This window comes from Pseudofrankia inefficax (assembly GCF_000166135.1).
Lineage (GTDB): Bacteria > Actinomycetota > Actinomycetes > Frankiales > Frankiaceae > Pseudofrankia > Pseudofrankia inefficax.
On record NC_014666.1, the window covers coordinates 3,560,315 to 3,617,985 of the forward strand.

Here is a 57,671-nt window from a genome sequence, read left to right on the forward strand (position 1 = left end):
AGATGGCTGGCGTACGCTGAAATTCGCTGGACAGTTGGATTGCTCTGTACGTTGTGGGCGGATTGCGGTTCTTTGGGTGCGCTTGATGGGCGATTTGGGCTCGACCGGCCGGTAGAAGCGTTCTGTCGGCTGGACGGGAGACACGCCGAACTGGATCGTTGAAGCCACGGCGCGGCGCTCCTAGGTTCGGGAGGTCCGCATCGGGCCCGGGCCATGGTGTCTGGGTTGGGGGGCCGGCCGTCGGCCGGAGTGGTCGCGCCGTGCGGGGGAGGCCCGGCCAGCAGGGGCGGCGCGCCCGCGTGGACGCGCCGCGAAGGCCAAGGTCCGCCTGCGAGCTGGCGGCGACGGGAGGTCCGACGGTGCGGCTGGTCCCGCCTTCGGCGCGGCGAGGCTCGTCCTCGCCGCGAGGCCCGCACCCGTCCCCGCTCGGCTCGGACAGGCGCGGCGGAGAGTCGGGGGCGGCGTGGCGACCGGGAACGGGACGGCGATGATCGAGCAGGGTGAGCTCTTCCCCGACGAGCTGCCCGGGCCACCCGGTGACGACGTGGGCTATCGCGGCCCGACGGCGTGCGCCGCCGCGGGCATCACCTACCGGCAGCTGGACTACTGGGCCCGCACCGGGCTGGTCGTGCCGAGCGTGCGCGGCGCCACCGGGTCCGGCAGCCAGCGGCTCTACTCGTTCCGCGACATCCTGGTCCTGAGGGTCGTGCGCAAGCTGCTGGAGGCTGGCGTCTCCCTGCAGAACATCCGCTCCGCCGCCGACCACGTCCGGTCGCGCGGCGTCGACGACCTCGCCGAGCTGACGCTGATCAGCGACGGGTCGACGGTCTACGAGTGCACGTCGGACGACCAGGTGATCGACCTGGTCCGCGGCGGTCAGGGGGTGTTCGCGATCGCGGTCGGCCGGGCGGTGCAGGACATGCGCGGCCAGCTGGCGTCGCTGCCCTCCGAGCGGCTCGGCCAGCCACCCGCGACCCATCCCGGCGACGAGCTCGCCGGCCGCCGCGCGCGCCGCGACTCCGCCTGAGCGCGGCCCGCCTCACCCAGGTCACCCGCCGGCTAAGTGCCGGCTAACCGCCGGCCTCGGAGGGTCGTGCGTGACCCGAGATGTCGCACCCGCCCGTTACGATGCGCGCGTGAACGATAGCCACTCGCCCGCCGCCGTTCAGGACCCTGCGGTCCTCATGGACGGGGTGCGGAAGAGCTACGGGTCCAACCAGGCCCTGGCTGGACTCGACCTGACGGTCGCCGCCGGCACCGTCCACGGCCTGCTGGGCCCCAACGGCGCGGGCAAGACCACGGCGGTGCGGATCCTGACGACGCTGCTGCGGCCCGACGAGGGCCGGGCGCAGGTGCTCGGCCTGGACGTCGTCCGGTCGGCCACCGCCCTGCGCGGCCGGATCGGCCTGGCCGGCCAGTACGCCGCCGTCGACGAGCGGCTGACCGGGCTGGAGAACCTGGAGATGTTCGGCCGGCTGTACCGGCTGCCGTCCCGGCGTGCCCGGGCCCGCGCCGCCGAGCTGCTCGAACGGTTCGACCTCGCCGACGCCGCCCGGCGCACCGCCGGCACGTACTCGGGCGGGATGCGCCGCCGGCTCGACCTCGCGGCGAGCCTCATCATCGCCCCGCCGATGCTCTTCCTCGACGAGCCGACCACCGGCCTCGACCCGCGCAGCCGGATCGGGATGTGGGAGGTGATCGCCGGCCTGGTCCGCGACGGCACCACCGTCCTGCTGACGACCCAGTACCTGGAGGAGGCCGACCAGCTGGCCGACCAGATCTCGGTCATCGACGGCGGCCGGGTGATCGCCGAGGGCACCGCCGACGAGCTGAAGGCCCGGATCGGCGGGCACCGGCTCGACATCGAGGTCGAGCGCGGCGGGGACCTCGCCGCCGCGGCGGCCGTGCTCGGCGCCGTCGGCTCGGGCGAAGTCGCCGTCGACGACCACGGCCACCGGCTGTCCGTCCCGGTGCCCGGCGCCGGGGTGCTCGCCGAGGTGGTCCGCGGCCTGGACGCGGCCGGCGTGACGCTCGTCGACGTCGCCGTGCACCGGCCCTCGCTGGACGACGTGTTCCTCACGCTGACCGGCAGCCCAGCGGGCGGCGACCCGCCGGCCGGCGGCACGGCGCCGCCCGGCACCGTGCCGCCCGCGCAGAGCGGCGGCCCCGACTCCCGGGATCTGGTGACCACATGACGACGACCGAAGCGGTCTCGCCCGAGGTGGCCGGCGCACAGGCCGGGGCCCGCTCGGCGGTGGACCTGACCCCGGCGAACCGGTCCTCGCTCGCCTGGGCCGTCGCCGACGCCTGGCTGCTCGCCAAGCGCACCCTGATCCACACCTGGCGGGTGCCGGACGTCCTGGTCTTCTCGTCGGTGCAGCCGGTGCTGTTCGTGCTGCTGTTCACCTACGTGTTCGGCGGCGCGATCGACGTCGGCCCCGGCCGGCACTACGTCGACTACCTGATGCCGGGCGTCTTCGCGCAGACCGTCGTGTTCGGCGCGATGCTGACCGGCATCGGGCTCGCGACCGACAAGCAGAACGGCCTGCTCGACCGGTTCCGCTCGCTGCCGATGTCACGCTCGGCGCTGCTGGCGGGCCGCACCCTGTCGGACCTCGTGCGCAACACGTTCATCCTGCTGCTGATGCTCGCGGTCGGGCTCGCCGTCGGCTTCCGGTTCCACCACACGACGGCCGCGGCGGTCGTCGGCGGGTTCGCGGTGCTGCTGCTGTTCTCCTACGCGTTCTCGTGGATCTCGGCGACGATCGGGATGGCGGTCAGCAACCCGGAGGCGGCCCAGTCGGGCGGGATCATCTGGGTGTTCCCGCTGGTGTTCGCCAGCTCCGGGTTCGCGCCGGTCAGCACCATGCCGGGCTGGCTGCGGGCGTTCGCCAACCACCAGCCGGTGTCGGTGACGATCGACGCCTCGCGGGCGCTGTTCCAGGGCGGCCCGGTCGCGGGCGACCTGATCGCGTCGGTCGCCTGGAGCGTCGGGATCATCGCCGTCTTCGGCCCGCTGGCCGTCCGCACCTACCGCCGCAGCACCAGCAAGTAGCGGCGGGCGTCGGCCTCAGGACGGGCACTCAGGTGCGGCCCTCGACCTCCTGGGCGTTGCGCAGCGTGTTCTCGTAGGGCAGCCAGTCGGCGTGCAGGACCGGCCAGCCGTCGTCCTGCAGCAGAGTGACCACGGCGGGGTCGTCGTCGACGACGACGGCCACCCGCCGGGTACGAGCGAGCCGGCGCAACTCGGCGCGCTTGAAGACGCGGGCCGAGCGCCGGTCCTCGTCGGGCCGCATCCGCAGCGTTCCCACCGGCAGGCCCTGGGCCACCAGCCACTGTTCGGTGTCGGCCCTGGACCGCTCGGGCCGGCCGGTCAGCCACACCACGTCGTGCTCGGCGGCGAGCCCCAGCACCAGGTCGACGCCCTGGGGCAGCGGTGGGTCCGCCGTCGCCGCCGCGAAGAACGCGTCCCAGTCGCCGGGCCGCTGGCGCAGGAACCCGAGCCGGTGCCGGACGTCCGCGACCACACCGTCCACGTCGATCACCGCGACCGGTCGCGGCATCACCCCCGTGGCGTCGACCATCTGGCCCGCCTCGTCCACGCTCACCCTCCTCCGCCCCGCGCGACGCCGGCCATCCGCCGCCCACTTCATTCCATACTGGCCGGTTGCGGCCTGTGCCCTCGGCCCCGGGTGGCCGCCGCGACCGTGGCCTCGGTCTCGGCGGGGCCGCGACCGGGGCCGCGGGCCACGGCGTACGTCGGGACACACCGGTACCCGGCCGGCCAGACGGTCACCGCCCGGCGCAGTCCGGTACGGTCTCGACACGGCGCCAACCCCTCGGGCGGCGCCCGGCCACGGGTGGCACGAAGGTCCGGCGGACGGAACGTGACGCGCCGGATGCCCGGCACGCGGGGGCTGGGCCTGGGGCGCGTACGGCGCCCAGGGCAACCTCCCCGGGTCCGGCGCCGTCCCGACTTGGGGGATAGACACCCCCAGTCGGGGAAAGCCCCCTGAAGGTCTACCTTTTCTGGCTAGCGTGGAGTGTTGGCGCTGGTGCCGCCCGGGGGCCGGCGGTCGACGCGCCGGGCGCCGACGCCGACGCGCCATCGGAGTGGGGAGCGGGGAGGTTCGCGGTGTCGGGCAGCCGGCGGGCACGCGCGCTCGCGACGGCGGTCCAGTCGTCCCTCGCCGGGGCGCTCGCGGTCGCGGACCGGCTGGACGCGCAGGCCGAGCGACTCGCCGGGCCGCCCGGCCCGGGCGCCGGCGGGCACGATGGCGTCGCCACCAGCCTGGCACCGGCCTTCGACGAGGCCACCGAGCTTGTCTACGGCCAGGCCCCGGGCCTGGCCAGCGCCGGTTGGGGCGCTCCCGCCTGGTCGGCCGTCACGGCGCCGGCTGGCGTCAGCGCCGGTGCGGCCGCCCGCGAGCGTTTCCGGCCAGGTCTGTGGCGGGTCGGCCGGGTGCTCGTCCCCGGCAGCGGACGCGCGGTGCCGCTGGCGCTGCCCCTGCTCGACGGCGGGAACCTGCGGGTCAGCGCCCCGCGCGAACGGCGCGCCGAGGCCGTCGACCTCGTCCGCGGCCTGCTGACCAGGGTGCTGGCGGCCGTGCCGCCCGGCCGGGTCGAGCTGACGGTCTACGACCCGTTCGAGCTGGGCGCCGGCCTCGCCGGGTTCGCGCCGCTGCGGGCCGCCGGTGTGATCGGCCCGACGCTGACGGCCAGGACCGCGCTCGAGACGGCGGTGACCGAGCTGTCCGGCCACGTCGGGCGGATCACCGTCGACCGGCTCGGCGGCTCGTTCGCGAACCTGCGCGAGCGGGAGGACGCGGGCCTGCCGCGCTCCGAGCCGTGGCGGCTGCTGGTGCTGCTGGCCTGGCCGTCGCTGCCCGACGAGTCGGCCCGGGCGCTGCTCGGCCTCGCCGCGCAGGGCCCGAGCTGCGGGGTGCACGTCCTCGCGGTGACGGAGCCGGAGAGCCCCGACGCGGCGCCGACAGGCCGGGCCCCCAGCGGCCCGCTGCCCAACGAGGTGGCGCTGAGCGCCGCCGGACCGGACGGCGTGAGCTGGCGGTGCTCGCTCGCCCCCAGCATGGACGCCGTGCTCGACGGGCCGCCGCCGGCCGACCTGGTCGCCGGGGTCGCGGCCACCGTCGCGGCGGTCGCCTCGGCCGCCGCCGCGCAGGCCCCCGGTCTCGGCGCACTGCTGCCCGACGGGCTGTGGGAGCAGGACTCCGCCGCCGGCCTCTCGGTCCCGGTCGGCTTCGGCCCGGACGGCCCCTGCCTGCTCGGCTTCGACGACGACACCGTCCACGCCCTCGTCGGCGGGCAGGCGGGCGCGGGCAAGTCCACCCTGCTGCTCACGATGATCTACGGCCTCGCCGCCCGCTACGGCCCGGACCAGCTGCGCCTGCACCTGCTCGACTTCAAGGAGGGCCTGGAGTTCGCCCAGTTCGGCCCGAGCGAGCGGGACGGCTTCTTCCTGCCGCACGCCGAGACCGTCGGGATGGACAGCGACCGCGAGTTCGGCGTCGCGGTGCTGCGCCACGTCCGCGCCGAGATGTCCAGGCGGGCCGTGGCGATGCGCGCCGCGGGAGCCCGCGACCTGCGCGGCCTGCGGGCCGCCGTCGGCGCGGGGCCGGCGGGCTCCGGGGACGGCCCGCGCGAGGGGGCCCGCTCCGGCCGGGGCGCCTGGCCGCGCATCCTGGTCGTCGTCGACGAGTTCCAGGTGATGCTCACGCCGCTGGACCCGGTGGCCCGGGAGGCGGTCGGGCACCTGGAGGCGATCGCCCGCCAGGGCCGGGCCTACGGCATCCACCTGCTGCTGGCCAGCCAGACGCTCTCGGGCATCGACGCGCTCGACGCGACCGCCGGCAAGCGCGGCTCGATCTTCGGGCAGTTCGCGCTGCGGGTCGCGCTGCGCACGTCGATCAGCGAGTCACGGGTGCTGCTGTCCACGAACAACGAGGCGGCGGGCGCGCTGTCGGGGGTCGGCCAGGCGGTGGTGAACCGCCGCAACGGCCACCCGGCCGGCAACGAGCTGATCCGGGTCGCCCGCCCCGACCCGGAGACGCTGGCGACGCTGCGCCCGAGGCTGGCGAAGGCGCTGGCCGCGACCGTCGACGAGCCCAGCCCCCCACGGGTCTTCGTCGGGCACGCGCCGGCCCTGCTGGACACCAACCCGGCGTTCACCGAGCTGCGCCCGGCCGGCGCCGACCCGGTGGCGTTCGTGGGCGCCCCGCTGGATCTGGCACCGCCCGCGGTCGGCGTGACGCTGTCCGCGCAGCCCGGCCGCAACCTCGCGGTGCTCGGCCCGCTGCGCCGGGAGGCGGTCGGCGTGCTGCAGGCCGCCGTGCGCAGCGTCGCCGCGCAGTGCCCGCCCGGCGGCCTGCGGGTCGACCTCGTCGCGGCCGGGCCGGCCGAGCGCGGCGCGGTCGACGACCTCGCGGCCGCCCTGCGCGCCGCGGGCACCGCCGTCACCGTCAGCGGCCTGACCGGCCTCGCCGGCGTCGTCACCGAGACCGCGGCCGAGGTCGGCCGGCGCGAGGAGGACGGCGGCCACGGCGGCGCGCCCGGGACTGCCTTCCCGTTGCGGCTGCTGGTGCTGTTCGCCGCCGACGCGGGCCGGGCCGCGCTGGAGGCGCCGAGCGGCTCCGGCCGGCGTACCGGGCTGGACGACCTGCGGCAGGCGACCCGGCGCGGCCCGGCGGTCCGGGTGCACGTCCTGGGCTGGTGGCGCAGCCCGTCGCGGCTGCTCGACGACCTCGGGCCGGGGCACCGCGACGACTTCGCCGCCTGGGTGGCGGCCGGCGTGCCCGGCACCGAGCTGTTCGCCCTCGCCGGCCATCGCACCGTCGCCGCCGGGACCACGACGAACCGGGCCGTGCTCTTCGACCGGCACGCCCACGGCGAGCCCCGCACCGTCGTGCCCTTCGCGCCGCTGGACGTCGCCAGGGACGGCGGCCCGCTGTCCGGTGCGCACCGACCGGCGAGCCAGGGCGGGACGCCAGGCGCCGGCTGGGACGAGCCGGCGTGGGGCGGCCCGGCTCGGCGAGCCGTGACCGGGTGGCCAGCGACAGGGCAGCCGGGCGCCGCCGGCCCGCCCGAGCCAGGACGGAGAGGGACCAGTGGCTGACCAGGACCGGATCGCGCCATGGTTCCCGGACATCCCGGCGGCGCCGGGGCCTTCGGTGCGCGCGCCGCGGCCGCCCGCCGCCCGCCCGGGCGGCGAGCCGTCGCGCCCGGCGCCACCCGTCGGCCCCGGTCCCGGCCGGACCAGCGGCGACGACCTCGCCGACCGGCCCGGATCGTTCGGCTACTCCGATCCCGGCGGCCTCACCGGCCCCGGCGGCCGTGACGATCCGGCGGCCGGCCCGGCCCACGACCTTCCCGCCCAGCTGGGGGAGTGGGGCGAGCCCGCCCGGCCGGAGTACCTGCCGGCGGTGCCCGTCGCGCCCATCCCACTGCCGGGACCGGGCGGCGGGCCCGCGACGGGCGCACGCGGCGACGCCGGGCCGATGGACCCGCGCCTGGCGGCCCGGCGGTACGCGGAGCTGCTGGGCGATGCCGACCGTGCCCGCGGGGAGCGGGACGCGCTGGCGCGGGCCGGCCACGAGGACGCGCTCGTGCAGGCCGAGCGGTACCGGGACGCGGCCGCCGACGTGCGCGACCGGGTGGGTGACGTGTGGCGGCAGGTCGCCGAGACGCTGGCCCAGTTCGGGGTGACCGAACTTCACCAGGTCCGTGACCACGCCCCGACGCCGGAGGCGCTTCCCGGCATCGGCTTCGACGATGAGCCGGCACCGGACGCCCGGCGGCGCCGGCCGGCGCTGGGCCGGGACGGCCGGCGCGGCCAGGCCAGCCCGCCGCGGCGGCGCGGTGGCGGCGCCGAGGCGGCGGACCCGGTCGCGCTCGGCGGCGCCGGAGTCGCGGTGGCCGAGCGGGACGGGGCGGTGAGCCTGTCGGCCGAGCTGGAGCGGGCCCGGCAGCTGTGCCTGCGCGCGCTGGCCTCGTCGGCCGAGCTGCGCGGGGTGCGTGGTGCGTCCTCGTCGTTGTCGGTCGGTCTGGTGACGGCGGGCGGCTGCCTGCTGGTCGCCGTGGTCGTCGCGGTCGGCCGGGTGTTCTTCGCCGCGACCGGGCTGCCCTGCGTGCTCGGGGCGCTGGTCGTCGGTGGCGCGCTCGTCAGCGTCGGCACGGAGGGCGGCGGGGCGAAGGCCGCCGTGCGCTCCGCGTTGCTGGCCGCGGGGACCGCCGGCGCGGTGGTGCTCGCGACGCTGCGGCTCGCGCCGATCGAGCCCCTGGGGATCATCTCGTCGCTGCTGGCGCTGGCCGCGGCGATCCGGTTCGGCCTCGGCTTCGGCGCCCCGAAACCGGAGAAACCTCCCGCGCGGGGGCCCGCCGGCCGGCGTCGCTAGCCGTCGGCGCGCCATCGGCCGGCGTGAGCCGGGCCGGTGCGTCAGGGGCCGGCGCGAGGCAGGCCCGGCGGCCAGGCAGGCCGGCCGGGGACAGTCGGGGGTTCGGACCGGGCGGGCGGCGACGCACCGGGCGGTGGAAGGGAACGGGCACGGGTGTCAGGCTCGATCGCTGAGGTCAAGGCACAGCTGGACGAGGCGTTCCGGCGCGCCGAGGAGGTCGCCGGCCAGCTGGAGGGGGCGTTGACTCTGCTGGAGGAGGCCCAGGCGATGGTGATCGCCGCGACCGACGGCAGCGAGCACCATGCCGTCGAGCTCCTCACCAGCGCGCTGGTCGACACCCGCGACACCCTGGCGACCTCGCTGGCGTCGCTCGGCTCCGCCGTCCAGGAGGTTCGCGACTACCGCGACAGCCTTTGACGGCTCCCGGGGGATACGCGACCGCCCCCGCGCTGGCTTCGGCGACCGCTGCGCGGACGCCGTCGGGCCGGCCGACGGGGTGTTGCGTGCGCCACAGGTAACCAGCCGTTAACGCTGGCGGTGGGGATAGCAGCGTGAAGGGTTGGGTAACAACCGGCTAGCGGCGCCGCAACACGGTGCGCGACGGCGCGACCCCGACTAGAGTCCGAATTGTTACCCGTGCAAATGATCGCGTGTCTGGTCGGTCTGATCGGTCTGATCGCTTGTCGCACGGACCCCGCCCCGGGCCGAGCCGGTCGGGGCGGCCCGCTCGGCGGTGCCCGAACGCCCGCGCCGCCCCGACCGGCCCCGCCCGCCGGGAAGGAGCCTCGAACAGGCAGCTGACAGACTGAGGCCCACAGCCCTGGTCGGCACTGCCGGGGCGGGGCGCACAGGAGTCCACTTCTGGGGCCAGTTCTCTGCCGGGAGCCCGCCCGCCTGCCGGAAGATCACGGACGGACCCGTGCGTGGACTGCGGCGACGGCTGGCGACCGGTCGGTGGCTGGCCTCTTTCGGCATATGCGCAGCCGTGAACCCCGGGCAGGCCGTCGTCGCGACGAGGGGCCCGCGGGCTGCGCCGAGGAACCGCCGGTGCCCTGTTGGCCGTGGAAAACGAACCGTTGAGTGAGCCACCCCCTTCGTCCCCGGGGAACGCCCGTAGCGGCGGCTCCTGGGCGACCGGGAATGCTCCTTGAAAACCACCAGGAGGGCCGTCCCCACGTGGCGCACACCGATGTGCTCGACCTGCCGCTGGTGCTGTTGTCCAACCGAGGCCCGGTCAGCTTCGGCCGGGACAGCGCTGGCCGGACCGTGAACCGTGGCGCGGGCGGACTGGTCTCCGCGCTGTCCGGCCTGGCTGAACATCTCGACGACGCCGTCTGGGTCTGCGGCGCGGCGACCGAGGAGGACGCCGTCGTGGCCCGTGAGGCCGCCGGCAAGGCGCTGCATGTGCAGACCCTGCCGGTCCCGCACCTCGTCGACTCCGCGTTCGGCGACGCCAGCGCCGACGGAGGCTCGAACAAGCCAGCCGACGGGCCGTCGATCAAGATTCGGATCGTCGAGACCGACCCGTTCGCCTACGCCGACTTCTACTCCGTCTGGTCGAACCCGATTCTTTGGTTCATCCAGCACGGGCTGTACGGCCGGGCCTATTCGCCCGACTTCACCCAGGCCGAGCACGAGGCCTTCGAGAACGGCTACGCCGCCGTCAACCGGGCGTACGCCGACGCGGTGGCCGACGAGGTCCGGGCCCGCGGCGGGAAAGCGCTTGTCCTGCTGCAGGACTATCACTTCTACCTGGTCGCCGAGCACGTCCGCCAGCAGTGCCCGGACGTCGTGCTCACCCATTTCGTCCACATCCCGTGGCCCGGGCCGGACGAGTGGCGGGTGCTGCCGGCCGACATCCGGGAGCGGCTGCTCACCGGGCTGCTCGGGTCGGACGTGGTCGGGTTCCACACCCGCCGCTACGCCCGCAACTTCGTCCTGTGCGCCAGCGAGCTGCTCGGCCTGCCGATCGACCTGGACGCGATGACGATCAACGTCGGCGACCGGGTGGTCCGGGCCCGGTACTACCCGATCTCGGTCGACCCGGCGGCGCTGGACGCGACGCTGGCCAGCGAGGACGTGGCCGCCCACGTCTCGATGCTGCGCTACATCTTCCTCGGCGACGACCGGCAGCTGATGCTGCGGGTCGACCGGACCGACCCGAGCAAGAACGTCGTGCGGGGGTTCCAGGCGTTCCGCACCCTGCTGGAGCAGCACCCCGAGCTCGTCGGCAAGGTGAGCTTCCTGGCGCTGCTGCAGCCGAGCCGGACCGACGTCCCCGAGTACGCCGACTACATCGCCCTGATCGGCGGGGTGGTCGCGGAGATCAACGCCCGGTTCACCAAGGACGGCCGCCAGCCGATCGACCTGCGGATGGTCGAGGACTTCGCGCTGGCGATCGCGGCCTACTCGATCTGCGACGTGCTCGTCGTCAACGCGATCGCGGACGGGATGAACCTGGTCGCCAAGGAGGTCGCGGTCGTCAACGGCCGCGGCGGGGTGCTCGCGCTGTCCGAGACGGCGGGGGCGCACGAGGAGCTCGGCGAGCACGCCGTGACCCTGCACCCGTTCGACCTCCAGCAGATGGCCGACGCGTTCTACAGCGCGCTGACCATGCCGCTGGAGGAGCGGCACCGCCGGCTCGCGGCCGCCGCGGAACAGGTCCGCACCCACGACGTCGCCCGGTGGCTCAGCGACCAGCTGGCCGACCTGCGCCGGATCGCCGGCTTCGCCTGAGCCAGCCGCGGGAGGCGCCCAGCCACTGGGCGCCTCCCGCGTCGGCTCGGCCCTGGGCGGTGCCAGCGGGGGGCGGCCGTCGTGGTGCGAACCGGGCCGGGGTGGGGAAGCATGGCGTCGACGGCCCGGCCGGCGGACGGCCGGGCCCCGACGCGGCGCCGGCGGGCTGGGCGTGGTCCCAGCCGTCACGCGGGCGAGGACCGGGAGTGTGGCACGGTGGTGCGCACGGAGCGGGACAGGCGGACGACGCGGGACGCGCGGCCCGACACGGGGCCGGCCCTGCCTGGCGCGGGCCTCGCGCCCAGGCCCGCGGGTGGCCACCGGCGGGCGAACGGGGGCTCCTGGGCCGCCGTCATACTGATCATCGTGGGCTTCGTGCTCGGCTGCTTCGCGCTGCCGACCGGCTCCGTCGTGCTGTGGATCCTCACCGGTGCGGCGCTCGTCGTCGGCGGGGCCGTCGGCCTGGTTTCCCGGATCATGGAACAGGCCTACTGACCCGGTCCCCGGCGGGACGCCCCGTCAGGAGGCGTGCCGTAGGCCGCGCGGGGTGACGAAGGAGCCGAACCGGGTGCTGGCCGGCCCGAGTTCGGCCCAGCGCCGGGTGCCCAGCTCCAGGACGGCGAGGGCCGCGGTCGGGAAGGTCGGGATCCGCGCCCGGTCGGCCTGGGCCAGCAGCCCGACGGCGAGCGCGTGGATGCCCGGGTTGTGCCCGACCAGCAGGAGGTTCGGCACGCCGTCGTCGACCTCGCGCAGCCGGCCGAGCAGCTCGTCCGGGCCCGCGAGGTAGAGCCGGTCCTCGGTGAGCACCGGCACGTCGGGCGGCAGCGCGGCGGCGATCCGCTGGACGGTCTGGCGGGTCCGCAGCGCGGAGGAGCACAGGATCAGGTCGGGTGCCAGCCGCTCGGCGGCGAAGTGCTCGGCGACCAGCACGCAGGCGTCCCGGCCGTCGCGCGACAGCGGCCGCCGAGCGTCCGGTGTCTGCGCGTCGGCCCAGTCGGACTTGGCGTGCCGCAGCAGCATCAGGCGCCGGCCGCCGCTCACCGGCCGGAGTCCAGCGAGCGGGGATCGCCGCCTGGGCCACCGAACACGGTCTCCTCCTGGGCGCAGTGGTGCTGTGGGCGCGGTGTGCGCTGGGCGCCGTGATGCTGGGCGCGGTGGCGGGCGTACGACGGCAGCGGTGGCGGACGGCCCAGACAAGGCTATTCCGAACCTTGACCACGGGGAAGGCCCGGCATCCACGCGGGTGCGCGTGGATACCGGGCCTGAATCCGCCAGGTGTCGGGCGTCGTGAGCGCCGCCCGGTCCGCGGGTCGCGCGGCCGGACCGGCACCGGCCTCCCGGGGCGCCGCCTCCGGGGGTCGGGGGTGCCGTCCGGCCGAACGGCCGGCGGGTGGTACGGGAACCGCGAGGATCAGTGACCAGGTGGTGCTGATGATCGGTCGTTCTCGGCGCCTGCTGGGTCGGGCACCCGGTGGTACGGGTAGTGATCGGCGCCCGGTCGGCCGGTCAGCCGGCGGCGACGGCGGCCGCCGGCAGGAGCCGGTCGGCGAGCAGGAGGGCGTCCTCGGCCGAGATCCGGCCGCGGGGGATGAGATTCGCCCGCTGGTCTGAGGTGAGGCCACCCCAGACACCGTGCTCCTCCTGACGGAAGATCGCGGTGGCCAGGCATGGCCGGCGTACGGCGCAGGTCGAACAGATCTTGCGGGCCCGGGTCTCGGCCGCGGCGCGTGCCTTGGTGTTGCGGCCGTCCGGTGGGAAGAACGCGTCCGGGTCGCCGTCGCGGCAGGCCGCGTCCTGACGCCAGTACGCGGGCCAGCCTGGGCCGAATGGCTGCGGCTCCAGGTCACGACCAGGAAGAACGGGGACGCCCGCGCTCATCGAACCGCCTCCGTCCGGGTGGTGCGAGACAAGGTGATCATGTTACTGGTGAGTAGAACGGTGGGCTGACTGGGCATACCGTCTCCTGCGAGTGATGCGGACAGGCGGGCGGAGGACCGCGGCCACGGCGCCACTGTGGGCACGCCGACCGTCGGTCCGACCTGGTTGAGCCGAGTAGCCCCCGGGTGATCCGTGCGGAGACGGCGCATTTGCCCGGTGAGCCACCGGTGCACCGCTGCGTGGAAACGAACCCGTCTCGTCTCGTTAACGGAGGAACGTAGACGTCTCTCGACCGGATGACAAGGGTTCCGGAACGCGGACGTCCGAATACCTCCGGGCGGCATGTCGTGTGCGCCTGGTTGGGTGGCCGCTACCGAAAGTCACCGACGACCGGTGCCCGGGTCGGCCGGTCGGGAGCCGCTCGCCGTGTGTCCCGGGTCACTTCGATGGGTCGACACCCGGCCGGAAAACCCATGCCATACAGGCCTTTTGGCGGTCGCCCTTACGGGTCCGTCAGAGTCTCGGCGGGCCTTGGCGCGGCTTCGCGGGTCCGGGTGGGGGGTCCGCGCGGGTCGCCGGCGCGGCGGGCGGGCGGCCGATTCGGAGCCGCATCGACCCAGGTGAGCAGTCCTTTCTGGCCCACTCTGTCGCCGAAATGTGCGTAGTACCACAACCGGTCGCAGGGTCTTGAAAGCACCGTGGTGGCACGTTAAGCGCAGCGCCACCGGATGGTCCCCGGGGGACAGTGCGCGACGTCCGCCCGGCGGCCTGCGGCCTCTGGGCACGTCTGGCGCGGCCCGCCCGCCGTGGGGCCGCCTGAGGCGACCTCGGCGGGCGCGGGCGCCTCCCTCTTGCCGCTCGGCTGCCGGGCGCACCGTTCCGTACCAGGCACGAACGGCGTCCGTAGTGTGCTCGGTCGGCCGGTCTAGGGCGAAATCATGGTAAAAGCGTCTTTAGTCATTCCTCAGGAATGTGCGGAACCCGGGCTGGCGCGGCATGGACGGCGCGTAGCAGTGGCGCGCGAACGCGAGGAGTCCGAGTCGGCGTGGAGGGCGAATGACGGCGGTCGACCTGCCGGCCGCGAGGGTCCGGCGCGCGGCGGCGCCCGTGCGGTACCACTACCTGGACGCGCTGCGGGCCGCGCTGATGTTCATGGGCGTCTTCGTCCACGCGGCGCTCGGCGACGACCGGGTCTTCCGGCTGATCGCGCACCTGTCCGGGCTGTTCCGGATGAACGGCTTCTTCCTGGTCTCCGGGTTCTTCTCCAGCATGCTGGTGCTGCGCTACGGCGCTGGCCTGATGGTGCGGCGGCGGCTGCTGTCGATCGGGGTGCCGCTCGTCGCCGTGCTGGTGCTGCTCAACCCGATCGCCCGCTGGCTGATGTACAACCAGTACAACCCGCACGTCGGCCTGGTCGACTACCTGCTCGGGCACCGGGTGGCCCACCCGGACGGCCCGATGACCTGGCATCTGCAGCTGTGGTTCCTCGTCTCGCTGCTGGTCTACACGCTGTGCTCGCCCGTGGTGTTCTCCGCGCTGACCCGGCTGTTCGGGACCCGCGGGTTCGGTCGGGTGGCCGGGAGCCGGCCGAGGACGATGACGGCGCTGATCGCCTTCGTCCTGCTGGCGACCCTGGTACTGCAGGGCGGCTACCTGCTGGCGCTGCGCCCGGTGACCGAGTCGACGCCCGCCGACTACGTGGTGGACGCGACGCTGCGGTACCTGCCCTTCTTCATCGTCGGCATGGCCCTGTTCCTGGACGGCCAGCGGCTGCTGCCGGCGTTCAGCCGGCCGGCGCCGGTGCTGCTGGTGGCCGCCGGCTGCCTACTGGTCGTCGCGGAACGCGGGCTGGTCGCGCCACTGGGGACCGAGCTGGGGGACGACCTGGTCCGGTCGGTGTTCGCGCTCGCCGTCGTGGCGAACCTCCTCGCGGTCTTCCAGCGGATCGTGACCCAGGAGCGGCCGATCCTGCGCTATGGCGCGGACGCCGCCTACAGCGTCTACCTGTTCCACTATGTGACGATCTACGCGCTCGCGGCGCTGCTCGGGATCGGCGTCGACGCGCACTGGCCGAAGCTGCTGCTGATCACCATGTTGACCTTCGTGATCACGCTGTCGGTGCACCACTTCCTGATCCGGCGGTTTCACGTGCTGGCCGTGATCTTCAACGGGAAGTTCAACATCGGCAAGCCCGGCCCGGCCCGGGCGGCCGACGGACGGCCGGCGTTCGCCGCCGGCCCGGCTCCAGCGGGACCCGGTCCAGGCCCGCGGCCGGCGGACCGCGACCACCGGACCGAGGCGCGGCCCGAGGCGCGTGAAGTCCCACACGCCGGCAGCCCGCGCGGTGGCCGGCACCGGGCCCCCAAGGGGCCGGACCGTCGCCTGGCCGGTCGCTGAACCAGGTCGTTCCCGGGCTCGGCCGGTCGGCCGGATGATCGGCGTCCGCGTGGGCAGGCCGGCGCCGAGGCCGAGTGATCTCCGACACCGTCGGCTTGTCGGCGGCCGTCCGGCGCGGCGAGGCGCGTCAGTGCCGGGCGCGCGGCCTCGCCGGCCCTCATTCGGTAGCTGTACGTATCTGCACGGATGCTCGCCGTATTACTTGGTGTCGGCCGGGGGAGGGCGCAATCACGGTGGGAGCGCAAGAGGGCTATTTTCAAGGAATTCCGAGCAACGTCGACGTGTGGGCGGTGCGGAAGCTCGGGCAGCGTCGAAGTGTGGGCGGCCTGAACGTTCGGGCGGCCTGAACGTTCGGGCGGCCTGAACGTTCGGGCGGCGCAGAACGCGGCGCCGGCGGTGGAGCCGTCGCGTGCTCGCGAAGAGACCGGAGCTGGCGTGGAGGGCAAGTGACGGTGGGGCACGCGCCGGCCGTGAGCGCGCTGGGGGCGTCCGCCCCGGCCCGGTACCACTACCTGGACGCGCTGCGGGCCGCGCTGATGTTCATGGGTGTCTTCGTCCACGCGGCGGCGATCGGCGAGGTCCGGGCCTTCCGGCTCATCGCCAGCGCGTCGAACCTGTTCCGGATGGACGGGTTCTTCGTGATCTCGGGATTCTTCGCCAGCATGCTGGTCCTGCGCTACCGGCCGGGCCTGATGGTGCGGCGGCGGCTGCTGTCGATAGGGGTGCCGTTCGTCGCGGCGCTGGTGCTGCTCAACCCGATCGCGCTGTGGCTGATGTACAACCAGCACAACCCGCACGTCGGCCTGGTCGACTACCTGCTCGGTCACCTGGCCGAGCACCCGGCCGGGCCGCCGCGGTACTGGCATCTGCACCTGTGGTTCCTGGTCGCGCTGCTCGTCTACACGCTGTGCTCGCCCGCGGTGTTCGCCGCCCTGAGCGCGCTGTTCAGGACCCGGCAGTTCGACTGGGTGGCGCGCAGCCGGCCCTGGACGATGGCGGCGCTGGTCACCTTCGTCCTGCTGGCGACCCTGGTGCTCCAGGGCGCCTACCTGCTGGCGCTGCGCCCGGTGATCGAGACGACGCCAGCCAACTTCGTGGTCCGCTCGACCCTGCAGTGCCTGCCGTTCTTCGTCGTCGGGATGGCGCTCTTCCTCGACCGCCAGCGGCTCCTGCCGGCCTTCAGCCGGCCGGCGCCGGTGCTGCTGGTCGTCTGCGGCGGCCTGCTGTGCGCGGTGAAGCTCGACCTGGCGGCGCCGCTGGGGTCCGAGCTGGGGGACGAGCTGGTCCGGGCGGCGCTCGCGCTGGCCATCGTGGTGAACCTGTTCGCCTTCTTCCACCGGTTCGTGAACCGGGAGCGGCCGAGCCTGCGGTACGGCGCGGACGCGGCCTACAGCGTCTACCTCCTGCACTACGTACTGATCTACGTGCTCGCCGCGCTGCTGGGGATCGGCGCGAACGCGACCCTGCCTGGCCTGCTTCTGATCACGGCGCTGACCTTCGTGATCACGCTGTCGGTGCACCACTTCCTGATCCGGCGGTTCCGCGTCCTCGCCGTGGTCTTCAACGGGAAGATCGCTCTCGGTAAGCCCAGCCCGGCCCGCTTCGAGGCCCGTCGACCCGCCCTGGCGGCCGACGCGACGGCGCCGTTGCGGCTGCCGGGGCAGCGTTCGGCGTCCCGCGATCAGCCGCCGGCGGCGGCACCCGGCCGGGGAGGCGACCCCTACCGTCGGCGTGGCGGCCGCCACCGCGCGCCGAAGGCGTAACGGGGCCGTGGCTAGCCGGTCCGGGCGGCACCTCGGTGCCGGAAAGTTGGGCCCTCCGGCGCGGCGCGTGAGGCTTTCGGGCAGCTACCGGGGTTGACGACACCGTTCGGGTACCTTCTGGTTGCCCTCCGTCGCGATGACGGGACTATGCGCCCGGCGCGACGTCGTATTGTGCTGGGCAGAGCGGCCTGGTTCCGGCTGTCCAGGTCCGGCCGGGCCCGCGCCGTCCGGCTGCTGTCGTCCGGACACGCCGGCCACGATGGGGTGGAGGTGGTGGAACGGTGACCAGCGAGGCCGGGCAACCCGCGCCACCTGTCGCCGCCGTGGTCGCGGCCCAGGCCGCCACCGGCGCGCGGCCCACGGTCGGGCCGCAGCCCGCCGCGGGCCCTGCCGCCGCCGGCGTCCAGGCACCCCCTCGCGCGCCGGCAGCCGACCCCGCCACCGCGGCCGTCTGGCTGCCGGCCCGGCAGCGGCCGGCCGGGGCCCGCACGCCCGCCGGACCGGGGCTCGAGGAGCGGATCGAGCGGATGCTCCACCAGCTCGGCGACCGCGTCGGTGACGCCCTCGCCGCGCACGACCGGATGCGTGGCCTGGCGGACGCGCTGGCCACCGTCGCCCAGGAGCCGGACCTGGCGGCGACGCTGCGGCGCGCGGCCGAGGTGGCCTGCCGGCTCGCCGATGCCCAGTACGGGGCGATCGGCGTGCTCGCGCCCGACGGCCGGGTCCACGATCTGGTGCAGGTCGGGCTGGACCCTGCCGCGCTGGCCCGGGCCGGGAGGCTGCCGGGCGGCCGCGCGTCGTTCGGCGCCGCCCTGCGCGAGTCGTGGGCCCGCTGCCTCGACGCCGCGGCCGATGAGCCGGGAGCCGCGGGCCTCGCGCCGGGACAGCCGGCGTTCGGCGCGTTCCTGGGCGCGCCGATCACGATCCGCGGGGCGGCGTTCGGCGACCTCTACCTCGGCGGCAAGCGTGGCGGCGGCCCGTTCACCAGCCAGGACGAGGACCTGGTGACGGCGTTCGCGGCGGCGGTCGGCCTCGCGATCGAGAACTCCCGGCTGCGGGACGAGGCACGCCGCCAACAGGCCTGGCAGGCGGCCAGCGGCGAGATCACCGCGGCGCTCGTGGCGGTGCCCGAGCCGTGGGCGGCGCTGGACCTGGTCGCGAGCCGGGCCCGGCAGGCCACCTCGGCGTGCCTCGCGGCGATCGTCATCCCCGACCCGGCGGCCGGGATCATCGTCACGAACGCCGACGGCGCCGGGGCCGACCGGCTGTGTGGCCGCAACCTGCCGGTCGAGCGCAGCCCGCTCGTCGAGGCGATGCGGATCGGGCGGGCGCGGGTCGTCGCCGGGGCGGAGCTGTGCGACCTGCTCGGACCGGCGGCCGCGCAGCTGGCGCTCGCCTGCGTGATGGTGGTGCCGATGGTCGCCGCCGGCCGGGCGGTGGGTGGGCTGCTGCTCGGGGCGCCCGAGACCCAGCCCGACGGCGCCTCCGGGCCGGTGGCCGACCCGCTGGGCCGGGCGGTCGGCGTCACCCAGTTCGGCGAGCTGGATCTGCGGATGGCGACGGCCTTCGCCGGTCAGGCCGCCCTCACGCTCGAGCTCAACCGGCTGCAGCGCGACCGGGAGCGCCTCGCGGTGTTCGAGGACCGGGACCGGATCGCGCGCGACCTGCACGACGTGGTGATCCAGCGGCTGTTCGCCACCGGTCTCCAGTTGCAGGGGATGACCCGGTCGATGCCGGCGCCGGTGGCGGCCCGGGTCGAGGACGTGGTCGGCGAGCTGGACCAGACGATCACCGAGCTGCGGCACACGATCTTCTCGCTGAGCTCCCCGACGGCGGACGGCGCGGCGCTGCGGGCCGAGATCGAGCGGATCGCCGGGCAGGCCGAGCACTCCGTCGGCCTGCGCCCCGCGGTGCGGATCGAGGGGCACGTCGAGCGGGTGCCGGTGGTGGTCCACCCGCACCTGTTGGCGGCACTGCGGGAGGCGTTGTCGAACATCGCCCGGCACTCGCGGGCGACCCGGGTGCAGGTGCTGGTCCGCGCGACCGACGACGACGTGCTGGTCGAGGTGCACGACGACGGGGTCGGCCCGGGCGGGGCCGGGGTCACCAGCGGCCTGGCGAACCTGCGCAGCCGGGCGCAGGACCTCGGTGGGCACATGGAGTTCGGCCCGGGGCCAGGCGGCGTGGGCACCCGGGTGCGCTGGCAGGTGCCCACGGCCGTGCGGCCCGCGCCGGCCGACTGGGCGTCCAGCTCGACGCCGCCTCCCGGGCTGCCCCGCCCGTGAGCCGCGCCTGACCGGCCTGTGAGCCGGCGGGTCCTTGCCGAACGGAACGGTCAGGTGCCGAGCTTGGTGGCGAACACCGCCGCCTGGGTGCGGCTCTCCAGACCCAGCTTGGACAGCATGCTGGACACGTAGTTCTTGACGGTCTTCTCCGCCAGGTACATCCGGTTGGCGATCTGCCGGTTGGTGAGGCCCTCGGCGATGAGCGCGAGGATACGCCGCTCCTGGTCGGTGAGGCCGGCGAGCCGCTCGTCCTCGGCCGGGCCCTGCCGCAGCCGGTACAGCACCCGCGGGGTGACCTCGGGGTCGAGCAGCGACTGCCCGGCGGCGACCCGGCGGACCGCGTCGACGAGGGCGGCGCCGCGGATCTGCTTGAGCACGTAGCCAGCGGCACCGGCCATGATCGCGGTGAACAGCGCGTCCTCGTCGTCGAACGACGTGAGGATCAGGCAGGCGATGCCGGAGTCGTTCGAGCGGACCTGCCGGCAGACCTCGATGCCGCTGCCGTCCTGCAGCCGGGCGTCCAGCACGGCCACGTCCGGCCGCAGAGCCATGATCTGCTCGAGTGCCTCATCGGCTCGGCCGGCCTCGCCGACGATCTCGATGTCGGGTTCCTCGGAAAGCAGGTCGCGCAGCCCGCGGCGAACGACCTCGTGGTCGTCGAGCAGGAAAATTCGGATCGTCCGGCCGGGCGGGGGAGCGGGCTGACCGGTCGCCACCGACGGCGACCCGCCGAGACCAGGCGACATGCTCGCGGCCGTTCGGGCGTTGCCCGCCGCGGGAATGTCCGCAGATACCTCTGACACCGTTGACCCCGCCAGACCCGCAGTCGTTGAAGACTCTCCGTATGTCACCTGATGCAACGAGAGTATAACGCGGCCGTTGAGCGCCCCAGAGTTGTCCGATGATCGAAGTGATTCGGCAGTAGAGCACTAGGGCCGGAAGGAACGGTAATTCGTCCCGAGTGATTGTATGAACTCGCTGGGCGACATCTGCCCTGTTCAGGCGGCTGCCAGCCGCCGGTTCGACACGGCTTGTACGCGCCAGGCCGACCGTCGTGACTGTCCGCCGTGGTTCGGCGCGTTTCCGGTGTTGGTCCGGTGGGTTGCCGTCCGCACGATGGTGTTATGCCGCCGGTACGCAGCCCACTGAGGGACACGCGGGCCGGGCGGGTCTGGGCCGGCCTAGGCCCGCTCGCCGGACATCTCGGAGCGGCTCACCGCGACCGCCTCCGGGCCGGCGGGGCGGGCGGGACCGTCGGCCGCCGGGGCGCCGAGCAGGGCGCGGCGCCCGCCGAGCGCCGCGAGGCCGACCAGGACGCCGGCGCAGGCGGCCACCGCCCAGCCGGACCGGGCGCCGAACCTGTCGATCGTCGCCCCGGCCGCCGGCGCCCCGGCGGAGATGCCGGTGACCAGCGCGACCTGGAGCCAGGCGAAGCCCTCGGTGCGCGCGGCCGGCGGTACCAGCCGCTCCATGACGGTGTTCGCGCCGACCATCGAGGGCGCGACCGTCGCCCCGGTGATCACCACCAGCGGCACGAGCAGCGCCACGTTCGGCGCGGCCAGCGGCAGCCACAGCGCGAAGGCCATGAACCCGCAGGCGATGAGGAACCGGCGCGCGAACGCCGCCCCGGCGGGCCGCGCGCCCCAGAACAGGCCGCTGGTCGCCGAGCCGAGCGCGAACAGCGCGAGCAGCACGCCGGAGAAGGCGCCGAGGCCGTGTTGGCGGCCGAACGCGACCGTGGTCACGTCGGTCGCGCCGAACGACACCCCGATCGCCAGCAGCACCAGCAGCAGCGCGCGCAGCGCCGGGTCGCGGAACACCCGCGGCCGCGGGGCACGGCCGGCGGTGGCCGGCCGCGGCCCCGGGTCGGTGCCAAGCTGGGCCGCGAGGGCCAGCGTCCCGGCCGTCAGCAGGATGCCGGCGGCGACCAGTCCGGCGGCCGGCGCGACCGCGGTCGCGAGCACGGTCGCCAGCACCGGCCCGGTGATGAAGATGACCTCGTCGACGGCCGCCTCCAGCGAGAACGCCGCCCCCAGCAGGTCGCCGTCCGTGAGGCAGACGCTCCACCGGGCCCGGCTGCAGCTGCCGGTCGGCGGGAACACCCCGCCCATGACCGCCGCGAAGACGTACCAGAGCGGCCTTGGCGCCCCGGTACCAACGGTCACCAGCAGGCCGACCAGCCCGACGAGATGGCCGAGAAGGCACAGCACCAGCACCCTGGCCTGGCCGAAGCGGTCCAGTGCCCGGCCGATCCGGGCGGCGCTGAGCGCCTCGCCGAGCGTCGCCGCCGCGACGACCGTGCCGCCGACGCCGTAGGAGCCGGTCTCGTGCTGGATGTAGAGGATGGTCCCGATGCCGAGCATCGAGATCGGGATCCGGCCGACGAACGCGGCGAGGACGAAGCGCGTGGCACCCTGGGTCGTGAGCGCCCGCCGGTATACAGAGGCCATGGCCGGTCTCACCCTGCCTGACCTGCTGTCCGGGATCCACCGGATTACCCGCGACCCGCCTCACAGCGCCGCTGGATCACCAACGGGTGCCGCGGACCCAGCGGGTTCGGGGGGCGTGGCGGCGTGGGTCCGGGCCGGCGGCGCGCAGCCTCTGGACGAACGGCAGGGCCACCAGGGCGCCGAACACGAACCCGACCACGTGTGCCCCGTAGGCAACGGCACCGCCGGAGGACACGCCGATACCGGCGAAATACAGATACTGCAGCACGAACCAGAACCCGAGCACCAGCCAGGCCGGTAGCCAGAACGGGATGAAGAAAAGGATCGGTACGACACCGATCACCCGGGCGCGTGGGAAAACCACCAGGTAGGCGCCGAGTACGCCGGCGATTGCGCCCGACGCGCCGATCAGGGTGCTCCGCGAGTCCGGCTGGGCGAACGAGAAGCCATAGGCGGCGACGAACCCGCAGGCCACATAGAAGAACAGAAACCGCAGCCGGCCCATCCGGTCCTCGACGTTGTTCCCGAAGACGCCGAGAAACAGCATGTTGCCGAGCAGGTGCACCCAGCTCCCGTGCAGGAACATCGAGGTCAGCACCGACAGGATCGGGTTCTTGTCGAACGTCGGCGGCGAGCTCACCTCGCAGCCGGTCGTGCCGTCCGGGTTGAGCCCGATCCTCCCGGTGTCCGCGACCGGCAGCTGCTTGTCGGTCATCAGCTCCTTCGGGATCGCCCCCCACTCCTCGAAGAAGCGCCGCTGCTCGCAGACGTTCGGGCTGGTGCCCCGGTGCAGGCCCATCACCGCGGTCGACACCGGGGTGAACAGCACGAACACGAGGACGTTCACCGCGATGAGCAGCCAGGTCATGACCGGCCGCCGTCTCAGCGGGTTGATGTCGTGGATGGGGATGACCACGCCCGCCATCCTGCCGAACCCGGCTGACCCGGGCGCCCGCGGGTCCGTCGCCCCAACGGTCCCCGCCGCCGGGCACTACGATCGCCGGCTTGCGGCCCTCCGGCTCGCGCGGCCACCGGGCCACCGTCCGGGGCGGGGGAGCGCCCTCGCCGGCCTGGCTGACCTGGACGGTGACCGGTCGGGGCGACGCCGGGCGGGGCGGTGGCGGGGGCTATGGGCCGGCCGTCGCGCGACGGTGGTCCCTGTCACGTGCCCAGCGGGAAGCCACGGCGCGGGCGGGGGCATTGTCACTCCCGTGCGCCCTGTGAACCCACCGTCGCCGGCCGGCCCGCCCGTGACCTCGGCGCCCGGCGGCGTGCCCGCCCCGGCGGCCCGGGGTGTGCTGCGCGGCGGCGCCGCGCTGGCGGCGGCCGCGTACGCGTTCGCCGTGACCATGGCCGGCACGACGCTGCCCACGCCGCTGTACCCCCACTACCGGGCCGAGTTCGGCTTCTCCCAGCTGATGGTCACGGTGATCTTCGCGACGTACGCGGTCGGGGTGATCGCGGCGCTGCTGCTGTTCGGCCGGCTGTCGGACCGGATCGGCCGCCGAGCCACCCTGCTGCCGGGCCTGGCCGTGTCCGCGGCGAGTGCCGTGGTGTTCCTGCTCGCGGGCGGCCTGCCGGCGCTGCTCGTCGGGCGGCTGCTGTCCGGCCTGTCCGCCGGAATGTTCACCGGCACCGCGACGGCCGCGATCGTCGACCTCGCGGCGCCGGGCCGGGCCGGGCGCGCCGCGTTGCTGGCGACGGTGGCGAACATGGGCGGCCTCGGCTGCGGCCCGGTGATCGCGGGCCTGGTCGCCCAGTTCGGCCCGGCGCCGCTGCGGTGGACGTTCGTCGTCGACCTGGCGCTGCTGATTCCCGCCGCGCTGGCCGTGCTGCTGCTGCCGGAGACGGTGTCGCCGGCGGCCCGGGCCGCGAACCGGGCCGCCGGCGGCCGGCTGGTGTCCCGGCCGCGGGTGCCCGCCGCGGCGCGGGTGGTCTTCGTCCGGGCGGCGCTCGCCGGGTTCGCCGGTTTCGCGGTGCTCGGCATGTTCACCGCGGTGTCCCCGGCGTTCCTCGGCCAGGTGCTCCACCAGCATGACCCGCTGGTCACCGGGCTGGTGGTGGCCGCCGTGTTCGCCGCGTCGGCGGCCGGCCAGGCACTGGCCCGCCGGACCGGGCCGGCGTCCGGGCTGTGGCTCGGCTGCGGGGCGCTGCTCGTCGGCCTCGCCGCCGTCGCGCTGGCACTGGTGTTCGCCTCGCTGCCGCTGCTGGTCGTCGGCGGGGTCGTCACCGGGGCCGGCCAGGGGCTCAGCTTCGCCGCGGGGCTCGGCGCGCTGCTCGCCGCCGCGCCGCCGGCCGCCCGCGGCGAGACGTCGTCGGCGTTCTTCGTGGTGGCCTACGTCGCCATCTCGGTGCCGGTGGTCGGCATCGGCGTGCTGGCCGAGCTGACCGCGCTGCGGACCGCCGGACTGGCGTTCATCGTGGTCGTCGCGGCCCTGGTCGTGACGGTTCTCGCGCTGCTGCGCCGCGGCCGGACCGGCGGCGACGCCCCAGCCGAGTAGGCCCAGGCGCCCCGGCGGCGGCGGGGGGCGGTGGCCCATCCCCTCTGGGGCACAGGTCACGCGCGGGGATCCGGCAGAGTAAGGCGGGTGGAGCTGCTGAACACCCCGACGGTGAGCGACCAGGACCGCGGTGGCCCGGACCCGCGTGGCAGTGCCGCGGCACGGCTGGTGGCGCGGGACCGGGCGGTCGTCTGGCACCCGTACGCGGCCGCCGGAGCCGCCGCGGGCGGCCCGCTGTTCGCGGTCGCGTCGGCGTCCGGGGTGCGTCTGCGGCTGACCGACGGGCGTGAGCTGATCGACGGGATGTCGTCGTGGTGGGCCGCGATCCACGGCTACCGCCACCCGGTGCTCGACGCCGCGGCGCACGCGCAGCTCGACACGATGGCCCACGTCATGTTCGGCGGGCTCACCCACGAGCCGGCGGTCCGGCTGGCCGAGACGCTGGTCGCGATCACCCCGGCACCGCTGGCGAAGGTGTTCCTGTGTGACTCGGGGTCAGTCTCCGTCGAGGTCGCGATCAAGATGGCGCTGCAGTACTGGCTCGGCCGGGGCCGGCCCCGGCGCACCCGCCTGCTGACCGTGCGGCGCGGCTACCACGGCGACACCTCCGGCGCGATGGCCGTCTGCGACCCGGACGGCGGGATGCACCACCTCTTCACTGGCCTGCTCTCGCGCCACCTGTTCGCGCCGGCGCCGCCCTGCGGGTTCGACGAGCCGTGCACCGACGCGCACGTGGCGCCGTTCGCGGCGCTGCTGGCCGCCCACGCCGACGAGACGGCCGCCGTCATCCTCGAGCCGGTGCTGCAGGGCACCGGCGCGATGCGCGGCTACCACCCGGGCTTCCTGACCCGGGTCCGCGAGCTGTGCGACGAGCACGGCGTGCTCCTGATCGCCGACGAGATCGCCACCGGGTTCGGCCGGACCGGCGAGCTGTTCGGCTGCGACCACGCGGGCATCAGCCCGGACATCATGTGCGTCGGCAAGGCCCTCACCGGCGGCTACCTGACCATGGCGGCGACGCTGTGCACCGACGAGGTCGCCGACGGGGTCTGCGCCTCGGAGGCCGGGGCCTTCATGCACGGCCCGACGTTCATGGCCAACCCGCTCGCGGCCGCGATCGCCAGCGCGAACCTCGAGCTCCTGCTCGGCTCGCCCTGGCGCGAGACCGTCCGGCGGATCGAGGCCGAGCTCGCCGCCGGACTCGCCCCGGCCGCCGAGCTGCCCGGCGTCGCCGAGGTGCGCACGCTGGGCGCCGTCGGTGTCATCGAGACCCGCGAGCCGGTCGACATGGCCGTCATCCAGCCCCGGCTCGTCGAGCTGGGCGTCTGGGTCCGCCCGTTCGGCCGTCTCGTCTACACGATGCCGCCCTACGTCACCGGCACCGCGGACATCGCCACTCTCACCGCCGCGATGGTCGAGGCCGTCGCGACGGCCTCGCGCTGACGGGCCGGCGCGGCCCGGCCCGGCGACGCTCGCCTGGCGGGCTCACCCGACAGCCCACAAGATAGTCAACGATGTTGACGTCGGCCCCGCGGCGCGCCGTAATCTTGGTGCGGGGGTTGGGCGCCGGGCGGGCGCCCGTGGATCGGCTGTGATCTGCTGGTGAAGACCACTGTGTTCCTAGGGTCACCGCGGCGCCGGGTGTGACGCCGTTGGAGGCTGGTAGGGAGCGACTTGTTCACGCAGGTCAGCGCTCGATTTGGGTGTTCAGATGGTCGCTGTGCGTAAATCGATTCCCGTCGGTCGCTACCTAAGGCAACAGATTCCAGGCGTCCGCGAAGTGGTTGCCCATACCGCTCTGGACTTCGTACTCTTTGTTCTCAGCAGAGCACAGGGAGTAGCACTACCCCCAGGGGGGCAATGAACCGGCGATATCCCGCCCTGGACCTGGACGAGGAAGGCCGATGCCCCGTGGCCACAGCGACCGACGGTCCCACCTCCTGCGACGGCAGTGAGGCTCTCGGCCCGGCCCGGCCCGGCGCACCGCGCGAACCCGGCCCGAACGGTGACGCGCGTGACGGCGTCGGCCCGCGTCCTTCCAGCGGGCCTGGGCACGGCCCGGAGACCGCTCTGCCGGCTGGACCAGGCCTTGGACCCGCGACGTCGTCCGACATGGCCTCGCGGTCCTGGTGGCGACCGGTTCAGCTCCGCCTTCCGGCTCCCCGGGCGCTGGCCAGATGGCGGGTCTTACCCTGGCGGCCCGCCGCGGCCGGCCGGATCGTCGTGCCGCTCGCGGCGGACGGCGGCTGGGTCGTCGACACACCGGCTGTCGGCCTGCCGACGATCCCGGCCGGCCCCGAGGCCGCCAGATCCGAGGCCGCGAGAACCGAGCCCGCCCGGCCCCTGCCCGCCAGGCCTGAGCCCGCCCGGGCGGCGGCCGCCTGGCCGCACCCCCGAACGGACCGCCCACCCGCCAGTGCCATCGTCGGCGCGTCGGCCCGCCGCCTGCCCGCCCGGCCCGCGCCGGCCGTCCCGCCCGCCGAGCCCGGGATCGCCCGCCCCGCGACGGCGCTCGACCTCGACCCGGGCGCGCCGCCACCGCGGGCCGGGCAGCCCGGCTGGCGGCTGGCCGGCCTGGGCGTCCTGTGGCTCGCCCTGGCGGTGAGCGGGTTCGCCAGGCTGACGGTCCGGCCCGCCGACGCGGCGACTTTCGCCACGCTGCTCGCCTTCGCGGCCCTCGCGCTGCTGACCGCCCGCCCGGCCGGCGCGACCGGCGGCCGCGACCGCGGCCTGGTCGTCGTCTGGACGCTGCCGGTCGCGCTGCTGCTGCCCCCGGCCTACGCACTGGTCGCTCATCTGCCGCTGTGCCTGCTGCGGACGGGCGGGTGGGCCCGCTGGGGCCAGCCCCCGGCGGTGCCCGGGCCGAGCCTGGCCGGCGGCTCGGGGGAGCCTGGCCTGAGCCTCGGCAGGCGGGCGGCGCGCCTGCCGTCGCGGCCGCGGGTCCAGGACGCGCTCGCGCTCGGCGCGGCCGGCGCGGCGGCGAGCTGGCTGCACGGTTTTCTCGCCCCGGCCACCGGCTCGTACACGGCGGACGACCTGACCGGCTCGCCGGTGCGGCTGGCCGGCCTCGCGGCGGCCGCTGGCGGGTTCGCGCTGGTCCGCGGGCTTCTGCTGCCCGGCGTGACCCGGAGCCTCTGGTCGCGCGGCGAGCGCCAGCGGGGCGCGCCGCGCGGAGCCGTCCCGGTGGCCGGCGTGGTGCTGCTGGGGCTGACCGAGCTGTGCGCCGCGGTCGCGGTGGCGGCGCTGTGGGTGGCGAACCCGCTGCTCATGCTCACCGCCGCGCCGCCGGCGCTGCTGCTGGCGCGCAGCCTGCCGCCCGACGAGCTGCTCGCCGCCGCCCGCACCGACCCGAAGACCGGCCTCGCGAACGTCACCTGGTGGCGGGAGGTCGCCGACGCCGAGCTCGTCCGCGCGCGCCGCGCCGGCCGCCCGCTCTCGGTGCTGCTCGTCGACATCGACCACTTCAAGCAGGTCAACGACAGGCACGGCCACCTGTTCGGCGACACCGTCCTGGTGGCGGTCGCCGAGGCGCTGCGGGCGGCGACGCGGCCGTGGGACCTGGTCGGCCGGTTCGGTGGCGAGGAGTTCGTCGTCCTGCTCGCCGAGGTCGACCTGGTGACGGCCGCGGAGATCGCCGAGCGGATCCGCCGGCAGGTGGCGGCGACCCGCTGCCCGCTGGATCCGAGCGCGCTCGACGGCGACGCGGTCGGTGTCACCGTCTCGGTCGGCGCGGCGGTCTGCGGGCACTCCGCCGGCCTGGCCGGGGCGCTCGAGGCCGCCGACGCGGCCCTCTACCGGGCGAAGGCCGCCGGCCGCAACCGGATCCGCCTCGCGGACCCGGTCGTGCCGGTCGTGCGGGCCGAGCCCGCCGGTGAGCCCGGCCCGGCGCAGCTTCCCGTCCAGGCGGCCCAGCCCGACTGACCGGGCTCCGTCCGTGCCGTCCGGTGGACCTCCTCAGCGGGCGCGGTGGGCGGCCTGGACGGTGTTGCGCAGCAGCAGCATGGTCGTGACCGGCCCGACGCCGCCGGGCACCGGGGTCAGCGCACCGGCGACGCCGGCGATCGCGTCCGCGTCGACGTCCCCGACCAGCCCCTCGTCGGTCACGTTCGTGCCGACGTCGATGACGGTCGCCCCCGGCCGCACGAACCCGGCGCCGACCAGCTTCGGACGGCCGACGGCCGCGACCACGATGTCGGCCTCGTGCGCCACCGTCGCCAGGTCCCTGGTGCGGGAGTGGCAGACCGTCACGGTGGCGTCCTCGGCCAGCAGGAGCAGCGCCGCCGGCTTCCCGACCACCGGGCTGCGGCCGATCACGCAGGCCCGCGCGCCGGCCATCGGGACGTCGCCACGGCGCAGGATCTCGACCACGGCGGCGGCGGTCGCCGGGGCGAACGCCGGCAGGCCCAGCGCCAGCCGGCCGAGGCTGGTCGGGTTCATCCCGTCGACGTCCTTCGACGCCGGAATGCGGGCGCCGACCTCGTCGGCAGTCATCCCGGCCGGAAGTGGCGTCTGGGCCAGAATCCCATGGACGGCGGGGTCGGCGGCCAGCCGGCCGAGGGTCTCCGTCAGCTCGTCGGGTTTGCCGGACAGCTGGTGGCGCTGGCAGGCCACCCCGACGCGCCCGGCGGTCTGTTCGATGACCCGCGCGAAGGACAACGCCGCCCGGTCGTCGCCCGGCAGTACCACGGCCAGCGTCGGCGTGACACCTGCCTCGGCGAGCAACGCCACCTCGTCGACGACATGCCGGCCGATCTCGGCGGCCATCGCCCGTCCGTCCAGAAGCCTCATGGTCGCATCCGTTCCCTGGTTGTCCGCGCGTCCTCGCCGCCTGAGAACCCTCCCGGGCAGAATCCGTTCGCCGGCACGGTAACAATCAGGCCGCCGAACTTCCGGGACAAAGGCCGGATGCCGTGGCTTCCCTGTCAGCCGGCCTGGTCCGGCCGTGCCACCTGATCGGCGAGCCGGGGCGGGGCCTGCAGGCAGTAGGAGTCGGTCAGCAGCTCCGCGAGCTCGTCCCAGTCGGTGTCGTCGCCCAGGACCAGCCCGACGACGTTCTCCCCCCACGACGCCCGGAAATACGGCGCGCCCAGCCGCTCGAACGCCATCAGCTCGGACGGCTCGGCGCGGAAGGTGATCCTGAACAGCTGGTCCTCACCGCCGAACACGTGCGCGACCGTGGCCCCGCCGACCCGCCAGCGCACCCCCGCCCAGGCCTCCTCCTCCTGGCAGTCGGGAAAGCCGCCCAGCAGCGAGCCAAGTCGCCTGATGATCTCGGCCGGCACGGGCGGACGCTCTGGCATGGCCCGAAATCTGCCACACGGCACCGACAGTTCGCGGCGTCGCGGTGTCTTGCGGTCGATTGACCGAAGCGGACACGGTGTCCGATAGCGCAGCATCATGGACCTCTAGGCGGATGGAGCTGCGATGGACACCGGTAGCGAAGGTCACCAGGTCGTCGGCCGTGCGGCCGCGACGCGGACGGTCCTCGGCCGTGGCCGGCCACGGGCCCGACGCCGGGTGGTCGGCGGTCCCGGCGGCCGAAGGACCGCGGCCGGACCGGCGCTCGGCGTACTGATCGCCGTGACGATCGCCGCCTGCTCCGGGTCGAGTGGCGCCTCGGGCTCGACCGGCGCCTCGACGGCGCCGCCGGCCACGTCGGCGAGCGCCGGCTCCGGCACCGGCGCGCCGACGGGCGGCCCCGCCACGACGAGCCCGGTCACGGCGACCGTCACACCCGCCGTCCCGACCTGCCCGTCGTCGTCGCTGTCGGCGAAGTTCCAGAACTCCGACGGCGCGGCGGGCACCGTGTACGACGAGATGGCCCTGACGAACACCGGCAGGACGCGCTGCGCCGTCGAGGGCTATCCCGGCGTCTCACTGCTGGACGCGGCGGGCCACCAGCTCGGCGCTCCCGCCGACCGGGTGCCGCCCGGCCAGTCGACCGGCCTCGCGGGCGAGAGCGGTGGGCGGATCGCGCTCGCGCCGGGTGGCCTGCTCGTCTTCACCGTGCTGATGACCCAGCCGGGGGTGCTGCCGGGCTGCCTGACCCCCGACAGCATGGCCAAGGCGTTCACGATGCGGATCTACCCACCGGACAACACCGTTGCCCTGCTGGTGGCCATCAACGGCGCCGAGGGCACGCTGGCCTGCGCGGACCCGGCGGTCCACGAGCTGCGGGTCACCACCGTCGGCGCGGTCTGAGCCGCACGCGCCGGCGCGAAGGTGACCCGTCCGGCCGGGCCCCGCGCCCCGGCCGGTAGGTTGATCCATCGTGTCAGGACAACCGTTGCGGGAGCTGGTCGAGCCCGGCTGGGCCGACGCGCTGGAGCCGGTCGCCGAGCGGGTCGCGGCCATGGGCGACTTCCTGCGCGCCGAGATCGCGGCCGGGCGTACCTACCTGCCGGCCGGGCCGAACGTGCTGCGCGCCTTCCAGCAGCCGTTCGACGAGGTGCGGGTGCTGATCGTCGGGCAGGACCCGTACCCGACGCCCGGCATGGCCATCGGCCTCAGCTTCGCGGTCGCGCCCGACATCCGGCGCCTCCCGGGCAGCCTGGTCAACATCTTCCAGGAGCTGCGCGCCGACGTCGGCGTGCAGGAGCCGTCGAACGGTGACCTGTCGGCGTGGACCGGCCAGGGCGTGCTCCTGCTGAACAGGGCGCTGACGACGGCACCCCGCCAGCCCGGCTCGCACCGGGGCAAGGGCTGGGAGGAGATCACCGAGCAGGCGATCCGGGCGCTGGCCGGGCGCGGCAAACCGCTGGTGGCGATCCTGTGGGGCGCGGACGCGCGCGGCCTGCGCCCGTTCCTGGCGGGCATCCCGACGATCGAGTCGGCCCACCCGTCGCCCCGCTCGGCGGACCGTGGCTTCTTCGGCTCCCGACCGTTCAGCCGGGCGAACGACCTGCTGCTGAGCCAGGGCGCCCAGCCCGTCGACTGGCGCCTGCCCTGACCGATCTCGCGGATGAGCCCGCGGGCCTGGCGGCCGGTCCTTGATCGCGGCTTTGGCCCTCCCGGGGTCGTGACCAGGCCGTTTCCGCAACCATCCGAGGGCCCAAACCGCGATCACCAGCACCAGCGGGCCGACGAGAAACGGCTGGCGGCTGTGGCGGGCCGCGCGGGCCAGGGGCCGGGGTCAGCTACTGGCGAGCAGGGCGAGAGCGTCGGCGCTCGGGGTGCCGGGCTCGGCGTGGTAGAGCACCATCCGGTGGCTCGTGTCGGGCAGCGTCATGCCCTCGTAGGCGAGGTCGAGCCGGCCGACGAGCGGGTGCTGGAACTTCTTCACGCCGTGGCCGCAGTCCATGACCGGATGCTTGGCCCACAACGCGGCGAAGGTGTCGCTGCGCTGGACGAGCTCGCCGACCAGGCAGCTGAGCTGATGGTCGTCGGGGTGGAGGCCTGACGACAGGCGCAGGAAGCCGACGAGGTTGCGGGCCATCTGGTCCGGCTCGGCGTACAGGTCGCGCCCGCCCGGCTCCAGGAAGAACATCCGGGCGAAGTTCGGCCGGTTGCGCACGTCGTCGGGCTGCTCGAACGGCTGGCCGGCGCCGACCAGCCGGTGGCCCAGCTCGTTCCAGGCCAGGACGTCGTTGCGGTGGCACACGATCAGCGCCGGCCCCGGCGCCGACCGGATCAGCCCGACGGCCGACGGCCGGGGCCGCTCGACGCGCGACCGGCGCGGCGGCCTGGGCGCGGGGTGGGCCAGCCGCCGCAGGTGCGCGTGCTCCGCGTCCGTCAGCGCGAGGGCCCGGGCGAGCGCGTCGATGACGCCGTCGGAGGCGTTGTGCTGGTCGGACTGTTCGAGGCGGGTGTAGTACGTCGGGCTGACCCCGGCGAGGTGGGCGAGCTCCTCGCGGCGCAGCCCGGGGACCCGGCGGGCGCCGTAGGAGACCAGGCCCACGTCCTCGGGGCTGACCGCCGCCCTGCGGGTGCGCAGAAACTCGCCGAGTTCGGTCGCCATGCCGTTCATCGTGCCTCGCGCGTGGCGCCGCCGGGTATCCCTGCCAGTGGTAGGCACGCCGAGGGGTGGCGGCGCAGGGGTGTCGCTGACGACCGGGATCCGGCGCAGCGTCGACACCGTGACCACTTCGATGACCCTCGACGCCGCCGGCTCGCCGGCCGCCTCGACGCGCATGACCCGCGGCCAGGTCCTGGTCCTGGTGCTGCTGCTGGCCTCGCAGTTCACCCTCTGCGTCGACTTCTCCGTGCTGAACGTCGCGCTGCCCACGGTCGGCGCGAAGCTGGGGTTCTCCGACGCGAACGTGCAGTGGATCGCGACGGCGTTCGCTCTGTGCGCCGCCGGATTCACCCTCCTGTTCGGCCGGATCGGCGACTACCTGGGCAAGCTGCGGGTCTTCGGGGTCGGCATGACGGCCCTCGGCCTGGCCTCGCTGCTCGGCGGGCTGGCCACGAGTCCCGCGGTCCTGCTGACGGCCCGGGTCGCGCAGGGGCTCGCGACGGCGGCGGTGACCCCGGCGGCGCTGTCGCTGCTGACCACGACTTTCCCGGACGGCCCGCTGCGCCAGCGCGCGCTCGGGCTCAACAGCGTGATGATGTCGACCGGGTTCACCAGCGGTGCGGTGCTCGGCGGGGTCCTCACCGACCTGATGAGCTGGCGCTGGGCGTTCCTCGTCAACGTGCCGATCGCCGCCGCCGTCGTCGCGGTCGCGCCGTTCGTCCTGCGCGACACGTCGCCCCGCGACCGGACCCGGCTCGACCTGCCCGGCGCCGCGCTCGTCACGTCCGGCCTGCTCGCGCTCGTCTACGGCGCGACCCGGCTGGGCGCGCAGGGCGTCCGGGACCGGTGGGCGATCGGGTGCCTCGTCGCGGCGGCCGCGCTGCTCGTCGGGTTCTGGTGGGCCGAGCGGCGCCACCCCCGCCCGCTCGTGCCGGTCACGATCCTGACCCGCCGCACCGTCGGCTGGGGCAACGCGGCCGGGCTCGTCACGTTCTCGATGGAACCCGCGCTGGTGTTCCTGCTGACGATGTACCTGCAGCACGTCCTGCACCTGAACCCGCTGCGGACCGGGCTGATGCTGGCGACGATGGGGGCCGGCGCGATCGTCGGCGGCTGGGCCGGGCCGAGGGTGATCGCGTCGGTCGGGGTCCGTTGGGCGACCGCCGGCGGCCTGACCGTGCAGGCCGTGCTGACCGCCCTCCTGGTCTTCGTCGGGCCGACACTGGGCTCGCTGTGGCTGGTCGGCGCGACCACCTTCGTCGGCGCGGTCGGGCACGTGTGCGCGATCGTCGGCTTCATGGTCTCGGCGACGACCGGCCTGCCCGACCGGGAGCAGGGTCTCGCCACCGGCCTCGCGACGATGACCCAGCAGGTCGCCATCGCCGTCGGGGTGCCGGTGATGAGCGCCGTGGCCATCGGGCTGGGTGGGTTGGACTCGTTGCCCGCGCTGCGGTGGGCCATGGTCGTCGACGCCGGTGTCGTCCTGGCCGGAGCGGTGCTGGTCGGGCAGGGGCTGCGGGCCGCCGGTCCGGGATCCGGGGTGAACGCCGTCCTGCCCGAGCCACGGTCGGCCCGCGGTCCCGAGCCGCGGTCCGTCGGGGATCCCGAGCCGCGCGCCGTCGGAGCTCCGGAATGGACGGCCGCGTCCCGGTGAGTGGAGCGGATGCCGGTCCTCCTGCCTGCTGGTCGCCGCTGTCCGTCGGCGCCGCTTGTGCCATTGGTCCGGGCCGCCGCTCGTCGCCGCTGGTCGGGGCCGCTGTCGGGCCTCGGCCGGCGGCGGCCGGCCGCGGACCGGCGGGGCGCCCGCGTGGTGTCGGCCTCCGTCCGTCAGGATCGGTGCTGAAAGGATCGGTGCTGACGGGGTAGCGGGGCGTTGGCGCGCGAAGGGCGGGTTGTGCGGCACGAAGGCAAGACGGAAGCGCGGCTGGAGCGGATCCGGGGCGCGGTGAGCCCGCGGCGGCACAACGCCCGGACGATCGCCGCGCTGACCAGCAATCCCGGGTGCGGCCGGCGGGCCGTTCTGGACGCCGCGGGGGTCGACAAGGACGGGCTCGCGGGGCGCGTCGGCTACCCGGCCGGGTTCGGGCAGTCTCCCTTCGCGATCGTGCGCGGCAACGTGTTCGAGAAGCAGGTCAAGGCCGACGGCTGCACCGAGCTTCTCCGGCTGCTGCGCGACCAGCTTGGCCTTGACCTCGGCCCGGCCTCCTACCGGGATCTCGGCGCGTCGGGCGAGGTCGCGGCCGGCGGGGCCCCGGGGGAGGGAGGTCTGGACGCGCGGCACGCCGCCTCGGTCGCGGCCCTGACCGAGGCCGCCAGGGACGCCGCGGCCGATCCGGCTGCCCCCGGAGCCGTGTTCGACCACCCGCTGCTGCGGCTGGACGTCGCCGGGCAGGAGGTGTCGCTGGAGCCGGACCTGGTCGCGGTCCAGCCCGGCGGGGTCTGTCACATCGTCGAGATCAAGTCCTTCCCGGTGATCGACGGGCAGGCGGACGGGGAGAAGGTCGCCGCCGCGGCGATCCAGGCCGCGGTCTATGTGCTCGCGCTGCGGCGGCTGCTCGGCCGGGCCGAGGCGGTCGCCTACGAGGTGGTGCTCGTCTGCCCGAAGGACTTCTCCAACACACCGATCGCGACGAAGGTCGACGTCCGTCGGCAGCTGCTGATCCTGGAACATCAGCTGGCACGGCTGACCCGGATCGACTCCCTCCTGGACGCGCTCCCCGACGACCTGCGCCTCGATCTCGCCGTCGACGACGCCGGAGTGCCGGTGCTCGACGCCGCGGCCCTGACCGGCGCGCTGGGGAAACTAGCGGCCCGTTACGCGCCCGGCTGCCTTTCGACCTGCGAGCTGGCCTTCTTCTGCCGGCACGAGTCGGCGGGGCGTACGGCGACCCTCGGTGTCGGGGTCCGCGAGGAGCTGGGCGGTGTCGAGACCGTCGCCGACGCGCTCGGCCTCGCGCACGGCACCCGCGCGCCGGACGACGACCAGGCCGAGGCCGCGGCGAGGCTGCGTACCACGGCCCGGGTCTACGCCGAGGTGCTCGCCAGCCTGCCGGCGCGGTCGCGGCCCGGTCCGACGCCGCGGGAGGGCGGGCCGTGAGCGCCATCGGTGCGTACGCGCGGGCGCGGGCCGCGGCGGTCGGCGTCGCGCAGCCGGTCGCCTCGGTGCGCCATCTGCACCTGTCCGAGTCGCCGCTGGTCCTGGTGCCGTTGACGATGGCCGGCGAGGCGAACGCGCCGTTGGCGGCGCTGGTCGGCACGGCCGTGGACCGGCCGGTGCTGCTGGTCGTTCCGCAGCCACGGGACCGGTCCCGTCGGTTCCGTTTCGCCGACGAGCTCGCGGCCGTGCTGCTGGCCGAGGTGGCGCGGTGCGCCTCCGCCGGCTCCGAGCCGGTGAAGCCGCCGAAGGCCGCGCGGACGCCACCCGCGACGGTGACCGAACCTGGTGCCGCGGCGACCGTTGCCCCGGACGACGGTGGCCAGGCCGCCGCCGCTGCCGCGGCCGGTGAGCTCGCCGAGGCGACGAGGTTCCTGGACGCGCCCCAGCTGCTCGTGCCGAACCGGGCCGGGGCCGACTTCGTGCGGCTGTTCGGCCGTTCGACGCGGTTCCGCTCGACGGTGGGGGAGTACGCCGTCCCGGCCGGCGTGCCGCTGCTGGGCCGCTGGCTGACGTTCCTCGCCCAGCGAGCCGAGCATCCCGGGTCGTCCGCGCTGGTGGCGATGACGGAGGCGCTGGCCAAGCACTGGGCTACCGGGCAGAGCGCGCTGGAGGACGCCAACCTGGCGGCGCTGCTGGCCTGGATCGACCCGCCGCCCGGATGCACGGGTGCCGAGGCCGCCCGGCTGGCCGAGGATCCGGCCCGCTGGCCGCCGGCCGGGCCGACGACGGACCCGGGCTTCGACAACCGGGTGCTCGCGCCCGCGATCCGCGCCTACGACGAGGCCGTCGCCCAGTCCGCCGCGACGACCGGCGGCGGGCCCGAGGACCTGCGGGTCGCCAGGGCCGAGGCCGCGGTGGCCGACGTCCTGCGCGGTCAGCTCGAACCGACCTGGCGCCTGATGTGGCGGGCGGTCGACCTGCTGCGCGCGCTGCCGCCCGGCGCCTCCGTGGCGCGCCGCTGGGAGCAGGACCGGGCCAGGTTCAGCTCCTACGTCGCCTACCTGGCCGCCGAGGACGGCGGGCTGCCGCAGGCACGGCGCGACGGTGCCGTCGCCGCCGCCCGGCGCCTCGCCGTGCTGGAGCGTGAGCTCGCCGGCTACGAGGCCGACCAGGCCTTCGACGACCCGCTGGTGCTGGCGAACCAGCGGGTGACCGGCGAGGCGTTCGTCGGCCAGGTCGTCGGCGTCGAACGTGACCGCCGGATCGCGAACAGCCGCGGCACCCCGGTCACCCGGCCCCTGGTCGAGGTACTGACCGTCGACCCGGTCCGCCTCGCGCCGCGCGCGAAGGTCGAGTCGCCGGCGCGGCGTGGCCAGTTCGGCGAGATCGTCGATGTCCGGCCGGCCGCGGACGGGCTGCTGGTGACGCTGGAGCTCAGTGGCGGGATGGGGAGGTCCAAGGTTCCGCCCCCGGGCTCGGTCCCCGCCGAGGGCGAGACCCTCAGCTACACCAGCCTGCTGTCGGACGGCATGTTCTCGGCCGGGCTGCCGGCGCCGGAGGACACCCCGTGGACCCATGGTGGCCCGCCCAGCCCCTATGAGCCCACCGAGGACGACGTCCGGGAACGCTGGGAGTGATCCGGGTGCCGGACCCGGTGCCCGCCCCGTTCGCGGTCCGTCCCGGCGAGGCGCCGGCGGGAGCCTGGCCGGCCCGGGAGCGCGCGGGGTGGCCGGCGGTGGCACGGTCCTGGCAAGGAAGGAGCGGCGGCGCAGGTGACGGATGGTGAGCGGGTGACGGCGCCGAGGGCCGGCGGGGATGACGACCCGAAGGCGGCGGCCGACCGGGCGACCGAGGAGATCCTGGCCGACTTCCGGTCGGGCCGGCACCGCGGGGTCGTCGTCGACTCCCCGCCGGGGGCGGGGAAGTCGACGCTGGTCGTGCGGGCGGCGACCGAGTTCGCCCTGGCCGACGAGCCGCTGATGATCGTCGCACAGACGAACGAGCAGGTGGACGACCTGGTCGAGAAGCTGGCCCGCACGCTGCTCGACCAGGCGCCGGACCTCCGGGTCGGCCGGCTCGGCCGCGCCGGCTACGTGCCGCCGCCCCGGATCGACGGCCTGCCGAACGTCACGGTGGGCACCGACATGAAGTCGCTGGGCGAACCGCGGGTCACCGTCGCGACCGCCGCCAAGTGGGCCTACGTGAAGGACGCCGCCTGGCGGTTCGCGATCGTCGACGAGGCCTACCAGATGCGTTCGGACGCCCTGTTGGCGATCGCCACGCGCTTCGAACGGGCGCTGTTCGTCGGCGACCCCGGCCAGCTCGACCCGTTCTCGACCGTCGAGAACGATCGCTGGCGCGGCCTGACCTGGGACCCCATGCAGAGCGCCGTGGCCGTGCTGTTGCGCAGCAACCCGGACCTGCCCGTTCACCGTCTGCCCGTGTCGTGGCGGCTTCCGCGCAGCGCCGAGCGGGTGGTGGCGGACGCGTTCTACCCGTTCACCGGCTTCCGGACCGGCAACGGCCCCGGCGACCGGCGTCTCACCTTCACCGGCACCGCCACCCGGCCGACCGGGCCGCGGCCGGCCGGCGGACCGGCGGCCGGCGTCGTCGACGACGTGCTGGACGTGGCCGCGCGGACCGGGTGGGGGCTGCTGGAACTGCCCGCCCGTGGCACCGTGCGCACCGACGCCGAGGCCGTGCGCGCGGTCGCCGAGGTCGCCCGTCGGCTGCTCGCCCGTGGCCCCGTCGCGACCTCCCGTGACGGCGCCGGCGGCGAGCATCCGGTCACGGCGGCCCGCGTCGCGATCGGCGCGGCCCACCGCGACCAGGCCGCGGCGATCCGGGCCGCGCTCGGCGCCGACCTCGCCGAGGCTGTCGTCGTCGACACCGCCAACCGGCTGCAGGGCCGGGAGTACGACGTCACCGTCGTGCTGCATCCGCTGTCCGGGCGCCGGGACGCCACGGCGTTCCACCTGGAGGCCGGCCGGCTGTGCGTGCTGGCCTCCAGGCACCGGCAGGCCTGCGTCGTCGTCGCCCGCGCGGGCATCCGCGACCTGCTCGACGCCCATCCGTCCAGCGGCTCGGTCCACCTGGACGAGCCGGTCCGTTTCCCGGACGGCTGGGCCGCGAACCAGACCGTCCTCGCCCATCTGGAACGCCACGCCGTCCAGGCGTGACGCCGCCGGCGGCCAGCGCCGCCCGCGCGGCCGATCCGGCCAGGCGGGCAGGCGCGGTCGCCGTCGGAGAACCTGGGGGAGTCGTACGCGCCGTGCCCGCGCGGGGCCTCCCGTCAGCCGGCGCATGCGAGGACACCTGGCGCCGCGGCTGGCCGGTCCGGTCCGGGTGGCATCCGTGGCACCGGCCAGGCCCGCGCCACCGCGGTGGCGGCGAGGCCGGCCTCGGGCGCCGCGATCAGCGGCGACGTCGCCGCGGGCGCCGCCGTGCAGGTGCGGTAGGAGAGGGCGCCGGAGTCGGTGCACGCGGCCCAGATCACCGCGCCGGTGCCGACCGCGGCGACCAGCCACAGCAATCCGACGCCACGGCGGTCAGCACGGCCATTGGACATCTCGCCTCCTGGGAGAACGTCGTCGATTTCTGATTGCGCGCCAAGCAGGACCACCTCGGCGCGCGAGGTCGCCGGCGGCCCCGCCGTTTCCCAGGCTCGGCGCCGGAGAGCCAGTGCACGCGTGTGAGGTGGTTCCGGTGGAATGGTTTCGGGAACGGCAAGCAGGCCGATTCAGGAGCTGAATGCCGCGTCCCGGAACAGCGGCGTCCAACGCCGTCAGTCGGTCCGCCGGCGTGCGGCCGCGGTGGCTTCACCAGCTCGCCTGGGATTGTGTCCACCGGTCGAATCTGGCGCCGCGGCGAACCATAGCCCGCGTGGCCGAACCGGACAACCGGGGGTGTAAATCACGGCCCGCCGGGTGAGAAGTCATCGGCTGATCCGAGGCGATCGGCCTCGGCGGCTGCCTTGGCCCGTGGGCGGCCCCGCGCGGGGTGCCCGGCCCCGCGGCCGACGACGACGGGAGTGCTCGCGGGGCGGAGGTGAGGACTGAGGGCGCGGCTGCGCTGGGGGACCGCGGAGCGCGGCCGTGTGGCAGTGTGTTATCCAGGTCACACAGAGCGGGCACGAGGTGGATCGAAGAGCCTGCTCGCGCGTGTGAGTGACCATTGGGCAACGGTGCGTGCCGACCGGATCGTTGGACCCAGGACCAGGGGCCGTAGTGCTTGGTCCGGGACGTTAGATCCGGCACGATAGCCGCCATGAGCGCGTCGGGCGGGGGTCAGCAGAGCGCATTACGGGTCCGTAGTGCGCTCTTCGTCGACTTCGAGAACATCCACATGGGGCTGCAACGGCTCGACGCCGCGGCCGCGAACCGGTTCGCGGTCAACCCTCAGTGCTGGCTCAGCTGGCTGGAGACGCTCGCCTATCCGGCGCTGGGCGCCACCGACTTCCGCCGCGACCTGCTGATCCGGTATTGCTACCTCAATCCGGTGAGCTCGGCACGGTATCGCGCCTATTTCACCCGCGCGGGCTTCCACGTGGTCGACTGCCCGCCGCTGACCGCCGCCGGCAAGAACTCGGCCGACATTCACATCGTCATTGACGTCCTTGACATCCTCGGCCACCCGACCCGGTTCGACGAGGTCATCCTCCTGTCGGCCGACGCGGACTACACGCCGGTGATGCTGCGGCTACGGGCCCACGACCGCCGCACGGTCATCATCACGAGCGGACCATCGGCGCGGGCGTTTCGCGCGGCCTGTGACCACGTCGTCGGCGAGGACGCCTTCATCGACGACGCATTGACGCTCGAACCGCGGGTCACCCACCAGGCCGGAAACGGCGCCCACCTCGCAGGCGCGCCGGCCCTCGGCCAGGCCGGCGGAGCCGCCACCGCGGATCTCTCTCTCGACGGCACGGATACCGCCCGCGCGTCGGAGCCGGTGGCCTGCGGCGAGCTGTCCCCCGACGGGGTCGCCAGTCGGTCCGGCCGCCTCACGGAGCTGCCGGCGCGGTCCTTATCCGACGACCCGGCCACGAACGACGCCTTACCGCTCCGACGCGCGGCCGCCGGGGCCCCGACCTCACCCGAGCCCCCGGACTCCACCGCCCCTGCGGCCATGGCTGCCCCTGGCAACGCGGTCGCCCCCGCGACCGGACCGGGCCCGGCGGTTGCCCCGCCCTTCCCCGCGCCGCCTAGCACGCAGGACAATCGTCTGCGCCACGCCATCGCGGAACAGGTCCGCGAGCTGGTCACCGTCTCGGAACGGCCGATCACCCTCGCATCGGCGGCCCAGCTGGTCCGGGCCCAGCTCGGCCCGGAGATCACCGAAGGCTGGGCCGGCACCGGCTCGTTCAAGAAGCTGCTCGCGCTCGTAGACCTCCCGGGGATCGCGATCTCCGCCGCCCCCGAGTACCTGTACGACCCGGCGAGGCACACTCTGCCCGCCGGCAGCCAGCCCGGCGGTGCCGGCCAGGGCGATCCGGCCGCCCCGCATGCCGAGCTGATCGCGCGGATCTCCCAGGTCACCGACATTCCGCGGCTGAGCTCGCACGAGTTCGGAGCCCTGTTCGAGGAGCTCGCCGCCGAGGTCACGGCTCACGGCTTCAACCGGACCGGCACCTCGCGCGCGGTCCGCGACCGCTGCCTCGAACGCGGCGAGCACATCGGCCGCGGCGCCGTGAACTTCGTCCTCAACGGCCTGCTCTACGCCGGCCGGCCGCCGCAGCCTGGTGACGACGCCCAGGCGCTCGCCAGCTCGTTCGCCGACAACGCCGTCCTGCTCTGCCAGAACGCCCGGATGGAGCTGTCAGGCGACGAGGTGAGCCACCTGCATGCCTGGATCACCGGAAACCCGGCCCTCGTCGTCGAGGTCGCGGTAGCCGCGGCACCCGGCCTGGTCAGCCGGGCCGGCGCGTAACGGCCACAGCGCCGTGGCCGCGGTCGGCACCCTCCCCGTGCGCAACCCAGCCGGGGACTGGTGGGATCAGGGGCCTTCGGCCAGGCCGAACGGCGCGAGGATGCCCGTATAGGGCTTGCGCGGGGGAGGGGCGTACTCACCCCGGGCGCTCGTTGACAGCCCGAGCCTGACCAGGCCCTCGACGAGCACGGTCGCGGCGGCGACGCCGTCGATGACCGGGACACCCAGCTCACCGGTCAGCCAGGAGCAGAGCTCGGCCATGCCGGCGCACCCGAGCACGATCACCTCCGCCTCGTCCCGCTCCACCGCCGCGCCGCACTCGGCGAGGATCCTGGACCTCGCCAGTGGGTCGGTGTCCAGCTCGAGGACCGGCACCTCGCAGGCGCGGACGCTGCGGCACAGCACCCGCACCCCATACCGGTCGGCGAGATCCCAGGCCCGCCCGCGGGTCCGGCCCAGGGTCGTGACCACGCTGAACGACCGGCCGAGCAGGCTCGCCGTGTGCATCGCCGCCTCGGCGATCCCGACGACGGGGCCGCGGGCCAGTTCCCGCGCCGCGTCGAGCCCGGGATCGCCGAAGCAGGCGATGACGTAGCCGGCGCTGCCCGCCGCCTCGGCGCGGGCGATCTCGGCGAGCACGCCGGGGACGGCGAGCGCCTCGTCGTAGTGGCTCTCGATCGACGCGGGCCCCATCCGCGGGTTGACGGCCTCGATCCGGGTGTCCGGCCCGGCCACCAGCCGCGCCGACGCACCGACCAGCGCGGTCATCGCCGCCGACGAGTTCGGGTTGATGAGCGTGAGGAGCGGCCCGGCCCGCCTGGGCAGGCCGGGCGCCGGCTCCGGCGTGGCCGCCGCGGCCCCCTGGGTCAGGGTGGGCCGCGGCGTGCTCGCGCTCGCGCGTGTCATCGCCGGGCTCGGCTAGACCTCCGGCGAGACCGGCGCGCCCTCGGGCGCCGGCTGTGCCGGGATGGTCGCGAGCGCCGGGTCGGCGTGGTCGGTCACCGGCCGCAGCGAGGTCGCGGTGATCGCGGAACGGCTGCCGATCAGGTAGTACGTCACGAGGCCGATGCCCATGCCGATGAACCAGCTGTACTGGGCCACCGTGCCCATCCAGTGCACCGCCGAGTCCGGCACCACCACCGGTATGACGGCCAGCACGGCGCCGAGCGCGGTCGCGATGACCGCCGGTGGGTTCACGCCCCTGCGGTACCAGTAGGTCGCGGTCGGTTCCAGCGTGAACAGGTCGTCGACGACCACGACCCGCTTGCGGATGAGGTAGAAGCCGGCGATGAGGACGCCGAACAGCGGCCCGATGAAGGCGCCCAGCGTCTCCAGCGTGTAATGGATGACGTCGGGGTTGTTGTACAGGTTCCACGGGGTGATGAGAAACGACCCGACGGCCGCGATCATGCCGCCGGCGCGCCAGCTGATCCGCTGCGGGCTGACGTTCGAGAAGTCGAACGCGGGCGAGATGAAGTTCGCCACGATGTTGATGCCCATGGTGGCGATCGTGAACGTCAGCGCGCCGAGGATGATGGCCGTCGTCGAGTCGATCCGGGCGACGGTCTGCACCGGGTCGGTGATGAGCTCGCCGTAGACCGGAATGGTCAGTGAGGCGGTGAACACCACGAGCACCGAGAACAGCAGGAAGTTCACCGGGAGACCGAGCAGGTTACCGGTCTTCACCGCCTTGAAGCTCCTGCCGTACCGGGCGAAGTCGCCGAAGTTGAGCATCGGCCCGGAGAAGTAGGAGACCACCAGCGCGATCGAGCCCAGCATGATGGACACCGTCGACCCGTGGTGCTTCCCGCCGAGGTTCAGGCTGAGCGCGCCCCAGCCGGCCTTGTAGAGCAGGTAGCCGGTGAGCGCGAACATGACGACGTAGACGGCCGGGCCGCAGAAGTCGATGAACCGGCGGATCGTCTCCATGCCGGTCCAGAACACCGCCGCCTGCAGCACCCACAGCATGGCGTAGCTCGCCCAGCCGAGCGTCGGCAGGCCCAGGAAGCCGTGCTGGTGCACGTCGGCGTACGGCGCGAGGCCCGGCCAGAGCTTGACCAGCACGACGTCGAGCGCGGACGACGCCAGGAAGGTCTGGATGCCATACCAGGCGACCGCGATCAGGCCACGGATGATGGCGGGCACGTTCGCGCCGAGCACGCCGAAGGGCGCCCGGCAGATGACCGGGTAGGGGACGGCCGCCTGCTGGCTGGGCCGGGCGACCAGGTTGCAGAAGAAGTTGACGATCGTGATGCCGACGACCAGCGCGACCAGCACCTGCCAGCCCGCGAGGCCGAGGGCGAACAGGCTGCCCGCGGTCACGTAGCCGCCGACGCTGTGCACGTCGGACATCCAGAACGCGAAGATGTTGTACCAGGACCAGGACTGCCGCCGCAGCGGCGCCAGGTCCTCGTTCGCCAGCCTCGGGTCGTAGCCGGGCTTGACGAGGCCCGAGCCGATCGGCCGGCCCGCGGCCTCGACGAGGTCCTCGTTGCCTGCGGCCAGGCCCGGCGCCACGCCGGGCACGGCGGTGAACTCGGTCATTGTCACTCCTGCGGGTCGCGTCGACTGGCCGCCCGTCTGGCGGATTCCCCCGGGCCGGGGCCTGTTTCTACGCGCGCAAAGAAGAACAACCGCGCGTGCGGGCGCCCGGGGAAAGGGAGAAAGACGGGGGCGGGGGCTGAATACGCGGGTGCGGACAGTCGTTCGGAAGCCGGCCGGGCCTTCCCTCAGGAGGCTAGGCTCGCGCTGTTTCACCGGAGTGACCGGACAGATATATCTGGCCTGGACGCTCGCGGTGCTCGTTCGCCCGGCGCGGGAGAAGTGTCCTCAGGCGGGAAATCGGCCGGGCTCCGCCGGCAGCGCGGCGATGAACGTCTGTAGCCGGGAATGGTGCACCCGTGACGCGGCGAGGAGTTCCTCGCCGTCCCGGGCAATGAACGCGCGCAGCATCCGCTCGTGATCGGTGACCAGCGCCTCGACGGCGTCCCGGGAGGCGTAGTCCATCGGTCGGGCGGGTTCGGTCACGTTCCAGGCCGACTCGTACATATGCCCCAGCCTGGCCATCCCCGAGGCGTTCACCAGCGCCAGGTGGAATCGCCGGCTCTCCCGGTGATGGCCGCGCGAGTCGCCCGCCGTCACGGCATTCGCCATCGCCTCGTGCGCGGCCAGCGCGCGGGCATCGTCCGACGCCGTCGCGCGCCGGACGGCCGCGGCAAGCGCGGCGGCCTCCAGCGCCTCCCGGACCAGATAGAACTCCCGCATCTCGGCGGGTGTCAGCGTCGCGACCGTGTAGCCGCCGCGGGCCCGATGCGTGACCAGGCCCTCTCCGACGAGGCTCATCAGCGCCTCGCGGACCGGTATCCGGCTGACCTGGTAATGCGCGGCGATCTCGTCGACCGGAACCGTCGAGCCGGGCGCGGCCGCGCCATCGAGGATGACCCGCTTCACGTCCCGCAGAATCGCCTCGCGCAGGGAGCCGACGTCCTGGGTGTTGGTGGTCAGCGACGCGATCCAGCTCGCGTTCGGCCGCAGGCTCCGCATCTCGTCCGCCCTTCCGCTCGGGCTGTCCCGCTCACTTCCCGCCCGCCGGACACGCCCCGGGGACCGGCGGGCGCCGTCGCCGCCGAGCGCCCGCCGCCGCCGATACGGCCCGGATGGGCCGCGACGATAGTCGTTGTCTGTTTCGGACAGTCGCCCCGGCGATATCGCCTGTTTGACATCGGAGCCGTGCCCCGTCGCGGCGGCGGTAACGTGCCGGGGCCTGTGCCGCCATGGATGGGCGAGAGCGCTATGGGGCGCCGGTTCCGGGCGGGGCGGGCGGCCTTTCCGGGTGCGTGCGGGGATTCACGCTGGGCCGGCGATGACCCGGCCGCCCCCGGGCCGTGCGGGCGCGCCGACGGTAGTCTGGCGGCGGAACGGGGCATAGCGGGTCCGAACGCAGCGGAGCGGTGACGCGCCGGGGCGAGACGGGACAGCGGCGGGCCTTGATATTGGCGGGCCTAGACAGCATCGGAGAGCGGTCGCGTGCAGGACATCGCGTTGCCGGTGCGGCTCGGGCCCACGACGCTGACCGCGCGGATCGGTGCCGGCGGAATGGGCATCGTCTATTACGGGCTGCTCGGGCCCACCCCGGTCGCGGTCAAGGTGATCCGGTCCGAGCTCGCCGACTCGGCCGAGTTCCGGGCCCGGTTCCGGCGCGAGATCGAGCTGATGCGCCGGGTCCGCGGGGTGTGCACCGCCCGCGTCTACGCCGCCGACCCCGACTGGTACCCGCCCTACCTGGCGACCGAGTTCCTGGCCGGCCCGACCCTGGCTGACTGGATCCTGCGCAACGGGCCGATCGTCGGCCCGTCGCTGCGCACCCTGGCCCTCGGCCTGGCGGAGGCGCTGCTGGCCGTGCACCGCGCCGGTGTCGTGCACCGCGACCTCAAGCCGGGCAACGTGCTGCTCACGCAGGCAGGCCCGAAGGTCGTCGACTTCGGGATCGCGGACGCCACCGACGTCACCGTGCTCACCAGGGTGGGCACTCCGGTCGGCACCCCCGGCTACATGAGTCCCGAGCAGCTCAACGGCCTGGAGGTCGTCGGCCCGCCCGCCGACGTCTTCGCCTGGGGCTGCACGGTCGCCTACGCGGCGACGGCGCGTACCCCGTTCGGCGCCGGCCCGACGGACGCGGTGCTCTTCCGGGTCCGGCACGACCCGCCCAACCTGGCCGGCATTCCCGAGGACCTCGCCGGCCTCGTCGAGGAGACGCTGCGCAAGGACGCGGCGACCCGGCCCGACGCCGCCGAGCTGGTGCGCCGCCTGCTGCGGCTCCTCCTGGGCGCCCAGTGGGCCGCCGAGGCCGCCGGCGTCGGCGGTGCCAGCCAGGGCGCCGACGCCCATCTCGTCGCGGCCCGCGGCGCGGACGGCGGGCCCGCCGAGGCGGCCGGGACCTCGGACGACGGCGTCGGCAGGCCCGACCGCCGCGGGCCGGACAGCGAACGCTCGGACGGCGAACTGGCCCGTGGCGTCGCCTACGCGCTCGACCGGCACTGGCCGATCCGGGCCTACCTCCCGCCGCCACCGACGGTCTCGCCGCCGGCACCCGGCGCGCCAGGCGCTCCCTCTTCCCTCCGCCCAGGACCCGCCGCGGGTCCGCCTGCGCCCCACCTGGCGCCGGCGGCGATGCCCTCGGCTCCGGCCGGCGCGGGCTCCGGGGCCCGGCCGCCGCTGCCGCCCGTCGGGCCGGGTGGGCTGGCTCCCGCGCCGTGGCCCGCGCCCCAGTGGCCGCCGCCGGCCGGCCCGCCGGTGGGCTCGCTCCCGGTCCTCGGCCGCCCGGCCGCGCCGATGCCGACCGGCCTGCGACACCCCGCCGCACCCTCCATGCCGGCCGCACCCTCCATGCCGGCCGCACCCTCCATGCCGGCCGCACCACCGATGCCAGCCCCGCCCCCGATGGCGCCCGTGGCGTCGAGGCCACCTCTGACGTCCCTGCCGCCGGGCGCGGTGCGGGCACCGGGGGCGGCCGGCGCGGGGATGCCGGCCGGGCCGCGGGGGCCGGCCGGCCCACCCACCGGCGCGGCGGCCCCGCCCGCGCGCGGCCCGGCGCCGGCCGGCCACACCGGGCCCCTCGCCGTCATGCGCCCGCCCGCCCCGCCGGCCAGGGGCGGCTGGCGCGCCCGCCACAGCGGTTTCGCCGCCGCCAGCCTGACCGCCGGCATCGTGCTGCTCGTCGTCGTCCTCGCCGTCACCTCGCTGCTGGTCTTCCGCTTCGTCACGCGAGGCGACGACTCCTCGGGGGCGCCCGGGACCGGCCCGACGAGTGTCAAGCCGCCGGCCACGGGCCGCGCCGCGGTGCCGACCACGGCGGGCGGCGCCGGGGCCAAGGCCACCACGGTGCCGGCGTCCGCCGCGACGACGGTGGCCGGCCGCTGCCGCTACTGGGCGACCGCCGCCGCCGGGCCGGCTCCGGGCCTGCCGCCGGCCGCGACGAGCGTGCCGACCGGGCCCTCGACGATGGTCGTGCGGACCAACTACGGGACGCTGTCCGCCGAACTCGATGCCGCCGCCGCCCCCTGCGCGGTCTACGCGCTGCACCACCTCGCGACCGCCGGGTACTACGACGGCAGCTTCTGCCCGCGCGAGACGATCGGCCCCGACGCGATGGTCTCGGTCCTGCAGTGCGGTGACCCGACAGGCAGCGGCGCGGGCTCGCCCGGCTTCGCCTACGCCGCCGAGCACACCGCCACCAACGACTTCGGTCCCGGAACGCTGGCGATGGCGACGACCAGCCGGCCGGACACCAACGGTGCCCAGTTCCTGATCAGCTACGACGACCCGACCCCGGCGGGCCTCGCCGCCGTGGCCGCGCACTACACGGTCATCGGCCGGATCACGAGCGGCCTCGACGTCCTCGACCGCCTCGTCGGCAAGGGTGTCGAGGGCGGCGGGAGCGAGGGGCCGCCGGCCAGCGAGGCCCGGATCGAGTCCGTCACCATTGCCGAATGAATCTCGGCGCGGGAAAGTTCATATCCGAGTAGAAGGTGACGCCGTCGTAGAAGCCGGCATCCTCGCGTGCGCGGGCCGCATTTCCCTTGTGGTGCGGGTGATCGCCCAACGCGACGGCAACGTTTTCCCGCCTTAACGGCGGCTAAACCACATTTAAGGCATCGCACAGGCGGTCTCCCTAATGTCCGGACCGCTCCGTCCTCCGCGGGGCGCCCCGGACCACGTACCTCCCAGGGAGACCCATGCTGTTGACGTATGTCCGCCGCGAGCTGAGAGGGCGCATGCGGCAGACTGTGATCGTGGCGGTGGGGCTCGCCCTCGCCGTCGCTCTCATCCTGGCTGTGACGGCGGCCTCCTCCGGGGTGCGTAACGCGCAGTCGAACGTGCTCGGGGCGATCTACGGGGTCGGCACCGACATCACGGTGACCCAGGCCGACCAGCCCGGCCAGGGCAGCGACCAGCAGTTCCAGTTCGCCGGCCAGGCCCCCGGCAGCACCTCCCAGAGCTCCACCACGAACGTCTCCTCCGGGAACCTGCGGGTCGCGCCGGGCTCGGCCGCCATCAAGGACACCGCGGTCACCACGATCAGCAGGACGGCGGGCGTCGCCGACGTGACGGCGACGCTGATGCTGCGCAACACCACGTTCAGCGGCCAGCTCGCCGGCCAGAGCCTGCAGGACCTGCGGGGGCAGTTCCGGGCCCAGCGCGGCGGTCAGGTCAGCGGCAACAGTGGGTTCACCGGCTTCGGCGGCGGCAACTTCAACATCGCCAGCACCACTGTCGAGGGTGTCCAGCCCGGCGCGGCCGCTCTCGGGCCGCTCTCGGGCGCGGCGGTCAGCAGCGGGCGCGGCTTCACCGCCGAGGACGTCAAGGCCGACGTGGCGATGCTGTCCAAGAGCTACGCCGACACGAACAAGCTCGCCGTCGGCGGCACGGTCACCGTCAAGGGCACCGCGATGAAGATCGTCGGGCTGCTCGACGCCACCACCTCGGGCACGACGCTGTCCGACGTCTACATTCCGCTCGGCGTCGCCCAGAACCTGGCCGGCCTGTCGGGCGAGGTCACCAACGTCTACGTGAAGGCGACGTCGTCCAGCTCCGTCGACAGCGCCGCGGCCGCGATCAAGAAGGCGCTGCCGAGCGCGACCGTCGACACCCAGTCCGATCTCGCCAGCGGCATCTCCGGCTCGCTGTCGAGCGCGTCGTCGCTGGTGAAGAACCTCGGCACCTGGCTGTCGATCGGTGTGCTGATCGCCGCGTTCGTGCTCGCGATCCTGTTCACCATCTCGGGCGTCACGCGGCGTACCCGTGACTTCGGGACACTGAAGGCGATCGGCTGGAGCAACGGGCGCATCGTCCGCCAGGTCGGCACCGAGTCGGTGTTCCAGGGCCTGATCGGCGGGGTCGTCGGGCTCGGCATCGGGCTGCTCGGCATCCTGTGGATCAACTCGTCGCACATCAAGCTCGCCGGCACGACGGCCAGCACCGCGGCCGGCGCGGCCAACACGGCCCGGCGGGCGGCGTTCGGTAACGGTGGTGGCGGCGGCGGTTACGGCGGCCCGTTCGGCGGTGGCGCCGCGGGCGGCTTCCCCGGCGGCGCGGCCGGCGGCACGGGTACTGGCGCCGGTACCGGAACCGGTGGCGCGGCGCGCCGGACCGCGAGCAGCACCGTCGACGTCGTCCTGCACGCGCCCGTCCACTGGAGCGTGATCCTGCTCGGCATCGGGCTCGCGGTGCTCGGCGGCCTGCTCGCCGGCGTCTTCGGTGGCTGGCGGGCCTCCCGCCTGCGTCCGGCGGCCGCGCTGCGCAGCCTCGACTGACGTCGGCCCCGCCAGACCACCGGACGCCGCCAGACACCGGATGCGAGAAGAGACGACATGTACAAGCTCACTGGGGTCAGCAAGACCTACTCGAACGGCAAGAAGCGGGTCGACGCCCTGCAGGGCGTCGACCTGACCATCGACGACGGCCAGCTGGTCGCGATCCAGGGCCCGACCGGGGGCGGCAAGTCGACGCTGCTGCAGATGCTCGGCGCGCTGGACCGGCCGACGGCCGGCTCGGTCCTGCTCGGCGACCAGGACCTGGCCAGGGCATCCGCCGCCCGGCTGACGAAGCTGCGCGCCAGCGAGGTCGGCATCGTCTTCCAGGGCTTCAACCTGATCCCGACGCTGACCGCGCAGGAGAACGTCGAGGCGGCCCTCGTCCCGCTCGGCATCCGCAAGGCCCAGCGCCGGGAGCGTGCCGCCGCGGCGCTCGCCTCCGTCGGACTGGCCGACCGGGCGGCCCACCGGCCGGCGGAGCTGTCCGGCGGCCAGCAGCAGCGCGTCGCGATCGCCCGTGCCCTGGTGAAGAACCCGAAGGTGCTGCTCGCCGACGAGCCGACCGGCAACCTCGACGAGGAGACCCGCGACGAGATCGTCGCGCTGCTGGAGGGGCTGTGGCGCGACCAGGGGCTGACCCTGGTGATCGTCACCCACGACTCCCAGGTCGCCAGCCGGGCGCAGCGGCGGCTGCAGCTGACCCGCGGCGCGCTGCGCGAGGCCGGCCCCGGCAAGAACGCCGCCACTCGGCCGGCCCCGGCCGCCGACGAGGCGACGGCCTGGTCCAGGCCGGCGGAGCGGACCGCCGTCGAGCCGGCCGCCGTCGAGCCGGCCGCCGTCGAGGCGGACGCGGTGGCACCGCCCGTGCCGGCAGCCGTCGAACCAGCCGCGGTCGAGCCGGCCACGCGTGACGCGGACGCCGTGGCGCCGTCCGAGCCGGTCACCGTGGAGTCGGCCGCCCTCGAGCCGGACCCGGAGACGTCGGCCTGATCCCCGCGTGGCCCGCCGGCGGGACCGGCGGGCCGCTCAGACCCCGCCGTGCGCCAACGGCGCGGGCACCGGCCCCGCGGCCCGCCCGGTCACCTCCCCCAAGCCGGGCCGGGCCGCGGGGCCAGCGTGTCGCCGGCCGCCGTCACGCGAACGCGCTCTGGCCCCAGTGCTGGCCGGGCTGGACGCCCGGCGGGCAGGCGAACAGACCGCTGCCGACGTGCTGGATGTACTCGTTGAGGGCGTCGTTGACCTTGCCCGCCAGCGACCGTTGGATGGTGACGAACTGGGTGCGCGGGTCGCGCTGGTACGCGAGAAAGAACAGCCCCGCCTCGAGCCGGCCCAGCTCGTCCGTGCCGTCGGTGAACGAGTAGCCGCGCCGCAGGAGCACGGCGCCGTTGTTGTGGGAGGAATGGGCGAGGCGGACGTGGGCCTTGGCGTCGATGAGCGGCTCGCCGTCGGGGCCCTTCGCCGTCAGATCCAGCGGATCGAACTCGGCCCGCAGGCCGAGAGGCGCTCCTGTTCCCTTGAAACGGCCGATGACCCGTTCCTGCTCGGTCAGCGGGGTCGAGTCCCAGGGCTCGATGAGCATCCGGATGCGGCGGCTGACCAGGTAGCTGCCGCCCGTCATCCAGTCCGGCCCGTCGCCGGGCTGGACCCAGACGTGGGCGTTCATCTCGGCCGGGTCGTCGGCCGTGATGTTGTTGGTGCCGTCCTTGAAGCCCATCATGTTGCGCGCGGTGGCCTGGCTCGTCGAGGTCGAGCTGGTCCGGCCGAACCCGAGCTGGGAGTAGCGCACCGAGGCGGTGCCGCGGGCGAGCCGGGCCAGGTTGCGGATCGCGTGCACGGCCACCTGCGGGTCGTCGGCGCAGGCCTGCACGCACAGGTCACCGCCGCTGGCCGCCGGGTCCAGCGCGTCCCCGGGGAAGGCCGGCAGCTCGGCGAGCTGAGGCGGCCGGGACCCGGCGAGGCCGAAGCGGTCCTTGCCCGTGGCGTCGGTGAACAGGCTGGTACCGAAGCCGACCGTGAGAGTCAGCCGGGCGGCCTGCAGGCCGAGCGCCTCGCCGGTGTCGTCGGGCGGCGAGTCCGGCGGCCCGGTGACCGCGCCGGTCCCGACGTCGTTCCCGGCGGTCAGGTGGGAGGCCGCGTTGGTCCAGGCGGTCAGCAGCGCGACGAGGTCCGCGCGGGTGGCCGCCGGGCTGAGGTCGAACGCGGCGAAATGCAGCCGGTCCTGGACCGGCGTCACGATCCCGGCCTGGTGCTGGCCGAAGAACGGCACCACCTGCCCCGCCTGCGAGCGGCCCGGCCCGGAGTCGGAGTCGGTGGCGGCGGTGACCGCGACTGCCCCGCCGGCGCCGGCGGCGGCCCCGAGCGCCGCGGCGCCGCCGATCAGACCGAACACGCGGCGGCGGCTCAGGGTGCTGACGCCGCCTGCCGGGCGGGCGGCGTCGGAGCTGGGCGGACCATCCTCGGCGGCCGTCACCGGGGAGTCGGGGCTGTCGGGCTGGCTCACTTGGTGGTCACGGCTCCGGCCAGCTGGCCGAGCGGCTCGGAGATGGCGTCGACCTCGACCGCGAGGGCCCTGACCTGCTCGGGCGTGAGGGAGTCATAGGAGACGTAGGGACTGCCCGCGATGTATCCGGCGTCGCCGGGCTTGCCGAGATGGGTGCCGAGGAGGCTGATCAGCGCGGGGAACCGCTGGTCGAGCGTCGTCACCAGCTCCGGCTTCTTCTCCTGCAGGGCCGGGCGCAGCGTGGTGTACACGTACTTCGCGCCGTCGACGTTGCCGGCGAAGTCGACCAGGTCGATGCGGGAGTAGCGCTCCTCCTCGCCGGTCACCTTGGACTTGGCGACCTCGTCCAGCAGCGACTTCGCGCCGTTCGCCATGATCAACGGGGTGAAGTCCACGGTCGCGACGAGCGTGTTCAGCTTTCCGACGTTGGTGGTCAGCGCGGCCGTCAGCGGCTTCGCTCCGTCGACGGAGTTCTTCTCGAAGAGCTGCTGTTCGATGGCGTGGAAGCCGACGAACGGGGAGTCCGGGGTGACGTCGTCGGCGCGCATGTCGATGAGCGGGTCCAGGTCGCCGAAGGATTCCGCGATCGGCTCGATGCGCTCGTAGTGCAGCCGCGCGGTCGGGTAGGTCTCCTTGGCCTTGGCCAGGTCACCCGCGTCGACGGCCGCGACGAACGTCGCTGTGGTGTCGACCAGGGCCTTGGTCTCGGTCTCGACGTAGGTGCGGTAGGAGGTGACCGCGGTCCGCAGGTTCTGGTCGAGGCTCTGCGCCGGCGCCGCGGCGCCGGTGACGGTCAGGGGCGTGCGGATGCCGTTGCCGACCATTCCGGGCTTGCACGCCACCTGGTAGGCACCGGCCGGCAGGTCGACGATCAGGTTTCGTTTCGTCGCGGGGCCGATGTTCTCGACCTCGCCCATGATCCGGTCGCCCGTCGCGTAGACGTAGACCTCGGTCACCTGCGAGGCGGTGTTGGTGATCTCGAAGGTGTGCCGGCCGGCTGGCAAGGACACCCGGGCCACCTGGCAGTTCTTGTCGCCGGCCTGCACCGTGACCGGGCCGCCGCTGGCCCCGGACGTGCCGGAACTGGAGCTTGGGCCCGACGACGAGCAGCCGGCGATCAGCGTCGCGGCCGCGACCGCCGGACAGGCCAGGCGCCAGATACGGATGGCGGGTGAGGTCACCGGTTCTCTCCTATGGTTCACGAGCTGCGTTGACGGCGGGTGTTCACAAGCCGCGTTGACGGCGGAGCGAAACGGAATGCGTTATCGGGCGGGTGACTGCTGGGCTTCGTCCGCCGCCGGGTTTCTCACGGGAGCCGGCGGCGCGCTTGGCTGGCTGGCCCGCGTCCGCCCGCCGAGGAAGAAGATCGTCATGACGGGGACGAGGTAGGCCACCCAGGCGACCGCCTGGACGACCGTCGTCTGCGGGGTGAAGTTGAAGACGCCCTTGAGCAGCGCCCCATACCAGGAACCGAGTGAGATCTGGTTGCTGACGTCGAAGGCGAGGGCGTTCAGGCCGCCGATCGCGCCGCCTTCCTGCAGGTCGTGAACCGCGTAGGCGAGCACGCCCGCGGCGATCACGATCAGGCCGGCGCCGGTCCAGGTGAAGAACCGGGCGAGGTTCAGCTTCACCGAGCGGCGATACAGCAGCCAGGCCAGCACCACGGCGGTGAGAATGCCGAGCGAGAACCCGACGACCGGCGCGGTCGTGCTGCCCGCGGCCTGCACGGCCGACCAGAAGAACAACGCCGTCTCCAGGCCCTCGCGGGCGACGGCGAGGAATGCCGTGAGGGCGACGGCGAGAACGCCCATCTGCAGCGCGGAGGCCATCCGCCCGTCCAGCTCCGCCCGCATGCCCCGGGCGGTGCGGCGCATCCAGAACACCATCCAGGTGACGAACACGACAGCGAGCGCGGACATCGTGCCGCCGAAGAGCTCCTGGCTTCGGAAGTCCGACAGCAGGCTCGTCGAGGTGTAGGTCAGCAACGCGCCGAACGCGATGCTGACCGCGACCGCGAGAGCCACCCCGCCCGAGACGACGACCAGCCGGTCGCGCCGGCCGGCCTTGACCAGGTAGGCGACCAGGATGCTCACGACCAGCCCGGCCTCCAGGCCCTCACGCAGGCCGATCAGGTAGTTGGCAAGCACGGGTGGTCCCTTCTCGGCCTTCATCAACTATCGGACGATAGTTTGTTGAAGGTAAGGCATACCTAACGGGCGGGGCAAGCGCAAGTCGGGAGTGCTGCCACAATTGGTGGAGCAGGGCAGGTCTCAGCGGGAGCGGGCGCGGGGAGGCGACATGGCGGGCCGGTTGCACCCGCGCCCCAGTGGGGGGCTGGAGAGCGAGGTCGTCGCCTGCCTCGCCGCGGCCGGCGAGCCGTTGACCGCGGCGCAGGTCCAGGCCGAGCTCGGCGCCGACCTCGCCTACACGACGGTGCTGACCACCCTCACGCGGCTGCACGCCAAGGGAGCGCTGAACCGAAGCCCCCGAGGCCGGGCCTACGCCTACGAGCTGGTCGGTAGCCAGACCGAGGCCCAGGCCGGTCTCACCGCCCGGCAGATGCAGAAGCTGCTCGCCGCCGGCGTCGACCGGGCCAGCGTCCTGTCCCGGTTCGTCGACAGCCTGGACGAGGACTCCGAACGCATCCTGCGCGAGCTGCTGGCCCGCCACCCGGCCACGGGCGAGGAGCCCCGAGGCGGGGACCAGGCGCCCTCGTGATCGTTCTGGGTGTCCTGCTCGCGCTGGCGCTGGTCCCGCCGCTGGTCGGGGCCACGGGTGGCCGGCCCGCGGCCCGGGTGGCCCGCCGGGTCCCACCGGCGGCGGCCACGGTGCTGCTGACCGGGTTCGCGCTGACGGTGTCGCTCGCCACCGGGATGATGCTGTGCCTGGCGGCCTTCCTCGGCACGGTCGAGCTCTTTCCGTTCGCGCACCCGAGCGACTGGTCGGCCGGGACGCTGCGCGCGAGGATCCCGGTTCCGAGCGCCGCGGGGCTGGCCGCGGGAACCCTCGCGGTCGGCCTGCTCGGCCGCGCCGGCCTGCACCTGGTCCGGGTTGTCGCGGGCGCGCGCCGGGCCTCGGCCGCGGTCGCGGTGTTGCCGGCGGTGGGCGAGCTGGCCGTCGTCGACGACCCGGCGGCGCATGCCTACGCCGTCGCGGGCCGTCACCGCCGGGTCGTCGTCTCGACCGGGATGCTGCGGTCGTTGACCGGGCCGCAGCGCCGGGCACTGCTCGCGCACGAGCACGCCCACCTGCGTCATCACCATCACCGGTACACACGGCTCGCCTGGCTGGCCGCGGCGGCCAACCCGCTGCTGACGCCGGTCGCCCGCGCCGTCGACCAGGCGGCCGAACGGTGGGCCGACGCCGTCGCGGTCCGCGCGGTCGGTGACCCGGCCACGGTGGCGCACGCCCTCGGCCGGGCCGCGCTTGCCGGCCCGCCGTCGTCGCACGGCCTGGGCGCCGCCGGGCACGACGTCGTCGACCGGATTCGGGACCTCCTGGAGCCGCCGCGCCGGCAGGCCAGCGCGGGGCTCCTGCTCGGGGCCGCGGCGGTGGTGTGCTGGGCCAGCACCGCCGCGGTGCTGTTCCACACCTACAACGTCATCGAGTTCGCGGAGACCGTCGTCCGCTGACGAGGGCGACCTCAGGCGAACGGGACGCGGCCGAGACGGGCTGATGGCCAACGGGGCGTCAGGCGAACAGGTGGCGGACGTCCTCGGCGGTCAGGCTCGCGCCGAACGCGTCGCCGTCGTCGATGACGCCGCTGAACAGCCGCGCCTTGCGGGCCTTCAGCGCCATCACCTTCTCCTCGATGGTGTCGCGGGCGACGAGCCGGTAGACCAGCACGTTGCGGGTCTGGCCGATGCGGTGCGTCCGGTCGACGGCCTGCGCCTCGGTCGCCGGGTTCCACCACGGGTCGAGCAGGAAGCAGTAGTCGGCCTCGGTCAGGTTCAGCCCGAAGCCACCGGCCTTGAGGCTGATCAGGAAGACGCTGGCCTTGCCGGACCTGAACCGCTCGACGACGTCGGCCCGGTCGCGGGTCCGGCCGTCCAGGTAGCAGTACTCGACGCCGGCGTCGCCGAGCTCGGCGCGGACCTTGCCGAGGAAGCCGGTGAACTGGCTGAAGACCAGGGCGCGGTGGCCACCGGCCACGACGTGGGTGAGCTGCTCCAGCAGCGTGTCGATCTTGGCTGACGGCAGCCGCGCCTGGCCGTCGTCGACGAGGCCGGCGTGCAGGCTCAGCTGGCGCAGCAGCGTGAGGGAGCGCAGGATCGTCAGCCGGTTGCGGTTGAGGTCGTTGACCAGGCCGAGCACCTTCTGCCGCTCGCGCTGCAGCTGGGTCTGGTAGAGCCTGCGGTGGCGCGGATGCAGGTCGATCTCCAGGACCTGCTCCTGCTTCGGCGGCAGCTCGGGCGCCGCCTGCTCCTTGGTGCGGCGCAGCAGCAGCGGGCGGATCCGGGCGCGCAGGCGGGTGAGCAGCTCGCGGTCGTGGCGCCGTTCGATCGGGAGCGCGTAGTACTCCCGGAACCGCGTCGGGTTCGGGAACAGCCCCGGCGCCGTGATCGACAGCAGCGACCACAGCTCCATGAGGTTGTTCTCCATCGGGGTGCCGGTGATCGCCAGCTTGAACGGGGCTGGCAGGAGACGGGCGCACTGGTAGGCCTTGGACAGGTGGTTCTTCACCATCTGCGCCTCGTCGAGGACCAGCGCCGACCAGGTGAGCGCGGCGTAGTCGTCGAATTCCAGCCGGAACAGGGTGTACGACGTCAGGACGACGTCCGCCTCCGCGGCGAGGTCGCGCAGCGCCACTCCGCGGCGACGTTCGGTGTCGACGATCACGGCGGTCCGCAGCCCGGGCGCGAAGCGATGTGCCTCCGCCGCCCAGTTCGACACCACGCTCGTCGGCGCGACGACGAGGAACGGAGCGAAGGCGGAGCCCGCCGTCCCGGTGGGACGGTCGTCCTCGTCGGCCCCGGCGGCGTCGTCGGCCCCGGCGGGCTCCCTGGCCCCGGCGGGCCCGGTGACCCCGGCGGTTCTGTCGGCACCGGTAGATCCCCTGGCCGTGGCGGACTGCTTGGCGTGGCAGATCAGGGCCAGAGCCTGCAGGGTCTTCCCGAGGCCCATGTCGTCGGCCAGGATTCCGCCGAGCTGGTTCTCCCAGAGGAACGCGAGCCAGCGGAAACCGTCGAGCTGGTAGGGGCGCAGCGTCGCGGCGAGCGTCGCGGGCGGGCGCAGGCCGGGGTTGGGCGTCGTCAGCGCCAGCAGCCCGCCGACCTGGCGCCGCCAGGCCTCGGCCTGCCGTTCGACGACGCCGAGCGCGGCGAACTCCGCCCACAGCCCGGCCTGGAACCGGCTGATCCGCAGCCCTCGGCCCGGCTGCTCGGTGAGGGCCCGAGCCTCCTCGATGAGCCTGCGCAGCGCCGCCAGCTCCGGTACGCCCAGGCTGAAGTACGCGCCGTCGG

Annotated in this window: 43 protein-coding genes (1 of these 43 cut by a window edge); 26 read left to right on the forward strand and 17 right to left on the reverse strand. The window is 74.5% G+C overall.

The window, feature by feature from the left end; all coding sequences use genetic code 11:
- Positions 1-487 precede the first annotated feature (487 nt).
- From FRAEUI1C_RS14675 to FRAEUI1C_RS14685, 3 genes are all read left to right on the forward strand, one after another.
- The gene (locus FRAEUI1C_RS14675; protein WP_049807183.1) at positions 488-1,027 is read left to right on the forward strand and encodes a MerR family transcriptional regulator; all 540 of its coding nucleotides are present in this window, start codon (positions 488-490) and stop codon (positions 1,025-1,027) included.
- Between the two features lie 157 nt (positions 1,028-1,184).
- A complete protein-coding gene (locus tag FRAEUI1C_RS14680; RefSeq protein ID WP_041259333.1) occupies positions 1,185-2,195 on the forward strand; it encodes a daunorubicin resistance protein DrrA family ABC transporter ATP-binding protein in 1,011 nt (336 codons plus the stop codon).
- Complete coding sequence (locus FRAEUI1C_RS14685; protein WP_013424093.1) at positions 2,192-3,055, forward strand: ABC transporter permease; 864 nt, start codon at positions 2,192-2,194, stop codon at positions 3,053-3,055. Before FRAEUI1C_RS14680 ends, FRAEUI1C_RS14685 begins: the two co-directional genes overlap by 4 nt.
- A gap of 28 nt (positions 3,056-3,083) precedes the next feature.
- On the opposite strand, the gene FRAEUI1C_RS14690 is transcribed toward FRAEUI1C_RS14685, so the two are convergent.
- Complete coding sequence (locus tag FRAEUI1C_RS14690) at positions 3,084-3,602, reverse strand: phosphatase domain-containing protein (protein WP_013424094.1); 519 nt, start codon at positions 3,600-3,602, stop codon at positions 3,084-3,086.
- Positions 3,603-4,135: 533 nt separating this feature from the next.
- Between FRAEUI1C_RS14690 and FRAEUI1C_RS14695 the strand changes: the two genes are divergently transcribed.
- The 5 genes from FRAEUI1C_RS14695 (at position 4,136) to FRAEUI1C_RS14715 (ending at position 11,639) form a co-directional block, all read left to right on the forward strand.
- The gene (locus FRAEUI1C_RS14695) at positions 4,136-7,129 is read left to right on the forward strand and encodes an FtsK/SpoIIIE domain-containing protein (protein ID WP_013424095.1); all 2,994 of its coding nucleotides are present in this window, start codon (positions 4,136-4,138) and stop codon (positions 7,127-7,129) included.
- Positions 7,122-8,408: a hypothetical protein gene (locus tag FRAEUI1C_RS14700; RefSeq protein ID WP_013424096.1), complete on the forward strand. Its 1,287-nt coding sequence runs from the start codon at positions 7,122-7,124 to the stop codon at positions 8,406-8,408. The genes FRAEUI1C_RS14695 and FRAEUI1C_RS14700 overlap by 8 nt, the downstream gene beginning before the upstream one ends.
- Positions 8,409-8,561: 153 nt before the next feature.
- The gene (locus FRAEUI1C_RS14705) at positions 8,562-8,825 is read left to right on the forward strand and encodes a hypothetical protein (RefSeq protein WP_013424097.1); all 264 of its coding nucleotides are present in this window, start codon (positions 8,562-8,564) and stop codon (positions 8,823-8,825) included.
- A gap of 723 nt (positions 8,826-9,548) precedes the next feature.
- Complete coding sequence (locus tag FRAEUI1C_RS14710; RefSeq protein ID WP_438270021.1) at positions 9,549-11,144, forward strand: alpha,alpha-trehalose-phosphate synthase (UDP-forming); 1,596 nt, start codon at positions 9,549-9,551, stop codon at positions 11,142-11,144.
- 216 nt (positions 11,145-11,360) lie between these two features.
- Positions 11,361-11,639 carry a hypothetical protein gene (locus FRAEUI1C_RS14715; protein ID WP_013424099.1) on the forward strand — a complete coding sequence of 93 codons (279 nt, stop codon included), beginning with the start codon at positions 11,361-11,363 and terminating at the stop codon, positions 11,637-11,639.
- Between the two features lie 24 nt (positions 11,640-11,663).
- Here the strand turns inward: FRAEUI1C_RS14715 and FRAEUI1C_RS14720 are convergent, their stop codons facing one another.
- Together FRAEUI1C_RS14720 and FRAEUI1C_RS14725 are read right to left on the reverse strand one after the other, a co-directional pair.
- Entirely contained in the window at positions 11,664-12,164 is a 501-nt protein-coding gene (locus FRAEUI1C_RS14720) for a SixA phosphatase family protein (RefSeq protein WP_013424100.1), read from the reverse strand.
- 486 nt (positions 12,165-12,650) lie between these two features.
- Complete coding sequence (locus FRAEUI1C_RS14725; protein ID WP_013424101.1) at positions 12,651-13,022, reverse strand: WhiB family transcriptional regulator; 372 nt, start codon at positions 13,020-13,022, stop codon at positions 12,651-12,653.
- A gap of 1,056 nt (positions 13,023-14,078) precedes the next feature.
- Between FRAEUI1C_RS14725 and FRAEUI1C_RS14730 the strand changes: the two genes are divergently transcribed.
- The 3 genes from FRAEUI1C_RS14730 to FRAEUI1C_RS14740 all read left to right on the forward strand — a co-directional run bounded on the left by FRAEUI1C_RS14730 (position 14,079) and on the right by FRAEUI1C_RS14740 (position 19,467).
- Positions 14,079-15,419: an acyltransferase family protein gene (locus FRAEUI1C_RS14730; protein ID WP_013424102.1), complete on the forward strand. Its 1,341-nt coding sequence runs from the start codon at positions 14,079-14,081 to the stop codon at positions 15,417-15,419.
- 446 nt (positions 15,420-15,865) lie between these two features.
- Complete coding sequence (locus FRAEUI1C_RS14735) at positions 15,866-17,182, forward strand: acyltransferase family protein (RefSeq protein ID WP_013424103.1); 1,317 nt, start codon at positions 15,866-15,868, stop codon at positions 17,180-17,182.
- A gap of 281 nt (positions 17,183-17,463) precedes the next feature.
- Positions 17,464-19,467: a sensor histidine kinase gene (locus FRAEUI1C_RS14740; protein ID WP_013424104.1), complete on the forward strand. Its 2,004-nt coding sequence runs from the start codon at positions 17,464-17,466 to the stop codon at positions 19,465-19,467.
- Positions 19,468-19,517: 50 nt separating this feature from the next.
- Here the strand turns inward: FRAEUI1C_RS14740 and FRAEUI1C_RS14745 are convergent, their stop codons facing one another.
- The 3 genes from FRAEUI1C_RS14745 to FRAEUI1C_RS14755 all read right to left on the reverse strand — a co-directional run bounded on the left by FRAEUI1C_RS14745 (position 19,518) and on the right by FRAEUI1C_RS14755 (position 22,833).
- On the reverse strand, positions 19,518-20,213 hold the full coding sequence (locus tag FRAEUI1C_RS14745) for a response regulator (protein ID WP_232425431.1): 696 nt from the start codon (positions 20,211-20,213) through the stop codon (positions 19,518-19,520).
- 435 nt (positions 20,214-20,648) lie between these two features.
- On the reverse strand, positions 20,649-21,917 hold the full coding sequence (locus tag FRAEUI1C_RS14750) for an MFS transporter (protein ID WP_013424106.1): 1,269 nt from the start codon (positions 21,915-21,917) through the stop codon (positions 20,649-20,651).
- 76 nt (positions 21,918-21,993) lie between these two features.
- Positions 21,994-22,833 carry a rhomboid family intramembrane serine protease gene (locus FRAEUI1C_RS14755; RefSeq protein ID WP_013424107.1) on the reverse strand — a complete coding sequence of 280 codons (840 nt, stop codon included), beginning with the start codon at positions 22,831-22,833 and terminating at the stop codon, positions 21,994-21,996.
- Positions 22,834-23,137: 304 nt separating this feature from the next.
- Here FRAEUI1C_RS14755 and FRAEUI1C_RS14760 point away from each other — a divergent pair, with 304 nt between their 5' ends.
- From FRAEUI1C_RS14760 to FRAEUI1C_RS36295, 3 genes are all read left to right on the forward strand, one after another.
- Complete coding sequence (locus FRAEUI1C_RS14760) at positions 23,138-24,418, forward strand: MFS transporter (protein ID WP_232425432.1); 1,281 nt, start codon at positions 23,138-23,140, stop codon at positions 24,416-24,418.
- A gap of 111 nt (positions 24,419-24,529) precedes the next feature.
- On the forward strand, positions 24,530-25,861 hold the full coding sequence (gene bioA / locus FRAEUI1C_RS14765; RefSeq protein ID WP_049807185.1) for an adenosylmethionine--8-amino-7-oxononanoate transaminase: 1,332 nt from the start codon (positions 24,530-24,532) through the stop codon (positions 25,859-25,861).
- Between the two features lie 780 nt (positions 25,862-26,641).
- Positions 26,642-28,339: a GGDEF domain-containing protein gene (locus FRAEUI1C_RS36295; RefSeq protein ID WP_013424110.1), complete on the forward strand. Its 1,698-nt coding sequence runs from the start codon at positions 26,642-26,644 to the stop codon at positions 28,337-28,339.
- A gap of 33 nt (positions 28,340-28,372) precedes the next feature.
- On the opposite strand, the gene FRAEUI1C_RS14775 is transcribed toward FRAEUI1C_RS36295, so the two are convergent.
- Positions 28,373-29,206: a bifunctional 5,10-methylenetetrahydrofolate dehydrogenase/5,10-methenyltetrahydrofolate cyclohydrolase gene (locus tag FRAEUI1C_RS14775; protein ID WP_013424111.1), complete on the reverse strand. Its 834-nt coding sequence runs from the start codon at positions 29,204-29,206 to the stop codon at positions 28,373-28,375.
- A 134-nt stretch (positions 29,207-29,340) separates the two neighbouring features.
- Positions 29,341-29,718: an MmcQ/YjbR family DNA-binding protein gene (locus tag FRAEUI1C_RS14780; protein WP_041259335.1), complete on the reverse strand. Its 378-nt coding sequence runs from the start codon at positions 29,716-29,718 to the stop codon at positions 29,341-29,343.
- A gap of 124 nt (positions 29,719-29,842) precedes the next feature.
- On the opposite strand from FRAEUI1C_RS14780, the gene FRAEUI1C_RS37185 reads away from it, so the two are divergent.
- Together FRAEUI1C_RS37185 and FRAEUI1C_RS14790 are read left to right on the forward strand one after the other, a co-directional pair.
- Complete coding sequence (locus FRAEUI1C_RS37185) at positions 29,843-30,619, forward strand: DUF4232 domain-containing protein (protein WP_013424113.1); 777 nt, start codon at positions 29,843-29,845, stop codon at positions 30,617-30,619.
- Positions 30,620-30,689: 70 nt separating this feature from the next.
- Positions 30,690-31,367, forward strand: a complete 678-nt coding sequence (locus FRAEUI1C_RS14790) for a uracil-DNA glycosylase (protein ID WP_013424114.1) — start codon at positions 30,690-30,692, stop codon at positions 31,365-31,367.
- 183 nt (positions 31,368-31,550) lie between these two features.
- Here FRAEUI1C_RS14790 and FRAEUI1C_RS14795 read toward each other — a convergent pair whose 3' ends face one another.
- The gene (locus FRAEUI1C_RS14795; RefSeq protein WP_041259339.1) at positions 31,551-32,375 is read right to left on the reverse strand and encodes a helix-turn-helix transcriptional regulator; all 825 of its coding nucleotides are present in this window, start codon (positions 32,373-32,375) and stop codon (positions 31,551-31,553) included.
- Positions 32,376-32,493: 118 nt separating this feature from the next.
- Between FRAEUI1C_RS14795 and FRAEUI1C_RS14800 the strand changes: the two genes are divergently transcribed.
- The 4 genes from FRAEUI1C_RS14800 (at position 32,494) to FRAEUI1C_RS14815 (ending at position 38,648) form a co-directional block, all read left to right on the forward strand.
- Complete coding sequence (locus tag FRAEUI1C_RS14800; protein WP_232425433.1) at positions 32,494-34,026, forward strand: MFS transporter; 1,533 nt, start codon at positions 32,494-32,496, stop codon at positions 34,024-34,026.
- A gap of 240 nt (positions 34,027-34,266) precedes the next feature.
- Positions 34,267-35,469 (forward strand): hypothetical protein, encoded by a 1,203-nt coding sequence (locus FRAEUI1C_RS14805; protein WP_013424117.1) that lies wholly within the window; start codon positions 34,267-34,269, stop codon positions 35,467-35,469.
- On the forward strand, positions 35,466-37,106 hold the full coding sequence (locus FRAEUI1C_RS14810) for a hypothetical protein (RefSeq protein ID WP_013424118.1): 1,641 nt from the start codon (positions 35,466-35,468) through the stop codon (positions 37,104-37,106). The genes FRAEUI1C_RS14805 and FRAEUI1C_RS14810 overlap by 4 nt, the downstream gene beginning before the upstream one ends.
- A gap of 135 nt (positions 37,107-37,241) precedes the next feature.
- On the forward strand, positions 37,242-38,648 hold the full coding sequence (locus tag FRAEUI1C_RS14815) for an AAA domain-containing protein (protein ID WP_013424119.1): 1,407 nt from the start codon (positions 37,242-37,244) through the stop codon (positions 38,646-38,648).
- Between the two features lie 113 nt (positions 38,649-38,761).
- On the opposite strand, the gene FRAEUI1C_RS14820 is transcribed toward FRAEUI1C_RS14815, so the two are convergent.
- On the reverse strand, positions 38,762-39,037 hold the full coding sequence (locus FRAEUI1C_RS14820; RefSeq protein WP_013424120.1) for a hypothetical protein: 276 nt from the start codon (positions 39,035-39,037) through the stop codon (positions 38,762-38,764).
- Between the two features lie 698 nt (positions 39,038-39,735).
- On the opposite strand from FRAEUI1C_RS14820, the gene FRAEUI1C_RS36310 reads away from it, so the two are divergent.
- Positions 39,736-41,397 (forward strand): NYN domain-containing protein, encoded by a 1,662-nt coding sequence (locus FRAEUI1C_RS36310; RefSeq protein ID WP_013424121.1) that lies wholly within the window; start codon positions 39,736-39,738, stop codon positions 41,395-41,397.
- Between the two features lie 66 nt (positions 41,398-41,463).
- Here the strand turns inward: FRAEUI1C_RS36310 and FRAEUI1C_RS14830 are convergent, their stop codons facing one another.
- The 3 genes from FRAEUI1C_RS14830 to FRAEUI1C_RS14840 all read right to left on the reverse strand — a co-directional run bounded on the left by FRAEUI1C_RS14830 (position 41,464) and on the right by FRAEUI1C_RS14840 (position 44,940).
- On the reverse strand, positions 41,464-42,303 hold the full coding sequence (locus FRAEUI1C_RS14830; protein WP_013424122.1) for an aspartate/glutamate racemase family protein: 840 nt from the start codon (positions 42,301-42,303) through the stop codon (positions 41,464-41,466).
- A 12-nt stretch (positions 42,304-42,315) separates the two neighbouring features.
- Positions 42,316-43,941 carry an NCS1 family nucleobase:cation symporter-1 gene (locus FRAEUI1C_RS14835; RefSeq protein WP_013424123.1) on the reverse strand — a complete coding sequence of 542 codons (1,626 nt, stop codon included), beginning with the start codon at positions 43,939-43,941 and terminating at the stop codon, positions 42,316-42,318.
- 285 nt (positions 43,942-44,226) lie between these two features.
- Positions 44,227-44,940 carry a GntR family transcriptional regulator gene (locus FRAEUI1C_RS14840; RefSeq protein ID WP_013424124.1) on the reverse strand — a complete coding sequence of 238 codons (714 nt, stop codon included), beginning with the start codon at positions 44,938-44,940 and terminating at the stop codon, positions 44,227-44,229.
- A gap of 483 nt (positions 44,941-45,423) precedes the next feature.
- Here FRAEUI1C_RS14840 and FRAEUI1C_RS36315 point away from each other — a divergent pair, with 483 nt between their 5' ends.
- The 3 genes from FRAEUI1C_RS36315 (at position 45,424) to FRAEUI1C_RS14855 (ending at position 50,699) form a co-directional block, all read left to right on the forward strand.
- A complete protein-coding gene (locus tag FRAEUI1C_RS36315) occupies positions 45,424-47,889 on the forward strand; it encodes a protein kinase domain-containing protein (RefSeq protein ID WP_013424125.1) in 2,466 nt (821 codons plus the stop codon).
- Positions 47,890-48,170: 281 nt separating this feature from the next.
- A complete protein-coding gene (locus FRAEUI1C_RS14850; protein WP_232425434.1) occupies positions 48,171-49,709 on the forward strand; it encodes an ABC transporter permease in 1,539 nt (512 codons plus the stop codon).
- 57 nt (positions 49,710-49,766) lie between these two features.
- A complete protein-coding gene (locus FRAEUI1C_RS14855) occupies positions 49,767-50,699 on the forward strand; it encodes an ABC transporter ATP-binding protein (RefSeq protein WP_013424127.1) in 933 nt (310 codons plus the stop codon).
- Positions 50,700-50,841: 142 nt separating this feature from the next.
- Here the strand turns inward: FRAEUI1C_RS14855 and efeB are convergent, their stop codons facing one another.
- From efeB to efeU, 3 genes are all read right to left on the reverse strand, one after another.
- Entirely contained in the window at positions 50,842-52,209 is a 1,368-nt protein-coding gene (gene efeB, locus FRAEUI1C_RS14860; protein ID WP_013424128.1) for an iron uptake transporter deferrochelatase/peroxidase subunit, read from the reverse strand.
- Entirely contained in the window at positions 52,206-53,390 is a 1,185-nt protein-coding gene (gene efeO / locus FRAEUI1C_RS14865; protein ID WP_013424129.1) for an iron uptake system protein EfeO, read from the reverse strand. The genes efeB and efeO overlap by 4 nt, the downstream gene beginning before the upstream one ends.
- A gap of 81 nt (positions 53,391-53,471) precedes the next feature.
- Positions 53,472-54,380 (reverse strand): iron uptake transporter permease EfeU, encoded by a 909-nt coding sequence (gene efeU / locus FRAEUI1C_RS14870; RefSeq protein WP_013424130.1) that lies wholly within the window; start codon positions 54,378-54,380, stop codon positions 53,472-53,474.
- A gap of 127 nt (positions 54,381-54,507) precedes the next feature.
- Here efeU and FRAEUI1C_RS14875 point away from each other — a divergent pair, with 127 nt between their 5' ends.
- Both FRAEUI1C_RS14875 and FRAEUI1C_RS14880 read left to right on the forward strand, forming a co-directional pair.
- On the forward strand, positions 54,508-54,927 hold the full coding sequence (locus FRAEUI1C_RS14875; protein WP_013424131.1) for a BlaI/MecI/CopY family transcriptional regulator: 420 nt from the start codon (positions 54,508-54,510) through the stop codon (positions 54,925-54,927).
- The gene (locus tag FRAEUI1C_RS14880) at positions 54,924-55,841 is read left to right on the forward strand and encodes a M48 family metalloprotease (RefSeq protein ID WP_013424132.1); all 918 of its coding nucleotides are present in this window, start codon (positions 54,924-54,926) and stop codon (positions 55,839-55,841) included. Before FRAEUI1C_RS14875 ends, FRAEUI1C_RS14880 begins: the two co-directional genes overlap by 4 nt.
- Before the next feature lie 58 nt (positions 55,842-55,899).
- On the opposite strand, the gene FRAEUI1C_RS41025 is transcribed toward FRAEUI1C_RS14880, so the two are convergent.
- A protein-coding gene (locus FRAEUI1C_RS41025; RefSeq protein WP_013424133.1) for a DEAD/DEAH box helicase crosses the window boundary here: on the reverse strand, positions 55,900-57,671 show its 3' end. 2,077 nt of this gene lie beyond the right edge of the window; 1,772 of the gene's 3,849 nt are visible here — the last part of the coding sequence; its start codon lies off the right edge, out of view; it ends in the stop codon at positions 55,900-55,902.

Excerpts from the sequence above, each read along its gene's own strand:
- FRAEUI1C_RS14675 (WP_049807183.1), top strand. The coding sequence starts at position 488 with ATGATCGAGCAGGGTGAGCTCTTCCCCGACGAGCTGCCCGGGCCACCC.
- FRAEUI1C_RS14680 (WP_041259333.1), top strand. The coding sequence starts at position 1,185 with ATGGACGGGGTGCGGAAGAGCTACGGGTCCAACCAGGCCCTGGCTGGA.
- FRAEUI1C_RS14685 (WP_013424093.1), top strand. The coding sequence starts at position 2,192 with ATGACGACGACCGAAGCGGTCTCGCCCGAGGTGGCCGGCGCACAGGCC.
- FRAEUI1C_RS14710 (WP_438270021.1), top strand. The coding sequence starts at position 9,549 with ATGCTCCTTGAAAACCACCAGGAGGGCCGTCCCCACGTGGCGCACACC.
- FRAEUI1C_RS14720 (WP_013424100.1), bottom strand. The coding sequence starts at position 12,164 with ATGCTGCTGCGGCACGCCAAGTCCGACTGGGCCGACGCGCAGACACCG.
- FRAEUI1C_RS14725 (WP_013424101.1), bottom strand. The coding sequence starts at position 13,022 with ATGAGCGCGGGCGTCCCCGTTCTTCCTGGTCGTGACCTGGAGCCGCAG.
- FRAEUI1C_RS14730 (WP_013424102.1), top strand. The coding sequence starts at position 14,079 with ATGACGGCGGTCGACCTGCCGGCCGCGAGGGTCCGGCGCGCGGCGGCG.
- FRAEUI1C_RS14745 (WP_232425431.1), bottom strand. The coding sequence starts at position 20,213 with ATGTCGCCTGGTCTCGGCGGGTCGCCGTCGGTGGCGACCGGTCAGCCC.
- FRAEUI1C_RS14750 (WP_013424106.1), bottom strand. The coding sequence starts at position 21,917 with ATGGCCTCTGTATACCGGCGGGCGCTCACGACCCAGGGTGCCACGCGC.
- FRAEUI1C_RS14775 (WP_013424111.1), bottom strand. The coding sequence starts at position 29,206 with ATGAGGCTTCTGGACGGACGGGCGATGGCCGCCGAGATCGGCCGGCAT.
- FRAEUI1C_RS14780 (WP_041259335.1), bottom strand. The coding sequence starts at position 29,718 with ATGCCAGAGCGTCCGCCCGTGCCGGCCGAGATCATCAGGCGACTTGGC.
- FRAEUI1C_RS37185 (WP_013424113.1), top strand. The coding sequence starts at position 29,843 with ATGGACACCGGTAGCGAAGGTCACCAGGTCGTCGGCCGTGCGGCCGCG.
- FRAEUI1C_RS14795 (WP_041259339.1), bottom strand. The coding sequence starts at position 32,375 with ATGGCGACCGAACTCGGCGAGTTTCTGCGCACCCGCAGGGCGGCGGTC.
- FRAEUI1C_RS14820 (WP_013424120.1), bottom strand. The coding sequence starts at position 39,037 with ATGTCCAATGGCCGTGCTGACCGCCGTGGCGTCGGATTGCTGTGGCTG.
- FRAEUI1C_RS36310 (WP_013424121.1), top strand. The coding sequence starts at position 39,736 with ATGAGCGCGTCGGGCGGGGGTCAGCAGAGCGCATTACGGGTCCGTAGT.
- FRAEUI1C_RS14830 (WP_013424122.1), bottom strand. The coding sequence starts at position 42,303 with ATGACACGCGCGAGCGCGAGCACGCCGCGGCCCACCCTGACCCAGGGG.
- FRAEUI1C_RS14835 (WP_013424123.1), bottom strand. The coding sequence starts at position 43,941 with ATGACCGAGTTCACCGCCGTGCCCGGCGTGGCGCCGGGCCTGGCCGCA.
- FRAEUI1C_RS14840 (WP_013424124.1), bottom strand. The coding sequence starts at position 44,940 with ATGCGGAGCCTGCGGCCGAACGCGAGCTGGATCGCGTCGCTGACCACC.
- FRAEUI1C_RS14850 (WP_232425434.1), top strand. The coding sequence starts at position 48,171 with ATGCGGCAGACTGTGATCGTGGCGGTGGGGCTCGCCCTCGCCGTCGCT.
- FRAEUI1C_RS14855 (WP_013424127.1), top strand. The coding sequence starts at position 49,767 with ATGTACAAGCTCACTGGGGTCAGCAAGACCTACTCGAACGGCAAGAAG.
- efeU (WP_013424130.1), bottom strand. The coding sequence starts at position 54,380 with ATGAAGGCCGAGAAGGGACCACCCGTGCTTGCCAACTACCTGATCGGC.
- FRAEUI1C_RS14875 (WP_013424131.1), top strand. The coding sequence starts at position 54,508 with ATGGCGGGCCGGTTGCACCCGCGCCCCAGTGGGGGGCTGGAGAGCGAG.